This window comes from Rhizobacter sp. (genome assembly GCF_046595475.1).
GTDB lineage: Bacteria > Pseudomonadota > Gammaproteobacteria > Burkholderiales > Burkholderiaceae_C > Rhizobacter.
This window is the reverse complement of record NZ_JBKJOQ010000046.1, coordinates 56,872-103,031: the sequence shown is the minus strand read 5'-3', so window position 1 is coordinate 103,031 and position 46,160 is coordinate 56,872. Positions and strand designations below refer to the sequence as shown.

The 46,160-nt window shown below is 63.5% G+C and carries 46 protein-coding genes (1 of these 46 running past the window's edge); 13 read left to right on the top strand and 33 right to left on the bottom strand.

Features of this window, described 5'->3' with window-relative positions; genetic code table 11:
• The 8 genes from rplT to AC30QB_RS09230 form a co-directional block, all read right to left on the bottom strand.
• Positions 1-197, bottom strand: a 197-nt coding sequence (rplT, locus tag AC30QB_RS09265; protein ID WP_489545919.1) for a 50S ribosomal protein L20, incomplete at its 3' end; no start/stop codon positions are given.
• Between the two features lie 37 nt (positions 198-234).
• The gene (gene rpmI, locus AC30QB_RS09260) at positions 235-438 is read right to left on the bottom strand and encodes a 50S ribosomal protein L35 (RefSeq protein WP_489545918.1); all 204 of its coding nucleotides are present in this window, start codon (positions 436-438) and stop codon (positions 235-237) included.
• A 121-nt stretch (positions 439-559) separates the two neighbouring features.
• On the bottom strand, positions 560-1,078 hold the full coding sequence (infC, locus tag AC30QB_RS09255; RefSeq protein WP_489545917.1) for a translation initiation factor IF-3: 519 nt from the start codon (positions 1,076-1,078) through the stop codon (positions 560-562).
• Between the two features lie 99 nt (positions 1,079-1,177).
• Entirely contained in the window at positions 1,178-3,097 is a 1,920-nt protein-coding gene (gene thrS, locus AC30QB_RS09250; protein WP_489545916.1) for a threonine--tRNA ligase, read from the bottom strand.
• A gap of 195 nt (positions 3,098-3,292) precedes the next feature.
• Complete coding sequence (gene aqpZ / locus AC30QB_RS09245) at positions 3,293-3,991, bottom strand: aquaporin Z (RefSeq protein ID WP_489545915.1); 699 nt, start codon at positions 3,989-3,991, stop codon at positions 3,293-3,295.
• Positions 3,992-4,056: 65 nt separating this feature from the next.
• Complete coding sequence (locus AC30QB_RS09240; RefSeq protein WP_489545914.1) at positions 4,057-5,139, bottom strand: patatin-like phospholipase family protein; 1,083 nt, start codon at positions 5,137-5,139, stop codon at positions 4,057-4,059.
• 37 nt (positions 5,140-5,176) lie between these two features.
• On the bottom strand, positions 5,177-5,698 hold the full coding sequence (locus AC30QB_RS09235; RefSeq protein WP_489545913.1) for a superoxide dismutase family protein: 522 nt from the start codon (positions 5,696-5,698) through the stop codon (positions 5,177-5,179).
• A 105-nt stretch (positions 5,699-5,803) separates the two neighbouring features.
• Complete coding sequence (locus tag AC30QB_RS09230) at positions 5,804-8,137, bottom strand: Tex family protein (protein ID WP_489545912.1); 2,334 nt, start codon at positions 8,135-8,137, stop codon at positions 5,804-5,806.
• A 513-nt stretch (positions 8,138-8,650) separates the two neighbouring features.
• Between AC30QB_RS09230 and AC30QB_RS09225 the strand changes: the two genes are divergently transcribed.
• Positions 8,651-9,535, top strand: coding sequence for an alpha/beta hydrolase family protein (locus tag AC30QB_RS09225; RefSeq protein ID WP_489545911.1), 885 nt, complete (start codon positions 8,651-8,653; stop codon positions 9,533-9,535).
• Here AC30QB_RS09225 and AC30QB_RS09220 read toward each other — a convergent pair whose 3' ends face one another.
• Entirely contained in the window at positions 9,536-10,816 is a 1,281-nt protein-coding gene (locus AC30QB_RS09220; protein ID WP_489545910.1) for a TIGR03862 family flavoprotein, read from the bottom strand.
• Positions 10,817-10,869: 53 nt separating this feature from the next.
• Positions 10,870-11,082 carry a hypothetical protein gene (locus AC30QB_RS09215; protein ID WP_489545909.1) on the bottom strand — a complete coding sequence of 71 codons (213 nt, stop codon included), beginning with the start codon at positions 11,080-11,082 and terminating at the stop codon, positions 10,870-10,872.
• A gap of 241 nt (positions 11,083-11,323) precedes the next feature.
• Between AC30QB_RS09215 and AC30QB_RS09210 the strand changes: the two genes are divergently transcribed.
• Positions 11,324-12,091 (top strand): DUF1223 domain-containing protein, encoded by a 768-nt coding sequence (locus tag AC30QB_RS09210; protein ID WP_489545908.1) that lies wholly within the window; start codon positions 11,324-11,326, stop codon positions 12,089-12,091.
• Between the two features lie 38 nt (positions 12,092-12,129).
• On the opposite strand, the gene AC30QB_RS09205 is transcribed toward AC30QB_RS09210, so the two are convergent.
• From AC30QB_RS09205 to AC30QB_RS09125, 17 genes are all read right to left on the bottom strand, one after another.
• Positions 12,130-13,038, bottom strand: a complete 909-nt coding sequence (locus tag AC30QB_RS09205) for an SDR family oxidoreductase (RefSeq protein ID WP_489545907.1) — start codon at positions 13,036-13,038, stop codon at positions 12,130-12,132.
• Complete coding sequence (locus tag AC30QB_RS09200) at positions 13,035-13,982, bottom strand: glutathione S-transferase family protein (RefSeq protein ID WP_489545906.1); 948 nt, start codon at positions 13,980-13,982, stop codon at positions 13,035-13,037. The genes AC30QB_RS09205 and AC30QB_RS09200 overlap by 4 nt, the downstream gene beginning before the upstream one ends.
• Entirely contained in the window at positions 13,979-15,616 is a 1,638-nt protein-coding gene (locus AC30QB_RS09195; protein ID WP_489545905.1) for an isovaleryl-CoA dehydrogenase, read from the bottom strand. The genes AC30QB_RS09200 and AC30QB_RS09195 overlap by 4 nt, the downstream gene beginning before the upstream one ends.
• Positions 15,617-15,636: 20 nt before the next feature.
• Positions 15,637-16,662, bottom strand: a complete 1,026-nt coding sequence (locus AC30QB_RS09190) for an NADP-dependent oxidoreductase (protein WP_489545922.1) — start codon at positions 16,660-16,662, stop codon at positions 15,637-15,639.
• Between the two features lie 17 nt (positions 16,663-16,679).
• Positions 16,680-17,123, bottom strand: coding sequence for a PaaI family thioesterase (locus AC30QB_RS09185; RefSeq protein WP_489545904.1), 444 nt, complete (start codon positions 17,121-17,123; stop codon positions 16,680-16,682).
• Positions 17,124-17,144: 21 nt separating this feature from the next.
• Entirely contained in the window at positions 17,145-17,936 is a 792-nt protein-coding gene (locus AC30QB_RS09180; protein ID WP_489545903.1) for an SDR family oxidoreductase, read from the bottom strand.
• Complete coding sequence (locus AC30QB_RS09175; protein ID WP_489545902.1) at positions 17,933-18,148, bottom strand: hypothetical protein; 216 nt, start codon at positions 18,146-18,148, stop codon at positions 17,933-17,935. The genes AC30QB_RS09180 and AC30QB_RS09175 overlap by 4 nt, the downstream gene beginning before the upstream one ends.
• 2 nt (positions 18,149-18,150) lie before the next feature.
• Positions 18,151-19,974, bottom strand: a complete 1,824-nt coding sequence (locus tag AC30QB_RS09170) for an acyl-CoA dehydrogenase (protein WP_489545901.1) — start codon at positions 19,972-19,974, stop codon at positions 18,151-18,153.
• A 94-nt stretch (positions 19,975-20,068) separates the two neighbouring features.
• The gene (locus AC30QB_RS09165; protein ID WP_489545900.1) at positions 20,069-21,244 is read right to left on the bottom strand and encodes an acetyl-CoA C-acyltransferase; all 1,176 of its coding nucleotides are present in this window, start codon (positions 21,242-21,244) and stop codon (positions 20,069-20,071) included.
• Positions 21,245-21,267: 23 nt separating this feature from the next.
• Positions 21,268-21,849: an HD domain-containing protein gene (locus tag AC30QB_RS09160; protein ID WP_489545899.1), complete on the bottom strand. Its 582-nt coding sequence runs from the start codon at positions 21,847-21,849 to the stop codon at positions 21,268-21,270.
• 41 nt (positions 21,850-21,890) lie between these two features.
• Positions 21,891-23,984 (bottom strand): 3-hydroxyacyl-CoA dehydrogenase NAD-binding domain-containing protein, encoded by a 2,094-nt coding sequence (locus tag AC30QB_RS09155; RefSeq protein ID WP_489545898.1) that lies wholly within the window; start codon positions 23,982-23,984, stop codon positions 21,891-21,893.
• 182 nt (positions 23,985-24,166) lie between these two features.
• Entirely contained in the window at positions 24,167-24,862 is a 696-nt protein-coding gene (locus AC30QB_RS09150) for an ABC transporter ATP-binding protein (RefSeq protein WP_489545897.1), read from the bottom strand.
• Between the two features lie 10 nt (positions 24,863-24,872).
• Positions 24,873-25,667, bottom strand: a complete 795-nt coding sequence (locus AC30QB_RS09145) for an ABC transporter ATP-binding protein (RefSeq protein WP_489545896.1) — start codon at positions 25,665-25,667, stop codon at positions 24,873-24,875.
• The gene (locus AC30QB_RS09140; RefSeq protein WP_489545895.1) at positions 25,664-26,959 is read right to left on the bottom strand and encodes a branched-chain amino acid ABC transporter permease; all 1,296 of its coding nucleotides are present in this window, start codon (positions 26,957-26,959) and stop codon (positions 25,664-25,666) included. The genes AC30QB_RS09145 and AC30QB_RS09140 overlap by 4 nt, the downstream gene beginning before the upstream one ends.
• 2 nt (positions 26,960-26,961) lie before the next feature.
• Positions 26,962-27,909 (bottom strand): branched-chain amino acid ABC transporter permease, encoded by a 948-nt coding sequence (locus tag AC30QB_RS09135; protein WP_489545894.1) that lies wholly within the window; start codon positions 27,907-27,909, stop codon positions 26,962-26,964.
• 324 nt (positions 27,910-28,233) lie between these two features.
• Complete coding sequence (locus tag AC30QB_RS09130) at positions 28,234-29,481, bottom strand: branched-chain amino acid ABC transporter substrate-binding protein (protein ID WP_489545893.1); 1,248 nt, start codon at positions 29,479-29,481, stop codon at positions 28,234-28,236.
• A gap of 126 nt (positions 29,482-29,607) precedes the next feature.
• Positions 29,608-31,254, bottom strand: a complete 1,647-nt coding sequence (locus tag AC30QB_RS09125; RefSeq protein ID WP_489545892.1) for a 3-(methylthio)propionyl-CoA ligase — start codon at positions 31,252-31,254, stop codon at positions 29,608-29,610.
• A 117-nt stretch (positions 31,255-31,371) separates the two neighbouring features.
• Between AC30QB_RS09125 and AC30QB_RS09120 the strand changes: the two genes are divergently transcribed.
• The 5 genes from AC30QB_RS09120 to AC30QB_RS09100 all read left to right on the top strand — a co-directional run bounded on the left by AC30QB_RS09120 (position 31,372) and on the right by AC30QB_RS09100 (position 35,127).
• Positions 31,372-32,877: a protein adenylyltransferase SelO gene (locus AC30QB_RS09120; protein WP_489545891.1), complete on the top strand. Its 1,506-nt coding sequence runs from the start codon at positions 31,372-31,374 to the stop codon at positions 32,875-32,877.
• Entirely contained in the window at positions 32,874-33,281 is a 408-nt protein-coding gene (gene msrB, locus AC30QB_RS09115; protein ID WP_489545890.1) for a peptide-methionine (R)-S-oxide reductase MsrB, read from the top strand. Before AC30QB_RS09120 ends, msrB begins: the two co-directional genes overlap by 4 nt.
• 15 nt (positions 33,282-33,296) lie before the next feature.
• The gene (locus AC30QB_RS09110; RefSeq protein WP_489545889.1) at positions 33,297-33,947 is read left to right on the top strand and encodes a septation protein A; all 651 of its coding nucleotides are present in this window, start codon (positions 33,297-33,299) and stop codon (positions 33,945-33,947) included.
• 11 nt (positions 33,948-33,958) lie between these two features.
• A complete protein-coding gene (locus tag AC30QB_RS09105; RefSeq protein WP_489545888.1) occupies positions 33,959-34,225 on the top strand; it encodes a BolA family protein in 267 nt (88 codons plus the stop codon).
• 89 nt (positions 34,226-34,314) lie between these two features.
• Entirely contained in the window at positions 34,315-35,127 is an 813-nt protein-coding gene (locus tag AC30QB_RS09100; protein ID WP_489545887.1) for a peptidylprolyl isomerase, read from the top strand.
• 102 nt (positions 35,128-35,229) lie between these two features.
• Here AC30QB_RS09100 and AC30QB_RS09095 read toward each other — a convergent pair whose 3' ends face one another.
• Entirely contained in the window at positions 35,230-35,904 is a 675-nt protein-coding gene (locus tag AC30QB_RS09095) for an ABC transporter ATP-binding protein (protein WP_489545886.1), read from the bottom strand.
• A gap of 15 nt (positions 35,905-35,919) precedes the next feature.
• Between AC30QB_RS09095 and AC30QB_RS09090 the strand changes: the two genes are divergently transcribed.
• Entirely contained in the window at positions 35,920-36,561 is a 642-nt protein-coding gene (locus AC30QB_RS09090; RefSeq protein ID WP_489545885.1) for an arylesterase, read from the top strand.
• A 20-nt stretch (positions 36,562-36,581) separates the two neighbouring features.
• On the opposite strand, the gene AC30QB_RS09085 is transcribed toward AC30QB_RS09090, so the two are convergent.
• From AC30QB_RS09085 to AC30QB_RS09075, 3 genes are all read right to left on the bottom strand, one after another.
• Positions 36,582-38,708 carry a DUF6600 domain-containing protein gene (locus tag AC30QB_RS09085; protein ID WP_489545884.1) on the bottom strand — a complete coding sequence of 709 codons (2,127 nt, stop codon included), beginning with the start codon at positions 38,706-38,708 and terminating at the stop codon, positions 36,582-36,584.
• 119 nt (positions 38,709-38,827) lie between these two features.
• The gene (gene def, locus AC30QB_RS09080) at positions 38,828-39,364 is read right to left on the bottom strand and encodes a peptide deformylase (protein ID WP_489545883.1); all 537 of its coding nucleotides are present in this window, start codon (positions 39,362-39,364) and stop codon (positions 38,828-38,830) included.
• A 15-nt stretch (positions 39,365-39,379) separates the two neighbouring features.
• Positions 39,380-40,897, bottom strand: coding sequence for a tannase/feruloyl esterase family alpha/beta hydrolase (locus tag AC30QB_RS09075; RefSeq protein WP_489545882.1), 1,518 nt, complete (start codon positions 40,895-40,897; stop codon positions 39,380-39,382).
• A gap of 111 nt (positions 40,898-41,008) precedes the next feature.
• Between AC30QB_RS09075 and AC30QB_RS09070 the strand changes: the two genes are divergently transcribed.
• From AC30QB_RS09070 to AC30QB_RS09050, 5 genes are all read left to right on the top strand, one after another.
• The gene (locus AC30QB_RS09070; RefSeq protein ID WP_489545881.1) at positions 41,009-41,311 is read left to right on the top strand and encodes a hypothetical protein; all 303 of its coding nucleotides are present in this window, start codon (positions 41,009-41,011) and stop codon (positions 41,309-41,311) included.
• An 82-nt stretch (positions 41,312-41,393) separates the two neighbouring features.
• Entirely contained in the window at positions 41,394-42,632 is a 1,239-nt protein-coding gene (locus AC30QB_RS09065) for a hypothetical protein (RefSeq protein WP_489545880.1), read from the top strand.
• A gap of 9 nt (positions 42,633-42,641) precedes the next feature.
• Positions 42,642-43,547 carry a metal ABC transporter substrate-binding protein gene (locus tag AC30QB_RS09060; RefSeq protein WP_489545879.1) on the top strand — a complete coding sequence of 302 codons (906 nt, stop codon included), beginning with the start codon at positions 42,642-42,644 and terminating at the stop codon, positions 43,545-43,547.
• Positions 43,544-44,338, top strand: a complete 795-nt coding sequence (locus tag AC30QB_RS09055) for a metal ABC transporter permease (RefSeq protein WP_489545878.1) — start codon at positions 43,544-43,546, stop codon at positions 44,336-44,338. Before AC30QB_RS09060 ends, AC30QB_RS09055 begins: the two co-directional genes overlap by 4 nt.
• Positions 44,339-44,407: 69 nt before the next feature.
• Positions 44,408-45,139: a dienelactone hydrolase family protein gene (locus AC30QB_RS09050; protein ID WP_489545877.1), complete on the top strand. Its 732-nt coding sequence runs from the start codon at positions 44,408-44,410 to the stop codon at positions 45,137-45,139.
• On the opposite strand, the gene AC30QB_RS09045 is transcribed toward AC30QB_RS09050, so the two are convergent.
• Positions 45,136-45,729, bottom strand: a complete 594-nt coding sequence (locus AC30QB_RS09045; protein ID WP_489545876.1) for a hypothetical protein — start codon at positions 45,727-45,729, stop codon at positions 45,136-45,138. The two genes, AC30QB_RS09050 and AC30QB_RS09045, sit on opposite strands and share 4 nt — an antisense overlap.
• A 34-nt stretch (positions 45,730-45,763) precedes the next feature.
• Positions 45,764-46,160, bottom strand: partial view of a J domain-containing protein gene (locus tag AC30QB_RS09040; RefSeq protein ID WP_489545875.1) — the 3' portion only. 314 nt of this gene lie beyond the right edge of the window; 397 of the gene's 711 nt are visible here — the last part of the coding sequence; its start codon lies beyond the right edge, outside the window — the gene reads right to left on this strand; the stop codon is at positions 45,764-45,766.

Genomic DNA, 46,160 nt, shown 5'->3' with positions numbered 1-46,160 from the left:
TTGATACGGGCAATCCAGAGCTGACGGAACACACGCTTCTTCGTGCGGCGATCGCGATAGGCATATTGCCCAGCGCGCATGACCGCTTGTTTGGCGATGCGGAATACGTTCTTGCGGCGACCACGGTAACCCTTGGCCAGAGCGAGAACTTTTTTGTGACGAGCACGTGCGGTTACACCACGTTTTACGCGAGGCATGTCTTTTCCTTATCTGAAGTAGTACTGAGACAGCCGGTCAAAGACCAGCGAAGGGCAGCATCTTGGTGACGCCGCCCATATCTGTCTTGTGAACGGAAGTAGCACCACGCAAGTGGCGCTTGGTCTTCGTCGACTTCTTCGTCAGGATGTGGCGCTTGAACGCTTGACCGCGTTTGACAGTGCCACCAGGACGCACGCGAAAGCGCTTTTTGGCGCTGCTCTTGGTCTTCATTTTGGGCATGAACTGCTCCTTCTAAATTGCTCCTGCAGGCGCCCGCAAAACGACTTGCGGTCTTGTAAGCCTGCAGAGGCTTCTTGCAACACCCTGGCGACCAAACCAGAGCGCTGAATTCTTCACATCATTACGATCGTTTCTTCGGGCCCAGCACCATGATCATCTGGCGCCCTTCGAGCTTGGGCATGTTTTCTACCACTGCCACATCGGCCAGCTCGTCGCGAATACGCTCCAGGAGGCGCATGCCGATGTCCTGGTGGGTGATTTCGCGGCCGCGGTAGCGCAACGTCACCTTGCCTTTGTCGCCATCTTCACTGATGAAGCGCCGCAGGTTGCGCATCTTGATCTGGTAGTCGCCTTCGTCGGTGCCCGGGCGGAATTTGACTTCCTTGATTTCGATGACCTTCTGCTTCGACTTTGCTTCCGCCGCACGCTTCTGTTCTTGGTACTTGAACTTGCCGTAGTCCATCAGGCGGCACACAGGCGGGTCGGCCTGGGCTGCAATCTCGACCAGATCAACGTCCAGCTCGCCGGCCATTCGCAGAGCTTCTTGCGTGGAGACGATGCCGAGCGGTTCGTTCTCTACGCCATTGAGCCGGACTTCCGGCGCCATGATCTCGCGGTTGAGGCGGTGCTTGCGCTCCACATTGGGAGTACGGCGGTCAGCAAAAGTAGCGATAGTTCAAATCCTTCAGTGGACTCCAAGGCAACAGAATCCAAAAACCATCAAACGCGTGCCCGGATTTCAGACTCGATTGGCAATGTCGGTCGCGATCTTCGATTGGAAGTCGGCGAGAGGCATCACTCCGAGGTCTAGGTTGCCACGAGCGCGCACGGCAACAGCCCCGTTTGCCTTCTCCTTGTCGCCTACGACCAGGAGGAACGGGGCCTTTTGCATCGAATGCTCGCGGATTTTACGAGTAATTTTCTCATTGCGCAAATCACATTCGACTCTAAGCCCTTGTTTTTGAAGCGATTTCGTCACTTCCCGGGCGTAGTCGGCTTGGTCGTCAGTGATATTCATCACCACAGCTTGCACCGGCGCGAGCCAAACCGGCAGCGCACCTGCGTGTTGCTCGATCAGGATTCCGATGAAACGCTCCAGGCTGCCCACGATGGCGCGGTGCAACATGAGCGGCGTGCGGCGCGCGCCAGACTCGTCCACATACTCAGCGCCCAGACGCTCCGGCATGTTGGGGTCTACCTGGATCGTGCCGCATTGCCACTGCCGCCCTAGCGCGTCTTTGAGCGTGTACTCCACCTTAGGGCCGTAGAACGCGCCCTCGCCCACGGCGATCTCGAAGTCGCAGTTGGAGCGCCGCAGGCTTTCCATCAGCGCGTTTTCGGCCTTGTCCCAGGATTCATCAGACCCGATGCGGGCCTCCGGGCGCGTGGCGACCTTGTAGATGATGTCGGTGAAGCCGAAATCTTTGTAGACGCGCTGCAGGAGCGCCGTGAAGTCGGCGCATTCATCCAGGATCTGCTCTTCGGTGCAGAAGATGTGGCCATCGTCTTGCGTGAAGCCGCGCACGCGCATGATGCCGTGCAGCCCGCCGGTCGGCTCGTTGCGGTGGCACTGGCCAAACTCGCCAAAGCGCAGCGGCAGCTCTCGGTAGCTCTTGATGCCTTGCTTGAAGATCAGAATGTGGCCGGGGCAGTTCATCGGCTTGAGCGCGTAATCACGCTTCTCAGACTCGGTCGTGAACATGTTGTCGCGGTATTTGCCCCAGTGACCGGTCTTTTCCCACAGCGACTGGTCAAGAATCTGCGGGCCCTTCACTTCCTTGTAGCCGTTGTCGCGGTAGACGCGGCGCATGTACTGCTCCACCTCTTGCCAAATCGACCAGCCCTTGGGGTGCCAGAAAACGGTGCCCGGCGAATGCTCATCGATGTGGAACAGGTCGAGCTCGCGGCCAAGCTTTCGGTGGTCGCGCTTCTCGGCCTCTTCGAGCATGTGCAGGTACTGCGCCAGATCTTCTTTCGTGGCCCAGGCCGTGCCGTAGATGCGCTGCAGCATCTCGTTGCGGTGGTCGCCGCGCCAATACGCACCCGCCACTTTCATCAGCTTGAAATGCTTGAGCTTGCCGGTGCTCGGCACGTGTGGGCCGCGGCACAAATCTTCGAACTTGCCTTCGCGGTACAGCGACACATCTTCATTCGCCGGAATGCTGGCGATGATCTCGGCCTTGTAGTGCTCGCCCAAGCTCTTGAAGTACGCGACTGCCTCATCGCGCGGCAACACCCGGCGCTCAACGCGCTCGTCGCGTCTCGCCAGCTCTGTCATCTTGGCTTCGATGGCCGTCAGGTCTTCAGGTGTGAACGGGCGCTTGTACGAGAAGTCGTAGAAGAAGCCGTTTTCGATCACCGGGCCGATGGTCACCTGCGCTTCAGGAAACAGCTCTTTCACGGCGTATGCCAGCAAGTGGGCCGTGGAGTGGCGAATGACGTCCAGGCCATCGGCGTCTTTCTCCGTCACGATGGCGAGTGGCGTGTCGTGCTCAATGCGGTAGCTGGTATCAACGACCTTGGCATCGGCGCCCTGCCCCACGCGCCCCGCCACTGCGGCCTTGGCCAGGCCGGCACCGATGGACGCGGCCACCTCGCCCACCGTCACGGGGCCTTCAAACTCGCGCTTGGAACCATCGGGCAACTGAACTGAAATCATGATGAGGAAACTCCGGAAACAAAAAAGCGCGGGGTGAGCCGCGCTTTTGAGAGATGACGAGAGATGACGTGATGAAGCCGCGGCCGACTAAAGCTGTTTGTGCCCTGTCGTAGTTCGCGGTGTCATAACCATGGTGCCCTTCTCGCTCTTGTGGATTGCAGAGGCCACGATTGTAAAACAGCCTCCACTCGGAACTCAGGCTTTTTCTTCACCCAGCCAGCGGTACAACACGCCGCCGATCACCGCGCCGGTGATGGGCGCCACCCAGAACAACCACAGTTGCGACAGCGCCCAGTCACCCACGATCAGCGCAGGGCCGGTGCTACGCGCCGGGTTCACCGAGGTGTTGGTAACGGGGATGCTGATCAGGTGGATCAACGTGAGCGCCAGGCCGATGGCGATGGGTGCGAAGCCGGCAGGCGCGCGCTTGTCGGTCGCGCCCATGATGATAAGCAGGAAGAAAGCCGTCATTACCACCTCGATCACAAATGCCGCAGCCAGCGAGTAACCACCCGGCGAATGCGCGTCATACCCATTGGAAGCTAGGCCGCCCGTCAGATTGAACCCCGCCTTGCCGCTGGCGATGAAATACAGCACTGCGGCCGCAGCCACCGCGCCGACCACCTGGGCAATGATGTACGCCGGCAACTCGCTGGCCTTGAAGCGCCCACCAGCCACAAGACCGATGGACACCGCAGGGTTGAGGTGGCAGCCAGAGATGTGGCCGATCGCGAAAGCCATGGTCAGCACCGTCAGCCCGAAGGCAAACGAGACACCGAGCAGGCCGATACCGACATTCGGAAAGGCCGCTGCCAGCACAGCACTGCCGCAGCCGCCGAGTACCAGCCAGAAAGTGCCGATCAACTCGGCCGCCGCACGCTTGGTCAGATTCATACCCTCTCTCCTTGTTGTGGTTGAGCGCGCTATTTGCCCACGCGCTACCCCGAGGCGTCAAGCGCTCACAAAGGCCGCGCCTGGATCGGCTGCCCGCCATTGACCAGCGCTGCGAACTCATCACGAAGGCGCTCGCTCTCGGACACGGCACGAGACCAGACCGCCATACGCGCAGCCACATCTTTCCCGTAGTGCTTGAAGTCGCCCCGGTCGGGCAGCTTCGCGTTGGGCAGCGTCTTGATCCACTCCGCCGAGGGCGAGATCACCACCACGTTGTCGAGCTGCGGGCTCGCGCGGTGGCGGTGCTTCAAGGCCTTGTCCAGCCAGCCCGGAATGATGGTCTTCTGGAAATGCGGGTACAGCACCACGCCTTCGCGCATCGAAGCGTAGTTCAGGTGCAGGTGATAGTCGGTGATGCCGCCGTCCCAATAGGCACCGCGGGGGGCGCCGGGAATGTCGTGTACAGCGTCAAGCAAGAACGGGATCGAGCAGCTGGCAAGGATGCTGGGCTGCAGGTTTGCCGCGTCCAGCGGCACCGAATGCGTGCGGTAATCGTATGTGTGCAGCGGCAACGGGTCGCGCGGGTCGGAGAAGATCACACGCTCGAGCCAGGCACCCATGGCCTTGCGGCTCACTACATTGGTAGCGAAAGCGCCCAGGTAGCCCAGCGGCGTGGTGAGTTTAGACAGGCGCCGCCCTTCACGCTTGAGCACGTGCCGCCCGCGGCTGGTGAACACATGCAAGCGAAAGCGCGGGTGGTTCAACACCTCGGCCTCGTGGCCGCTGAAATGCTCAACCAGTTGGGCGCCGAACACTTCGCTGACGTGGGTCGGCGTGGGTGGCTTGCCAACTTTGTGTTCGTATTGCTGACGGATGTAGTCGTCGGCCATGCGGGCGAAGGCCTGCCGGGGTTCGTTGAGGCAGGCCGTGGCCATGCGCCAGGCGCCAACGGAAGCGCCGATCAAATGGACCGGCTGCGCGGTAGCAGCCAGCCATTCACCAAAGATGTATTGGTCGAGCGGGCTGAGCACCAAGCCTTTGGGGCCGCCGGCCGCTGCGGGCACTACACGAACGTCTTGCGGCTGCAGCCCGCGCTCGCGCAAGCGTGTGCGAGCGCGTGGGCCGGCAAAAACTTCAAGCGCGCGCATGCCGCTTCGTCGTGCTCTGCGGTGCGCGTTCGACGCGTCAATTCAGTTTGATCACGCCGCAGGCGATGCGTGCGCCCGAATTTCCGGTGGGCTGGGTCTTGTAGTCATCCGGCGCGGCATGCACGATCAAGCCGCGGCCAACCACGTCTGCGGGGCCCGAGCCCACGCTCACACCGCTCAACAGAAAGCTTGTCGTCGCATTGCCGCTGGCATCGGCTTGCAGCGCAGGGATGTCACCCGCGTGGTGCTCGCCACTCTGCGGGCCATGCGGCTTGCCCGTTGGATTGAAGTGGCCGCCGGTGCTCATGCCATCACCGCTTGAGCAATCGCCCTTGTCGTGCACGTGCATACCGTGCTCTTGGTTTGGCTTGAGGCCACTCACTTTGGCGGTCACCACCACGCGGTCACCGTTTTGCTTGAAGCTCACTGTTCCAGCCGCCGTGTTGCCGCGTGTGGGCTCCAGCGTCGCGGAGGCTGACGGACCACTCGGGCCCATGCTTGTGCAAGCCCCCAATACAGCGACAGCCGCCAAAGCGGCGAGACCGATGACACGTTTCATAGCCAGCTCCTCCTGATGCGATTTCACGGTCGCCAAATGCAAACCGCGCCGCTCACGCGCCAAGAGGTAACTCCCGGGCCACGATGCGATCGAAAATTGTAGTCGTCACTTAGTCTGCAATTTGGCAAACGCGGCGGCCATGGCAGAACCCGCCGGTGGCTGCGCAACGGTGCGCGAGCCGCCTCCCGGCCGCTCGCCTCGGGTGGAAGGCCGATAGCTGTTGTCGCCTCGCTCGCCCCGCGGCGCGGGGGTTGCGTCCAGCTTCATGGTGAGCGATATGCGCTTGCGCGCCAGGTCGACCTCCAGCACCTTCACCTTGACGATGTCGCCGGTCTTCACCACCTCGCGCGCATCGGTCACAAACTTGTTGCTGAGCTGACTCACGTGCACCAAGCCGTCTTGGTGAACGCCCAGGTCGATGAAGGCACCAAACTGGGCGACGTTGCTCACCGTGCCTTCCAGCGTCATGCCGGGCTGCAGGTCTTTGAGGTCTTCCACGCCGTCATTGAAGCGCGCCACTTTGAAGTCGGGGCGGGGGTCACGCCCCGGCTTCTCCAGCTCGGAGAAGATGTCTTTCACCGTAATGGCGCCAAATTTGGCGTCGGCAAAGGCTTCCGGCTTGAGTGCACGGATGACGTCGCTGCGCCCCATCACCTCGGCCGCAGGCTTGGCCACCGCCTTGAGAATTTTCTCGACCACCGGATAGGTTTCGGGGTGAACGCCCGTCTGGTCGAGCGGGTTGTCGCCATTGCGAATACGCAAGAAGCCCGCGCTCTGCTCAAAGGTCTTGGCGCCCAGGCCGCTCACGTCTAACAGCTGCTGGCGGTTGCGAAAAGCGCCGTTGGCATCGCGCCAGCGCACGATACTGCCCGCCACCGCCGCGCTCAAGCCCGACACGCGCGAGAGTAGCGGCGCCGAGGCCGTGTTCAGGTCAACGCCAACTGAGTTCACGCAGTCTTCAATCACCATGTCGAGGCTTTTGGCCAGGTCGCTCTGGTTCACGTCATGCTGGTACTGGCCCACGCCGATGCTCTTGGGATCGATCTTTACCAACTCGGCCAGTGGGTCTTGCAGGCGGCGCGCAATGCTCACCGCGCCGCGCAGCGTCACGTCGAGCTCTGGCAGCTCCTTGCTTGCGTACTCGCTGGCCGAGTAAACCGACGCGCCCGCCTCGCTGACTACAACCTTTTCGATGTGGGTGGCCGGGGCCAGCTGCTGGATACGCTTGATCAGGTCGGCGGCCAGCTTGTCAGTCTCGCGACTGGCCGTGCCGTTGCCAATGGCAATCAGGTTCACGCCGTGGGATGCGCACAGGCGACCGAGTGTGTGAAGGGAGCCTTCCCAATCCTTGCGGGGCTCGTGGGGGTAGACGGTGTTGGTGTCGAGCACCTTGCCGGTGGCGTCGACGATGGCCACCTTCACACCGGTGCGTATGCCAGGGTCGAGCCCCATCACCACGCGCGGGCCGGCAGGTGCGGCCAACAGCAGGTCACGCAGGTTTTCGGCAAACACCTTGATGGCCACGCGCTCGGCTTCTTCACGCAGGCGGCTGAAGAGATCGCGCTCCAGGCTCAGGCTGAGCTTCACCTTCCACGTCCACGTGATCGTTTTGCGGATCAGGTCATCGGCCGCGCGCTTCGCATGGCTCCAGCCCAGGTGGATCGCGATGCGGCCCTCGGCTTTGGAAGGCTGCCCCGGCACCAGCTCTTCATCAAGCATCAGCTTGGCGTCTAGAAACTCCTGCGTACGGCCGCGAAACACCGCCAACGCACGGTGCGACGGCACGCGGTTGATGGGCTCGTCATAGTCGAAGTAATCACGAAACTTCGAGATGTCGGGGTTTTGCTCGTCTTTGCCATCCATCAGCTTCGAGCGCAGCAGGCCTTCGTCCCACAGCCACTCGCGCAGCTTGCCCACGAGAGCGGCGTCTTCGGCCCAGCGCTCGCTGAGCAGGTCTCGAACACCATCGAGCACCGCGAGCGCATCGGCAAATCCGCCTTCGGCATTGATGAAGGCTGCAGCCTCGGTCAGTGGGGTCAGAGATGGGTCGGCAAAGAGCCTGTCCGCCAGCGGCTCTAGCCCGGCCTCGCGGGCAATCATGCCCTTGGTGCGGCGGCGCGGTTTGTAGGGCAGGTAGATGTCTTCGAGCTCTTGCTTGGTGGGCGCCGTCTCGACAGCCGCACGCAACTCGGGCGTCAGCTTGCCTTGCTCGTCAATGCTCTTGAGCACCGCTGCGCGGCGCTCTTCCAGCTCGCGCAAATAGCCGAGCCGGGCTTCCAGGTCACGCAGCTGCGTGTCGTCGAGGTTGTCGGTCGCCTCTTTGCGGTAGCGGGCAATGAAAGGCACCGTGGCGCCCCCGTCCAGCAGCTCCACGGCTGCATTCACCTGGGCCGGGCGAACCTTCAGTTCGGCGGCCAACTGCAGAAGAATCTTGTTCAAAACGGGGGGCCCGTGGCAGGGCTGAAAAGGAAAGCGGCGGAGTTTGCCACACGGTCATCTCACCGCCTGGGGCCGAGGGCGCGCTTGAGGCACCGCTCACGGCTTCCCGGACCAGCAAAACGATGCCTCGTTGCAGTGGAACCGGCACGCATTTTATTTGCACGTCTGGACGAAAAAAGAGGAATCTCAATAGAAGCCTGTTCGGCGTGAGCATGCGAGCCCTGTCGCCAAGTGCCGGCAAAAAATTACAGAAATTGGAGTCAATTTAATAGGTAATTCTCGTTTTTTTAGAGGAGGTAATCGCATGTTTTCGGTAACTTGAAAAGCAAAACCGCGTTATTTTCCTTGACGTCAGGGAAACCGATAGGTGCCCTTAATTGAACGCTCGTGCAACATTGCACGGTCGGTCACAAATAGATAAGCCGTGACAGGCGCCGTGCGGCTCAGCGTTAAGGGCTCAGCCCCATCAATGCAGCAGCGGCAGATCCATCATCTACTTAGACAGGAGACAACATGAAAATCACAGCGCACATCGCAGGGTTTGCCAAGGCCTCTTTGTTCGTCGCAGCCATGGCCGTGTCGACCTTGGCAAGCGCGCAATACGAAAAAGGCCCGAACCCCACCGTTTCGGCACTTGAAACGACCGGGCCCTTCGCCACCCGCACCACCACCGTCTCGCGCGCCAGCGCCATCGGCTTCGGTGGCGGCACGATCTACTACCCCACCACCGCGGGCAGCTACGGCGCCATCGCCGTCTCGCCCGGCTTCACCGCCTACCAGTCGTCTATCAGCTGGATCGGAACCCGTCTGGCCTCACACGGGTTCGTGGTCATCACCATCGATACCAACACCACGTCAGACCAACCCGACAGCCGAGGCCGCCAACTCAAGGCTGCCCTGGACAAAGTGGTGAGCCTGAGCCGCTCCAGCAGCAACGTGCTCTACAACAAGGTCGACACCAACCGCCTGGCCGTTGCGGGCCACTCGATGGGCGGCGGCGGCACCCTGGCTGCAGCACGTGACTACCCGACGCTGAAGGCTGCCGTCCCGCTGGCGCCGTGGCACACCACCAAGAGCTTCTCGACGGTGCGCGTTCCGACGCTCATCATCGGTGGCCAAAGCGACACGGTTGCGGCCGTCGCTCAGCACTCGATTCCGTTCTACACCAGCCTCCCCGCCGCCACACCCAAGGCCTACATGGAGCTGGCCGGCGCGGATCACTTCTTCCCGCAAGCCACGGCCCAGTACCCCCTGGTGGGCAAGTACATGATTTCGTGGATGAAGCGCTTCGTTGACTCCGATACCCGCTACAGCCCGTTCCTGTGCGGCGCGCCACACCAGACGCAAATTGCGGTCCGCTCGAAGATCTCTGACTACCGCTCGAACTGCCCGTACTGATCACGGGTCGGCGCGCGGCATGTCGGGAGACAGGCCGCGCGCTGCCAGCCAGTGCAGCGCGCCCGCACCCGCGGCGCGCCCACTGGCAAAACATGCGGTGAGCAGGTAACCCCCGGTGGGGGCTTCCCAATCCAGCATCTCACCGGCACAAAACACGCCGGGCATGGCACGCAGCATCAAAGAGCCATCGAGTGACTCGAAACACACGCCGCCGGCCGTGCTGATGGCCTCGTCGATCGGCCGCGCCGCCACCACGCGCACCGGCAAGGCCTTGAGCAATTCAGCCAAGCGTGACGGGTCGTTCATCGCTTCGCGCGGTACCACCTCGTACATCAGCCCCGTCTTCGCGCCGTGCAGGCCCAGCCGGGCTTTCAGGTGTGTCGACAGAGAGCGCGGCCCCCTCGGGTGCGCCAGCTCGTCGCGCACCCATTCAAGGCTGCGCGCAGGCAACAGGTCGATATGCATCATCGCGCTGCCACGCGCAGCAATCTCTTCACGCAGGAAGCGAGACGCGGCGTACACCAGGCTGCCTTCCACACCCGTCTCGGTTGCGACGCATTCACCCACCTGAGAAAACGCCGCTCCATCGCTGCCTTTGAAAGACAGCCCCACCGACTTCAGCGGCAGCCCGGCATAGCGGTCGCGAAAGTGGCCTGACCAGCCCACGTCGAAACCGCAGTTGGACGCTTGCAAAGGGGCGATCGCCACGCCGCGTGGCTGCAGCCACGGTACCCAGGCACCGTCTGAGCCCAGCCGCGACCAGCTCGCACCGCCGAGCGCCAACACCACGGCGTCAGCGGCCACCACCTGCTCGCCCCGGGGCGACGCCATGCACAGCGCATTCACAGTGCCTTCTGCAAAGCCCACCCAGCGATGGCGCATGTGAAAGCGCACGCCACTTGCGCGCAAGCGCTGCAGCCAGGCGCGCAGGAGGGGCGCGGCCTTCATGTCGGTCGGAAACACACGACCCGACGAGCCCACAAAGGTGCTCAGCCCCAGGCCTTGCGCCCACTCGCGCACCTGCTGCGGGCTGAACCCTTGCAACCACGGCTCCACAGCACCGCGACGGCTGCCATAGCGCGACAAGAAAGGCTCGAGCGCTTCGCTGTGTGTGAGATTCAAACCACCCTTGCCAGCAAACAAAAACTTGCGGCCCACCGAAGGCATGGCGTCGTACAGGTCGACCTGCGCGCCGCCGGCTGCGAGCACTTCAGCGGCCATCAAGCCTGCGGGGCCGCCCCCGACGATGGCAACTTGAGGCAAATGAACAGGTGGAGTCATGGTGAATCGGCAGGCAGCGGGCTCGCATTGTCGGCGAGTGCGCGGTGCGCGATTCAAACCAGATCGATGGTCTCGTTGCCTATGGTCTGGATCGCAGACGACACACCCGACTGCGCCTTTTCCGGCGCTGAAGAAGCATCGCTGATGCCCGCGGCCAGGTCGACCGTCAGGCCCACCGCCACGTCCACCCATTTCACCCAGCCGGGCATGCCGTCTTTCATCGCGCCCAGTGCTTTCTCGAACTGATCCTGGCGGCTTCTCGGCACGCTCGACCGACTGGTTGAACTTGATCGTCGACTTGAGCAACTCATCCAGCACTTTCTCTACCTTGTCGACCTGCGTCGAAATCTTTCCCACCTTGTTGGCAGGGAGCATCTTCTTGGCTTCGGTCAGCGCCTTGGCCACCTGCAGCACACAAGATGAAAAAGGTAAGGCCGCGCGGGTAAGAAAAAGCCCGCATCCATCGACCAAGCGCACGATCAAGCCCAGACCCACCAAGGAAACACCATGCTCCAGCACATCAGAAGCAGCCTCGCAATGCTGGCCGCTGCTGCGGCCAGTACCTCCCTCGCCTCCCTCGCCCTGCCCGCCAACGCTCAGACCTGCCTGGCCCGAAGCGCCGCACAGGCCACGCCGGTGGTCGAGCTCTACACCTCGGAGGGCTGCAGTTCCTGCCCGCCTGCCGACCGCTGGCTGTCTCAGCTGAAAGGCGACGCCTCGGTGGTCGCGCTCGCCTTCCACGTCGACTACTGGGATCAGCTGGGTTGGGCCGACCGGTTTGCCTCACCAGATTTCACCGCGCGGCAATCACAGCAGCACGCCGTGAATGGCGCGCGCTACAGCTACACGCCGCAGGTTGTGATCAATGGCCGCGACCGCACCGATTGGCCGCGCGTTTCACCCAGCACCAAGGCCCTGGCTGCAGCGCCCACCGCACCCGTGCAGCTCACGCTGCAGCGGCAAGGCGAACAGTTCGAGGCCACCGTGCAAGCCGTGGCCAGCAGCGTGCGAGTCGCCGCCTACTGGGCCGTAACAGAAGACGATCACAGCAGCGCCGTGAAGCGAGGCGAGAACGCCGGCGTCATGCTCAAGCACGACGACGTGGTGCGCGAGCTGCTGCCGGTCGCTGCCTGGCAGGCCCAGCCCAGCCAGCCCACCACGCTGCGATTCACCCCCACCACGCGGGGCGACGCGGCGCACCCTCGCCAAATCAAGCTGGTGGTGGTTGACGCCGCATCGGGCCGCCCGCTGCAGGCCTTGAAGCTAGGCTGCTGAAGCTCGGGGGGCCGTTCGAGGGTTTGAGCCCCTCGCGCTCAGTCTGCCGAGCGCAGCGCTTCGCGCAATTGCACGCCCAGCTCGGGCTTGCCCGCAAAGGGGTCGGTGGGGTTGCGCACGCTCATCACGTCTTCCAAGCGCGTTTGCACGCTGCCCAGCGCATGCGGGTGGCTGAAGATGTAGAACTGGCGCTCCGCCACAGCGTCGAACACTTTCTGCGCGATCATGGCCGCCGTCACTTTGCCGCTGGACACAGCCTTGGTGCTCATGGCTTGCGCGATCAACTGACTCTTGGTGGGCTTGGCGTCGACCTTCATGTCGGCCGGGCGATTGCGCCCGCTGTTGTGTATGCCGGTCGGCACGAAGTAAGGGCACAACACCGAGGCGCCGATCTGGTCAGTGACCAACTTCAGGTCTTGGTACAGCGACTCGCTGAGCGACACCACCGCATGCTTGGTCACGTTGTAAATGCCCATGTTGGGCGCATTGAGCATGCCGGCCATTGAGGCGGTGTTGATGATGTGGCCCTCGTAGGCCGGGTCTTTCTTGGCAGCCTCCAGCATCATCGGCGTGAACACGCGCACGCCGTGGGCCACGCCCATCAGGTTGACGCCCACGATCCATTCCCAGTCTTTCAGCGACTGCTCCCAGATCAGGCCACCACCGCCGACGCCTGCGTTGTTGAAGACGAAGGTCGGTGCCCCAAAGCGCTCGAAGGTTGCGGCGCCAAGGGCCTCGACTTCCGCTGCCTTGGCCACGTCGAGCTTGAAGGGCAACACTTTGGCGCCCAGGCCTTCGATCTCGGCCGCGGCCGCATCGAGTGCGTCTTTCTGCACGTCGGCCATGACCACGTTCATGCCCAGGCGAGCGGCGATGCGCGAGGCCTCCAGGCCGAAGCCCGAGCCCGCGCCGGTGATGACGGCGGTACCGCCCATGAAGTTCTTCATTTGGTTTCTCCTGTTTCGATCTTGGGTTTCTTGACTTGATATCCGATGCGCGGGAAATGCACGTGCAGCATGCCGGCGCGTTCGTCGGTGCGGGCTATGACGACTTCGTGTTGATTCAGGCCGACCAGCGCGCCGGACACCAAATCGGTGGCGTAGTCGGTGGGTGAAACGGTCACGGCATCGCCCGCTGCAAAGCCTGCACCGGTCTCGACATGCACTTGCGCGTATTTGCTCGTGCTTGCAGCCAGCGAAATCGCATCGCCGCTAGACATTTTCTCGGGGGTGCCGTGGCCCAAAGCGGCCAGGCGCTCGTACCACGCGATCAGCTTGGGGAACGGCGTGAGCACACCCGCCACCGGCGGCGCGCGGCGGATGTACCAGATGGACTGCGCGACGGAGAAGTCGGCAATGCACGGCTTGGCGCCCAGCAAAAACGCGCGCCCATCGTGCAGCTCAGATTCGAGCCAGCCAAAGTAATTGGTCAGTTGCGCGACGGCATCGGGCACGGTGGCGCGACGCAGGCCCGGCGTCATGGCCGCGCGGTCGGCACCAAAGGCTTTCAGGAAATCGGGCGGTGCGTCGTTGAACAGGTAGGCCGCCCCGGCCGGTTGCATGGTGTACGGAATGGCCGACCAAAACAGCGTGGAATCAGCCCACTGCGCAAGCACATGCTGCAGGCCAGTGGCGGCCACCGGGTACAGCGGCGGCTGCGGCGCCATGGCGTCGATCACACGGCACATCAGCGCCGTGTCGCAGTAGATGTCGGCGCCCATCTGCAGAAACGGCGTGCGGCGGTAGCCGCCGGTCAGCGCCACCACATCAGGCTTGGGCAGCATCACGGGCACCCTGACCGACTTCCAGGCCAAAGCCTTGTAGCCGAAGATCAGTCGCACTTTCTCCGAGAAGGGCGAGCTGTCGTAGTGGTGCAGGATGATGTCGCTCATGGCGTGGCCCTGGTGATGATGGAATCAAAATCGGTGGCGGCGTTCAAGGTGCCGAAAGCCTGGCCCCAATCGCCCGCGAGGCGAGAGTGGCAGAAGGCCGTGAAGACGAAGTCAGGCGCATGCTGCTTCAGCATTGCAGCCTGCACGGCCAGCGCCACGTCTTGCGCGAGGCGGCGTGCATCGGTCTCGGCGCTGGCGTCGTCCACACGCTGAGGCAACGAATCGGCGAAGCGGTCAAAGGCCGCATGGGCCCCCCTCGCAGGCGACAGCTCGGCCATCAGTGCATCGGCAATCGCGCCGCCCTTGCGCAAGGCACGCAGCAGGTCAAGCGCCATGATGTTGCCGGCGCCTTCCCAGATGGAGTTGAGTGGCATCTCGCGGTAGATGCGCGCCATCACGCCTTCGCCCTGCTCTTCCACATAGCCGTTGCCGCCCAGGCACTCCATGGCTTCTTGCGCGAAGTGGCTGCCGCGCTTGCACACCCAGTACTTGGCCACGGGCGTGAGCAGGCGTGCCATCAAGGCCTCGTGCGCGTCGCCGGGTTTGTCGAAGGCACGCGCCAGCCGCAGGCTGAGCGCAGTGGCCGCTTCGCTCTCAAGCGCCAGGTCGGCCAGCACATTGCGCATCAGCGGCTGATCGATCAGCGCCTTGCCGAAGGCCTTGCGCTGCGCTGTGTGGTTGAGCGCGAGCGACAGCGCCTGGCGCATCAAGCCGCTGGTGCCCAGCGCGCAATCGAGCCGCGTCATCGTGCCCATCTCTAGGATCTGCGGCACGCCGCGGCCCTCTTCGCCCACCAGCCATGCCTGCGCGCCGTGAAACTCGACTTCCGAGCTGGCGTTGGCCTTGTTGCCCAGCTTGTCTTTCAGGCGCTGGATGCGGATGGCGTTCACGCTGCCGTCGAGCCGCCAGCGCGGCAGAAAGAAGCAGCTCAGGCCCGCAGGCGCTTGAGCGAGCACGAGAAAGGCATCGCACATCGGAGCCGAAAAGAACCATTTGTGGCCGGTGAGCAGGTAGCGCTCGCCCCAGGCGTCGCGACCTTCGTGCAGCGCCTGAGTCGTGTTGGCACGCACGTCGGAGCCGCCCTGTTTCTCGGTCATGCCCATGCCCATGGTCACGCTGGTCTTCTGCGAGGCGGGTACAAAACGCGCATCGTAGCGACGCTGGGTGAGCTTCGGGCCCCACTCGGCCGCGATGGCCGGGTTGCCCTTCAGTGCAGGTGTGACCGCATAGCTCATCGAGATGGGGCACAGCGTCGAAGGCTCCAGCTCAGTGAAGAGCATGAACCCCGCAGCCCGGTGCACGTGGGCGTGCGTGCCTTCGGCCCAGGGTGCCCCATGCAAGCCCGACTCTGCGGCCAAGCCCATCAAGGCGTGGTAGCTGGGGTGGAACTCCACCTGGTCAGCACGGTGGCCAACGCGGTCGTGGGTGATCAGCCGGGGCGTATGCACATTGGCCAAGCGCGCGTGTTCTTGCATCTCGTGTGAACCCACACGCCCACCGAGTTGTCTGAGTTGGTCGGTGTGAAGCCCGGGCGCATTGAAGCGCACGGCGTCGCGCAACGATGCGTTGCCCGTGAACAGGTTGCCACCGACAAAGGGCGCTGGCTGGTTGAACACCTCATGGCTTGGCTTCATGGCAGCCTCCACGACCCGCCCTAGATCAACTTCACCAATTGCTTGCCGAAGTTGCGGCCCTTGAGCAGCCCCACAAAAGCCTCGGGCGCGTCTTCGATGCGCGGCGCAATCGACTCGCGAAATTTGAGCCGGCCGGCCGCCATCAGGCCACCAAGCTCGGCCAGCGCCTCGGGCCAGAACTGCATGTGCTCGCTGACGATGAAGCCTTCGACCTTCAAGCGCGACTGCAGGATCAGATCGGGGCGCGCCATCGGTGTGGGCACACCGTCGTAGCCGGCGATCATTCCGCACAAGGCGATGCGGCCGAAGTCGTTCATGCGAAGCAGCGTGGCGTCGAACACAGCACCACCAACGTTTTCGAAACAGGCATCAATACCCTTGGGGGTCTGCGCTTCGAGTGCGGCAAGGAGCAACGCTGGCGTGGCGTGCGCCTTGTAGTCGATGCAAGCATCAAAGCCGAGCTCATTCACCACGTAAGCGCACTTCTCAGCGCCGCCGGCAAAGCCGACAGCGCGGCAACCGTGGGCCTTGGCCAACTGGCCGACCACGCTGCCCACCGCACCGCTGGCGGCACTCACCACCACCGTGTCACCCGCCTTGGGGGCACAGATCTTCATCAACCCGTACCACGCCGTGACCCCGGGCATGCCCAGTGAACCGAGGTAGGTGCTCAACGGCACACGGCTCGCATCGACCTTGCGCAGAGCACCCGGCACTTGCGCGTCAACACGTGCGTACTGCTGCCAGCCGCCCATGCCCGCGACCATGTCGCCGGCCTTGAACTTGGGGTGGCGTGACTCGATCACCTCGCCCACGGTGCCACCGAGCATCACCTGGTTCAGCGGCTGCGGTGGCGCGTAGCTCTTCGCATCGTTCATGCGCCAGCGCATGTAGGGGTCTAGCGAGAGGTAGTGGTGGCGCACCAGCACTTGGCCCTCACCCAGATCGGCCAAGCCGGGCAGCGGCGTCTCCACCAGCTTGAAGTTGGCGGCCGCGGCGTCGCCGCTCGGGCGGGACACCAACAGGATCTGTTTGTTGAGGGTGATCATGGTCGGCCGTGCTTTCAGTCAGACGCGTTGTCGCGGTGAATCTTGCGCCCGCCCGCAGGCAGGCCCTTGAGGTATTTGAAGGTGCCACTGGCCTGCGCCACCAGGGCGCCCTTCTCGTCGACGATGCTGGCCTCGCAAAAGGCAAGCGACGCCGTGGCATGCACGCGCCGGCCGGTGGCCAGCAAGCGGCCCAGGCCCGGGCGCATGAAACTCGTCTTCATCTCGACGGTGACCACGCCGATGCCGTTGCTCTGGCCTTCACCGCCGCGGTCGGGGCTGCGCGCGGCGTGGGCCATGGCCACGTCGAGCAGGGTCATGATCACACCCCCATGGGCCACGCTCCACGAGTTGCACAGCTCTTCGCGCAGCGTGAGCGCAATCTCGGCCTCACCGTCTTCGAACCTCAGCAGCTCGAAGCCCAGCAGCTCGACGAAGGGAATGTGGGTGTGGAAATTCATGCCCTTCTTTTCTCTGCTTTCTCAACTGCCGTGTATGGCCGACACGCCACCGTCCACCGCCAAAATCTGCCCGGTGATGTGCTTGCCCGCGGCCGAGGCGAACAGCAGCGCCGCGCCTTTCAGGTCGTCGTCATCGCCGATGCGGCCCAGCGGCGCGTTGCCGGCCAGCTTGTCGGCACCCACGCGGTCGATCGTGCCCTTGGTCATCTTGCTCGGGAACATGCCGGGCGCGAGCGCATTGACGTTGATGCCGTAGGCACCCCACTCGCCGGCCAGCGTGCGCGTGAAGTTGACCACCGCACCCTTGCTGGTGCCGTAGGCGATGTACTTGATCTCGGCCGATGCGCCCGACAAGCCCGCGATCGACGCGACGTTGATGATGCGGCCCTGCTTGCGCGGGATCATGCTGGCCTTGCCCACCGCCTGGCTCATCAAGAAGATGCTGCGGATGTTGAGGTTCATCACCTTGTCCCACGCTTCCAGCGGGTAGTCTTCGGCGGCCGCGCCCCAGGTGGCGCCGGCGTTGTTGACCAGGATGTCGATCTGGCCCAGCCGCGCCATGGCGTCAGCCACCACGCGATCAATCTCGGACGGCTGGCTGGCATCGGCGGCCAGCCACAAGGCTTCGATGCCACGCGCCTTCAGGTGCGCAGCGGCCTCTTGCAGGTCGCCTGCCTTGCGCGAGGTGAGGTACACCTTGGCGCCGGCTTCACCCAGCGACTCGGCGATCTGCAAGCCCAGGCCGCGCGAGCCGCCGGTCACGAGGGCGGTCTTGCCGCTGAGGTCAAACAGTTTCTGGATCTTTGTGCTCATGGTGTTTTCTTGTCGTGGTGTTGAATGGTTTCTGTCATGCGCGAACGCACGTAGACGAGTGCGAAGCCGATGACCGCCGCGAGGCCACCGACAACGATGAGGCTGTAGCCCAGGCCGGTGTCGGTGCGCTGCACCGAGAGCCCCAGGCCCACGATGAGCAAACCGCCGTAGACCAGCACCCAGATCAACGCGTCGATGGTGCTGGGCTTCATGCTCAAAACCAGGCTTCGTCCATGCTTCGGCAGGTGTCGTCGCGCGTCTCGACCACCTTGAGCCAGGCCGGCACGCGCGGCAACTCGTAGCGGAAAAAATAGCGCGCCGCCGCCAGCTTGCCTTGGCGCAAGGCGTCAGGTGCGCTCGAGGCCTGCACGCACAGCGCCAGGTCAAGCCATATCCAGGCCAGCACGGTGTGGCCGAAGCCTTGCAGGTAGGGCGTGGCATTGGCCAGCGCCTCTTCGGGCACACCCGTGGCCCAGGCCGCTTTGGTGGTGTCGCCCAGCAGCTTGAGCGCAGCCGCCAGTGCGTTGGCGGGCTCGGCCCACTCTTTGGTTTGCAGCGCGCGCGCGATGGTCGTGTTGATCTTGGCTGCCAGCAGTGTGAGGCCCTTGCCGCCATTCATCACGACCTTGCGGCCCAGCAGGTCGAGCCCCTGGATGCCGTGGGTGCCTTCGTGGATCATGTTCAGGCGGTTGTCGCGCCAATATTGCTCGACGGGATAGTCGCGCGTGTAGCCGTAGCCACCATGGATCTGGATGGCCAGGCTGTTGGCTTCCAGGCACCACTCGCTGGGCCAGCTCTTGGCAATGGGCGTGAGCATCTCCAGCAGCAAGCCAGCTTCGGCAGACGCTTCGCCGGTGTGCAGCTCATCGACCAGCTTGGCGCAGTAGAGCTCCAGCGCCAGAGCGCCTTCGCAGTACGACTTCTGCGCAAGCAGCATGCGCTTCACGTCGGCATGCTGAATGATGGGGATTTGCGGCTGCTTGGGGTTCTTGCCTTCGGGGTTGATGGGGCGACCCTGCGGCCGGCCCTTGGCGTATTCAAGGCTGGCCTCGTAGCCGGCGTAGCCCAGCATGGTCGCGCCCAGGCCCACGCCGATGCGCGCCTCGTTCATCATGTGGAACATGCACTTGAGGCCGTCACCGGGCTTGCCCACCAGGTAGCCAATGGCACCGGGCTTGCCACGCACCGCGTACTTGCCCTCGCCAAAGTTGAGCAGTGTGTTGGGGATGCCGCGGTAGCCGAGCTTGTGGTTCAGGCCGGCCAGCGCCACGTCATTGCGCTCGCCGGTCAGCCCACCTTCGTTGTCGACCAGCTTCTTGGGCACGATGAAGAGCGAGATGCCCTTGGTGCCCGGGATCAGCGCGCCATCGGGGCCAGGGATCTTGGCCAGGACCAGATGCACGATGTTTTCGGTGAGCTCGTGCTCGCCGTTGGAGATCCACATCTTGTTGCCGCGCAGGCGGTAGCGCGCACCGAGCGCATCACTCTCGAAATCATCACCGTCGGGCGTGGCGCGAGTGACGATGTCCGACAGGCTGGAGCCGGCCTGCGGCTCTGACAAACACATGGTGCCGAAGAAGCGGCCTGAGAACTCATTCTTCGCGAACACTTCTTTTTGCTGCGCCGTGCCGTGCGCCATCAGCAGGTTTGCGTTGCCGCTGGTGAGCATGCCGCCACCGCCCAAGCCGATGCTGGCTTTGGAGAAGAAGGTGTTGGCCGCCATCTCGACCACGCAGGGCAGCTGCATGCCACCGATGTCGTAGTCTTGCGCGGCAGCGAGCAGGCCCGATTCGACGTAAGCCTTGGCCGCGTCGTACGAGGCCTGCGGCAAGATGACTTTCTCGCCGTCGAAGTGCGGCTCTTCGGTGTCGGCCAGACGGTTGAAGGGCAAGAACTTCTCGCGCGCAATGCGCTCGCAGGTATCGAGCACCGAGCCAAAGGTTTCGCGCGAGTGATCGGTGAAGCGCTCGCGCTGGCTCAGCGCTTCGACATTCAGCCAGTCATAGAGAAGAAAGTCGACGGTGGTGCGGTAGGTCATGGCAACAAATGCTTCCGTTTGCCCTGAGCCTGTCGAAGGGCTGGGGGCATGGCACGAAGGGCTGCGACAGGCTCAGCCCGAACGGGAATGGCGCTTACAGCACCTCGAACACACCGGCCGCGCCCATGCCGCCACCGATGCACATGGTCACCACCACGCGCTTGGCACCGCGGCGCTTGCCTTCGATGAGCGCATGGCCCGTGAGGCGTTGACCGCTCACACCGTATGGGTGGCCGACCGCGATGGCGCCGCCATTGACGTTGAGCCGGTCGATGGGAATGCCCAGCGTGTCAGCGCAATACAGCACTTGCACGGCGAAGGCTTCGTTGAGTTCCCACAGGTCGATGTCGCTGACCTTCAAGCCCAGCTTCTTCAGCACCTTGGGCACGGCGAACACCGGGCCAATGCCCATTTCATCTGGCTCGCAGCCGGCCACGGCAAAGCCCAGGAAGCGGCCGAGGGGTTTGAAGCCGCGTTGCTCGGCGAGCTTTTCGTTCATCAGCACGCAGGCACCGGCGCCGTCGCTGAACTGGCTGGCATTGCCGGCCGAAATAACGCCACCCGGCATGGCGGGCTTGATGCCGGCAATGCCTTCGGCGGTGGTGCCGGCACGCAGACCTTCGTCGGCGCTGATGGTCACTTCTTTCGTGCGCAGGCCCAACACCGGGTCGGCCACGCCGGCGATGGTGGTGACCGAAATCATCTCGTCGTTGAACTTGCCGGCTTCTTGAGCCGCGCAGGCGCGCTGCTGGCTCTGTGCGCCGTAAGCGTCCATGCGATCGCGGCCTATCTTGTAGCGCTTGGCCACGTTTTCGGCGGTCTGCAGCATGTTCCAGTAGATCTCGGGCTTGTGCTCACGCAACCAGCTGTCGACCAGCATGTGCGTGTTGGCTTCGTTTTGCACGCAGGAGATGCTCTCCACGCCACCGGCCACATACACGTCGCCTTCGCCGGCAATGATGCGTTGCGCCGCTGTGGCAATGGTCTGCAGGCCACTGGAGCAGAAGCGGTTGATGGTCATGCCACCGGTGGTGACAGGCAGGCCGGCGCGCAAAGCGATCTGCCGTGCGATGTTGCTGCCGGTCGCGCCTTCGGGTGTGGCGCAGCCCATGATCACGTCATCGACTTCGGCCCCTTCGATGCCAGCGCGCTCTACCGCCGCCTTGGTGGCCAGGCCACCCAGCGTCGCGCCGTGAGTCATGTTGAAAGCACCCTTCCAGCTCTTGGCGAGCGGCGTGCGGGCGGTGGAAACGATCACGGCTGATGTCATGGTGTGTACTCCGGAGAAATAGGTCAGGCCGCTGTCGCCAGGGCCGGCATGTAGATGCTGTTCTTGGGCCTGGCGAAGACGCGGCGAACCATGGGCTCGAACTCGTTCATCGGCAAGGTCTCGCCCTTGGGGTCGAAGGCCGGGTTGTCGTACAGCGCGCAGAACTCTTCGGTGCGCGCGTAGTGCGGCTGGCCGGCGAACTGGTCGCGCAGGTTACGGTTGAGGCCCAGGTGATGGAAGAAGTAATAGCCCTGGAAAATGCCGTGGTGCTGCACCATCCAGTGGTTGGCTTCGCTGACGAAGGGTTTCAGGATGGCTGCGGCCACGTCGAAGTGATTGGCCGAACCCAGTGTGTCACCCACATCATGGAACAGCGCGCACACCACGTACTCTTCATCGCAACCCGCCTTCAAGGCGCGCGTGGCGGTTTGCAGTGAGTGGGTGTAGCGGTCGACCGGGAAGCCGCCGTAGTCGCCTTCGAGCAGCTTCAGGTGAGCCATCAAGCGGTCGGGCAAGCCGCGCGAGAACTCCTTGGATTCACTGGCGATGACTTGCCAGTCTTGCGCGGTGCTTTCTTCCATGCGGGTGAAGGTGGCGCGTTCCATGCTCGTCTCCTGGTGTTGGATGAGGTGAATGAGGCGAAGGGTCAGCTAAAGGTCTTGCCCTCAGCGGCCAGCTTGGCCAGCAAAGGTGCAGGCTGCCAGAACGTGGCGTCATCCAGCGGGTTCTGCGCAAAGCGCTTCATGGCGCTCACCACGTTGAACAGGCCTTGCGTATCGGCATAGCACATGGGGCCACCGCGGTAGGCGGGGAAGCCGTAGCCGGTGAGGTAGACCATGTCGATGTCAGAGGCCCGTGAAGCGATGCCCTCTTCGACGATCTTGGCGCCTTCGTTCACCAGCGCGTAAATCAGGCGCTGCACGATCTCTTCGTCGCCGATCTTGCGCGGCGTGATGCCTTTACGGGCCCGCTCTTTCTCGATCATCTCGACCACCGCCTTGGACGCAATCGCGTCGCGCTTGCCGGGCACGTAGTCGTACCAGCCCGCGTTGGTCTTCTGCCCGAAGCGGCCCATCTCGCACAAGAGGTCGGCCGTCTTGCTGTAGCTGAGATCGGGCTGCTCGAGCGCACGGCGCTTGCGGATGTACCAGCCTATGTCGTTGCCCGCCAGGTCACCCATGCGGAACGGGCCCATGGCAAAGCCCATCTTCTCGATGGCCTTGTCGACCTGCTCGGGCGTGGCGCCCTCTTCCAGCATGTAGCCGGCCTGGCGCGAGTACTGCTCGACCATGCGGTTGCCGATGAAGCCGTCACACACACCCGAGACCACGCAAGTCTTCTTGATCTTCTTGCCAAGCGCCATCACTGTTGCGAGCACATCTTTGGCGGTCTTCTCGCCACGGATCACTTCCAGCAGCTTCATCACGTTGGCGGGGCTGAAGAAGTGCATGCCGACCACGTCTTGGGGGCGTTTGGTAAAGGCCGCGATCTCGTTCACATCGAGTGTGGAGGTGTTGCTGGCCAGAATGGCGCCGGGCTTCATCACCTCGTCGAGCGCCTTGAAGACCTTCTCTTTCACGCCCATCTCTTCGAACACCGCTTCGATCACCATGTCGGCGTCTTTGAGGTCGGCGTAGTTGAGTGTGGTGCTGAGCAAGGCCATGCGCTGGTCGAGCTTGTCTTGCTTGAGCTTGCCCTTCTTGACCTGGGCTTCGTAGTTCTTGCGGATGATGCCCACGCCTTTGTCGAGCGCTTCCTGCTTCATCTCAAGCATGACGACGGGAATGCCGGCGTTGAGGAAGTTCATCGCAATGCCGCCCCCCATGGTGCCGGCGCCGATGACGGCCAGGCGTTTGATGTCACGCAGGGGAGTGTCGGCCGGTACATCGGGAATCTTGCTGGCCGCACGTTCGGCCACGAACACATGGCGCAGAGCACGGCTCTCGGGCGAGAGCATCAGGCTCTGAAAAGCCACCAGCTCAAGGCGCATGCCTTCGTCGAACTTCTTGTAGACGGCGTTGGCCACGGCCTCGACGCATTGCAGCGGTGCGGGGTAGTTGCGCGACATGGCACCCACGGTGTTGCGGGCAAACTGGAAGTAGGCGTCGGGGTTGGCGTGTTGGGCCTTCAGGTTGCGCACCAGAGGCAGCGGTCGTTTGTCGGCAACGTCTGAGGCAAAGGCCAGCGCGGCGGCCATCAGGTCACCGTCCACTAGTTTGTCGAACAGCTTTTGGCCGGGTGCAGCAGCGAGCATTTCGCTCTTCACGGGCTCGCCACTCACGATCATGTTGAGCGCGGTTTCAACGCCCAACACGCGCGGCAGGCGCTGCGTGCCACCCGCGCCCGGCAGCAGACCAAGCTTCACTTCAGGCAGCGCCACCAACGTGCCGGGTGACACCAGGCGGTAGTGACAGCCTAGCGCCAGCTCCAGGCCACCGCCCATACACACGCTGTGGATGGCTGCTACCACGGGCTTGCCGCTGCTCTCCACCGCTGCGATCACGCTCAACAAGTTGGGCTCGGCCATGGCCTTGGGCGAGCCGAACTCCTTGATGTCGGCCCCGCCCGAAAACGCCTTGCCAGCGCCTGTCAGCACGATGGCCTTCACGGCCTGGTCGGATTGGGCCCTCTCCAAGCCCTGGGTGATGCCCAGACGCGTGGCGTGACCGAGGCCGTTCACGGGCGGGTTGTCGAGTGTGATGACGGCAATGCTGCCGCGCAGTTCATAGGTGGCGCTCATGGCGGGGGCCCTGGGTAAGACGTCAGTAGGACATCAGAAAAACAGCTAAAAACGAACGACCGTTCGAGTCTAGAAAACAAAGCAGCCGGCTCCTGTCCCTTCAGCGACAAACCGCGTTTTCAGCGGCGAAGTCACAGGAGAAACAGTGCCGGCTGGAGGTGCTGGCAGAGCGAAACGAGATCTTAGACCTCGAGCCACTCCTTGCGTATATCCGCGTTGGCACGCAGCTGATCCGGAGTGCCTTCGAACACCACCTGGCCGTGGCCCATCACGTAGCAGCGCTCGGAAATCTCCATCGCGATGGTCAGCTTTTGCTCAACGAGCAACACCGAAACACCGCGGCGCTTCAGCTCTTTGAGGTAGAGCGCCACCTGCTCCACGATCTTGGGTGCAAGGCCCTCGGTGGGCTCGTCGATCATGATGAGATCGGGGTCGCCCATCAGGGTGCGGCACAGCGTAAGCATCTGCTGCTCGCCGCCCGACAGCACGCCAGCCTCGGTGTGCTGACGCTCTTTGAGCCGCGGGAACAGGGCATACATGTCGTCGAAGGACCAGCGCGGCTTCGTCTTCTTGCCTTTCTCGCCAAGCATCAGATTTTGGTGCACGGTGAGCTTGGGGAAAATGTCGCGGTTTTCGGGCACGTAGCCGATGCCTGCATGGGCGATCTGGAAGGCCTTGTGGCCCAGGATTTCCTTGTCGCGCCACTTGATCGAGCCTTGCCCCTCCACCAGGCCCATGATGGCCTTGACGGTGGTTGAGCGGCCAGAGCCGTTGCGGCCCAGCAGGCTCACGATCTCGCCCGGTTTTACGTTGAGAGACACGCCATGCAGCACATGGCTCTTGCCGTAGTAGGCATGCAGGTCTTGCAAATTCAACATGGTCATGAGTTCAATGCCCCGCAGCTTGCTGTTCGGCGGCTGTGCCGAGGTAGGCCTCTTGCACGCGCGGGTTGGCGCGTACCGCATCGGGCGTGTCGAAGGCAATCACTTCGCCGTACACGAGCACGGCGATCTTGTCGGCCAGGCCGAAGACCACGCCCATGTCGTGCTCCACCGTCAACAGTGTCTTGCCCACCGTCACCTCACGAATCAACTGGATGAAGTTGGAGGTTTCGCTCTTGCTCATGCCGACCGTAGGCTCATCTAGCAAGATGACGCTGGCGCCGCCAGCCATGGTGATGCCGATCTCGAGCGCACGCTGCTCGGCGTAGGTGAGGTTCACGGCGGCGATGTCGCGCTTCTTGTCGAGCTTGATCATCTTCAGCACTTCTTCGGTGCGGTCGTTGGCGTCGTGCAGGTCGGCCAGGAACTTCCAGAACACATAGCGGTAGCCCATGGACCACAGCACTGCGCAGCGAATGTTCTCGAACACCGACAACTTGCCAAAGAGGTTGGACACCTGGAAGCTGCGCGCAAGACCCTTGCGGCTGATCTCGAAAGGCCGCAGCCCATCGATGCGCTCGCCGTGCAGACGAATCTGGCCGCTGCTCAGACCGAAGCGCCCGCTGATCAGGTTGAACAGAGTGGACTTGCCGGCGCCGTTGGGGCCGATGATGGCCACGCGTTCGCCTTCCTTCACTTGCAGCTGGGCTCCGCGAATGATCTCGGTCTTGCCGAAATTCTTGCGCACGTCGTCGAGCTCGACTGCCCATGCGCCCTTGCTTGAAATGGGGCCCTGGCTCATACGCTACCTCTGCGATGGAGTTCTTTTTCGATTTCTTCCTGAATGCTGCCCCACTCCAGTGCAAACCTGCGCCGCACCAGCTCGAACAGCAAAACACCCACCACGAACAACGCGGCCGAGCCCAACCACGTATTCATGCTCTGAACGTTGAGCATCGTGCCAAGGAAGCGCACTTCGTTGCCAGAGCCGCCCTCGAACTGAAGGTGATAGACCATCTCAATCATGGCTGCGATGCCCGCCAACCACAGCAGGGATGTCGCGGCGAGGCCGAGATAACCAAGCCAAAGGCGCTTGAATTTTCCGAAAGTCGCGACGCGCAGGTTCATCATGATCAAGCTCGAGATGCCGCCGGGGGCAAACATCACCATCACCAAGAAAACCAGGCCCAGGTAGATGAGCCAGGCCTTGGTGATCTCAGAGAAGAGCACCAACGCCAACACCGACAGCATCGCCCCGATGATGGGGCCGAAGAAGAACACTGCGCCGCCCAAAAAGGTGAACAACAGGTAGGCGCCCGAGCGACCGGCATTCACCGACTCAGCCGTCACGATCTCGAAGTTGAGCGCCGTGAGGCCACCACCAATGCCGGCAAAAAAGCCCGCAATGATGAAGGCCAGATAGCGCACAACCTGGGTGTTGTAGCCCACGAACTCCACACGCTCGGGGTTGTCGCGCACAGCATTGAGCATGCGGCCGAACGGCGTGCGCGTCAGCATGAACATGAGGCCTGTGCAGATGAAGCAGTACACGGCGATGAGGTAGTACACCTGGATCTGCGGGCCGAAGGTGATACCCAGGAAGGGCTGGCCCGCCACGCGATTGGAGCTGATGCCACCCTCGCCGCCGAAGAAATAGGGAAACATGAGCGACATGGCGAACACCAACTCGCCCACGCCCAGCGTGATCATGGCGAAGGTGTTGGCAGCCTTCTTGGTGGTGACCCAGCCTAGCAAGGCCGCGATGCCCGCACCGGCAAGACCCCCAACCACCGGCACCAAGCTCACCGGCAACGGAAGCGCGCCAGAGCCGATGAGGTTGAGCGCGTGGATGGCAAAAAACGCGCCAAGCCCCGTGTAAACGGCATGCCCGAAGCTGAGCATGCCACCCTGCCCCAACAGCATGTTGTAGCTCAGGCAGATGATGATCATGTAGCCCATCTGGGACAACACGGTCAGCGCCAGGCTGCTCTTGAACATCAGCGGCGCCACGGCCAACAGCAGGGCGAAGCCGCCCCAGACGAACAGGCGGCCGATGTTGAAGGGTTTGAACTGAAAGTAGTTTGTTTTGCTCATCATCAGCCCTCGCGCGTGCCCAACAGGCCCTTGGGGCGGAAGATCAGCATCAAGACCAATAACGCATACGGCAAGATGGGTGCGACCTGGGAAATCTTCAGATTCAGCAAGGTGTAGCCGAAAGTCGACGGCGAGACATGGAGGTTCATGGCCTGCAGCACGGTGATCATCGATTGATCAAGCGCCACAGCGAAGGTTTGCGCCACCCCGATCAGCAGGGACGCTGCAAAGGCGCCGGCCAACGACCCGAAGCCACCCACCACCACCACCACGAAGATGATCGGCCCGACGGCCGCGGCCATGCCAGGCTCGGTGACATAAGCGTTGCCGCCAATCACACCGGCCAAGCCGGCCAGCGCCGCGCCGCCGCCGAACACCAGCATGAACACCTTGGGCACGTTGTGACCGAGGGACTCGGCCATCTCGGGGTGCGTCAGCGCCGACTGGATGATCAGGCCGATGCGTGTCTTGGCCAGCAGCAGCCAAATCGAAAAGAGCATCAGCACCGCGACCAGCATCATGAACCCGCGGTATATCGGGAACTGGGTGCCGTAGAGCGTGAACAGCGGGCCATCGAGTGACGGCGGCACACCGTAGTCCATCGGCAGGCGGCCCCACGTGAGCTGCACTAACTCAAGCAGCACGAACGACAAGCCGAACGTGATGAGCAACTCGGCAACGTGGCCGAATTTGTGCACGCGGCGCAGACAGAAGCGCTCGAAGAGAGCGCCCACCAGGCCAGCCAGCACGGGCGCCACCACGAGCGCCGGCCAGAAGCCGACGTATTTCATGGTGGTATAGGCGAAATAAGCGCCCAGCATGTAGAAGCTGGCGTGCGCAAAATTGAGCACGCCCATCATGCTGAAGATGAGGGTCAGGCCCGAGCTCAGCATGAACAGCAGCAGCCCGTAGCTGATGCCATTCAACAGCGATATGGTGAAGAACTCCATCGCGTCCTTTGATACATGAAAAGAGAAAAAACCTCGCGTGAGCGGCCATGGCCCAAGGCTCAGAACTCACACGAGCGCAGCGTCTGGCAAACAGCGCAATAGCGTACTACTCGCGCAGCTATTCTCGAGATCGACACAGAGAAGAAAGTCGCCTGCAGCCCCTTGTGAGGAGTGCGCAACGTAAATCATTTGACCGGGCGTGGTGCTAGGGGCTTCCCCTGTCGCAACGCACAAAAGAGGCAAGCCCGTGAAGGCTTGCCTCTTTGCTCAGAAACAGTGAGTCTGTTGTTGCGAGAAGGCCGGGCCTTCACGCAACTCGGTGCATCAGCTCGGGCGCTTCATCTGGCACGTGGTGGGCGTGCTCGACACGTACGGCTCGAAGACCTTTTCCGAGACCCAGGTGTTGCCCGTGCCTTCGCGAGAAACAGGGTTCTTCTTGTCGGCCTTCTGCCAAGTGGCCAGGTACAGCGTCTGCTGCAGCTGGTGGTCAGAGGCACGCATGGTGACATCACCTGAGAAGCTCTTGGTAGCCAGACCTTCCATGGCCTTGGCGACCTTCACCGGGTCCGTCGACTTGGCCTTGGCGATGGCGGCACCCAAGATCTTGAAGAGGTGAACCGTCGTCGCCGTGCTGAAGTCTTCGCCCTTGAACTTGGTTTCGAATCCCTTCAGGATCGCCATGCTCTCGCCCGGCAAGTTGGGGTACGAGCCATAAACGTACCTGACCTTGCCCAGCCCGTAGTCGCCCAATGCGGCCGGGCCGCCGGTAGCACCAGCGTAGTAGGTGTAGAAGTTGACATTCAGGCCCGCGTCCTTCGCAGCCTTGAACAGCAGGGCCATGTCATTGCCCCAGTTGCCGGTGATCACCGTGTCGGCACCAGACTGCTTGATCTTGGCGACGTAAGGAGCGAAGTCCTTTACCTGGGCGATGGGGTGCAGGTCTTCACCGACGATCTCAATATCGGGGCGCTTGCGGGCCAGGTTTTCCTTCGCGAACTTGGCAACTTGGTGCCCGTGCGAATAGTTCTGGCCAATGATGTAGACCTTCTTGATGCTCTTGTCATCTTTCATGTAGGTCGTCATGGCTTCCATCTTCATGGAAGTGTCGGCGTCGAAGCGGAAGTGCCAGTAGTTGCACTTCTCGTTCGTCAACGAAGGATCGACCGCGGCGTAGTTCAGGAAGACCAGCTCCTTGCCCGGATTGCGCTCGTTGTGCTTGCTGATGGCGTCGATCAGCGCGGCGGCGGCACCGGAGCCATTGCCCTGGGCGATGTAGCGGATGCCCTGGTCAGTGGCGGCCTTCAGGACGCTCAGGCTTTCCTGCGGCGAGCCCTTGTTGTCGAAGGGCACGATCTCGTACTTGACGCCAGCCGGGTTGCCCTTGCCGCTCTCGCGATCGGCCAAAAATTGGAAGGTGTGAAAGATGCCGGTGCCGATGTTGGCCATGGGGCCCGACAGCGGGTCAATGAATGCGATCTTGACCGTTTCGCCGGCCTGCGCAAACGCGATGCTGGTGTTGAGCGCAAGAACTGCGACCACCGACAGGCCGAACATTCTCTTTGTGAATTTCATCTACTTCTCCTTGTGTACAAAACAAAACCGTGCGACCTTAACTGAAGATTGCCACGCGCTGCTTCAAGGATTACCCGGAATCGCACGCGAGTGCAAACGCGAAACTGCCCTGCGGAACAACAACACTCAAGCGGCTGGCAATTGATGATCTTTGAATGCCTCTCGGAGCTTTAGTTTCTGGATCTTGCCGGTGGCCGTATGAGGGATTTCGCTAACGAAGGCCACGTCATCGGGGATCTGCCACTTCGCGATGCGCCCCTCGAAGAACGCCAGCATCTCTTCACGCGTGAGGCTTGCGTCGGGCTTCTTCACCACCACGAGCAAAGGGCGCTCGTCCCATTTCGGATGGCGGCATGCGATTGCAGCGGCCTCGTGCACGGCCGGGTGGGCCATCGCGATGTTTTCGAGATCGATGGAGCTGATCCATTCGCCACCCGACTTGATCACGTCCTTGCTGCGGTCGGTGATCTGCATGAACCCGTCGGCGTCGATGGTGGCCACATCGCCGGTCGGGAACCAGTCATGCCCCTCCACCTTCACCAGCGGCGATTCGTCGCGCTGGAAATAGCTCTTGATGACCCAAGGGCCGCGCACAACCAGGTTGCCCGACGACTTGCCATCCCAGGGCAGCGGCTTGTCTTCATCGTCGAGGATCAGCATGTCGACGCCGTAGACCACACGACCTTGCGTGAACTGCATGCGCTCCCTGGCTTCCTTGCTCAGGCTCATATGTTTGCTCTTGAGCTTGGCCAGTGTGCCCAGCGGCGACATCTCGGTCATGCCCCAGGCGTGAATAACTTCCACGCCGAGCTCGTCTTGCAAGGTGCGCAGCATCGACGGCGGGCAGGCCGAGCCGCCGATCACGGTGCGCTTGAAGGTGCTGAACTTGAGCTTGTTCTGCATCACGTAGTTGATGAGACCCAGCCAGACGGTGGGCACGCCAGCGCTGAAGGTGACCTTCTCGCTTTCAAACAACTCGAAGAGCGATTTGCCGTCGAGGTGCGGGCCAGGCATCACCAGCTTGGCGCCGACCAGCGGCCCGGAATACGGCAAGCCCCAGGCGTTGACGTGGAACATGGGCACCACCGGCAGGATCACATCTGCTGCCGAGCAGCCCAGCGAATCGGGCAAGGCGCTGGCGTAGGTGTGCAGCAGCGTCGAGCGGTGGCTGTACACGGCGCCCTTGGGGTTGCCGGTGGTGCCCGAGGTGTAGCAGATGCTCGAAGCCGTGCTCTCGTCGAACTCGGGCCAGGCGTACTCGCCGTTCTCGGCTTCAACCAGCTCTTCGTAGCAAAGCAGCTTGTCGAGGGTGGTGCTGGCCGGCATATGGGCACGGTCTGTCATCAGCACGAAGTGCTTCACGCTCTTGAGCAGGGGAGCGATTTTCTCGACCAGGGGCAGGAAGGTCAGGTCGAAGCACAGCACGCGGTCCTTGGCGTCTTCAGTGATCCAGACGATCTGCTCGGGGAACAGGCGCGGGTTGACGGTGTGGCACACCAGCGCAGAGCCCGACGTGCCGTAGTAGATCTCGAGGTGGCGGTAGCCGTTCCAGGCCAATGTGCCCACGCGATCACCCTGCTCGCAGCCCAGCTTCGCAAGGGCCTGCGCCAGTTTGCGCGAGCGCAGCTCGCAGTCTTTGTAGGTGTAGCGATGGACATCACCCTCAGCGCGCTTCGACACGATTTCTGTGTCGGCCGAGTGCCTCGCCGCATGCACGATGAGTGACGAGATCATCAGCGGCATTTCCATCATCTGGCCCATCAGGCGTGACATGTGTTCTCCGAATTCGATTGCTGCAATGCAACGATGATAGGAAGCGAAACCCCCTCTGAATTCCTGATGTTTACCCCTAGGGAAATTCCGATTCGGGTCGCTCGCTAAACTCTTGCGATGGCTGCTTTACTCGATGACGCGAAGACCCCCGCCGTGCTGGGTGAACGGTGGACCAACCGGTTCGCAGCATTGGGCGAAAGCTTCTACACCGCCCTGCCGCCGCAAGGCCTGCCCGACCCTCATTGGGTGGCCTGGAGCCCTTCGTGTGCGAGCCTGCTCGGCTTTGAGAAGGCACAGCAGTCCACAAACACGCTACAGGTGTTGAGCGGCAATGCGCTGGCAGCTGGCATGCAGCCGCTCGCCAGCGTCTACAGCGGCCACCAGTTCGGCGTGTGGGCCGGGCAGCTAGGCGATGGCCGCGCGCACTGGCTGGGCGAGGTCGACACGCCACACGGGCCGATGGAGCTCCAGCTCAAGGGTGCCGGCCTCACGCCCTACTCGCGCATGGGCGACGGCCGGGCCGTGCTGCGCTCGTCGATCCGCGAGTTCCTCGGGTCGGAGGCCATGGCGGGCCTGGGCGTGCCGACCACGCGTGCGCTGTGCATCACCGGCTCGGCGTTGCCCGTGCGGCGCGAAACAATCGAGACCGCAGCCGTCGTCACCCGCGTGGCGCCCAGCTTCATACGCTTCGGCCACTTCGAGCACTTCGCCCACACGGCCGAAAACACCGAGGCACTGAAGCAGCTGGCCGACTTCGTGATCGGCACGTATTTTCCCGAATGTCTCGATTTGCCACAGCCTTACGTGGGCCTGCTCGAAGCGGTCTCGCGCAAGACGGCCGAGCTCATGGCGCACTGGCAGGCGGTGGGTTTCTGCCACGGCGTGATGAACACCGACAACATGTCGATCCTCGGCTTGACCATCGATTACGGACCCTTCGGTTTTCTTGACGCCTTCGACCCGGGCCATGTCTGCAACCACTCCGACCACCAAGGCCGTTATGCCTACGCACGGCAGCCCAATGTCGGCTTCTGGAACCTGCATGCGCTGGCCCAGGGGCTGCTGCCGCTGATCGGCCAGACCGAACAGGCCAACGAAGATGCCCTGCAAGCGCTTGAGGTCTACAAGACCGCGTTCCCACACGCCCTGGAAGCCAAGATGCGCGCCAAGCTAGGCCTCGCGACCGCCCAAGACGCAGACCGCGAGCTGATCGACGGCCTGCTCAAGCGCATGGCGGCTGACAAGACCGACTTCAGCATCACCTTCCGCCGCCTGGCCCAGTTCAGCACCGCTGAGGGCGCAAGCAACGCACCGGTGCGCGACCTGTTTCTCGACCGCGCCGCCTTCGACGCATGGGCCACGCCCTATGCCGCCAGATTGCGCACAGAAAGCAGCATCGACGCCGAGCGTGCCTTGCGCATGAACCGCGTGAACGCCAAGTACGTGCTGCGCAACCATCTGGCGGAATTGGCCATCCGCCAAGCGCAGGAGGGGGATTTCACCGAAACGCAAACCCTGCTGAAAGTTCTGGAACGGCCCTTCGACGAACAACCCGAACATTCGGCCTACGCCGAATTTCCGCCCACTTGGGCGCAATCTCTTGAGGTTTCTTGTTCATCATGAGTGACTACAAAGTTAAGAAAACCGACGCCGAATGGCGTGACCAACTCGACCCCATGCAATACGAGGTCGCCCGCCAAGCCGCCACCGAGCGCGCCTTCACCGGCAAGTACTGGGACCACTTCAAGCCCGGCCAATACGACTGCGTGGGCTGCGGCACGCCGCTGTTTGCCGCCGCCACCAAGTTTGATGCCGGCTGCGGCTGGCCCAGCTACTCGGAGCCGATCAACAGCGAGGTGGTGGAGCGCATAGTCGACAAGAGCCACGGCATGGTGCGGGTGGAAGTGCGCTGCAATAACTGCGGATCGCACCTCGGCCATGTGTTCGAAGACGGGCCCGAGCCTACAGGCGAGCGCTTTTGCATCAACTCGGCAGCGATAGACTTCAAGCCCAAGCCAACGCCCTGACCGCCGCGCCGCCCGATGAAATTCCTACTCGACTTCCTGCCCCTGCTGCTGTTTTTCGGCACCTTCAAGTTTGCCGACGCCAACAAGGAATGGGCCGCCGCCTTCGCCAGCAACCACCTCGGGTTTCTGGTGTCGGGTGGCGTGGTCGGGGTGGAAGAGGCCCCCGTGCTGCTGGCCACGCTGATCGTCATTGCCGCCACCCTGGTGCAGGTGATCACGCTCAAGCTCATGCGCCGCAAGATCGACCTGATGCTTTGGATCACGCTCACGCTGGTGGTGGTGCTCGGTGGCGCGACCGTCTGGTTTCACAACGCCAAATTCATCATGTGGAAGCCCAGCATCGCCTTCTGGGCCATGGGAATCGCGCTGTGGGTCAGCCAGGCAGTGTTCAAGAAGAATTTGCTGCAGTCGATGATCGGAGGCGAGATGCAGTTGCCGCCTTTGGTGTGGCACCGCCTCAACTTCGCGTGGATCGCCTTCTTCGGGCTGATGGGTCTGATCAACCTCTATGTGGCCTACAGCTATTCCCAATCAACGTGGGCCACCTTCAAGGTGTTCGGCGTGTACGGGCTGATGATCGTCTTCACGGTGGCACAGGTTCTGTACCTGAGCCGCTACGTGCAAGACGAGAGCGCCGAAGAAGCCACACCCGACAAGTCGGCCTGAGCGCGGTAAACATGGCCGTCACTGCACAAGACATTGAAGCCGCATTGCGCGAGTCGTTGCAGCCCGCCACGCTCGCCGTCACCGACGACAGCCACCTGCACGCGGGCCATGCCGGAGCGCGCGAAGGCCGACATTTCAGCGTGCAGATCGTCAGCGAAAGCTTCACCGAACTGTCACGCGTGAAGCGACATCGCCTCGTATATGATGCCCTCCACCTCTTGATTCCGCGCGGCATCCACGCGCTCGCCATCAACGCCCGCGCGCCGGGCGAAAGCTGAAACCAAACGCAGCCGCCGGCCCGATGGCCACTCCGCCGCCGCGCAGCACTCACCTCCTCGACTCATCCCGTTTGAAAGGCCCCAAGCCCATGAAAAAACTGTCCATTGTTGCCCGCGCATCGCTGCTGGCCGTCTCCGTTGCGCTGCTGTACCCGCTGGCTGCGCAGGCGCAAAACGTGGCCATCGTGAACGGTAAGCCCGTGCCCACGGCGCGCGTAGAGGCCCTGCTGCAACAGGCCACCAAGCAAGGTGGCCAACCCCGCACGCCCGAGCTTGAAGCCCAGGTGCGTGACGAGGTCGTGCTGCGCGAGATGTTCATGCAGGAAGCCGAGAAGCTGGGCCTCGCCCGCTCGGCTGACTACAAGGCCCAGATGGAGCTGGCGCGCCAGAGCATCCTGATCCGCGAGCTCTTCAACGACTACAACAAGAAGAACCCGGTCACCGATGCAGAAATCCAGGCCGAGTACAACAAGTTCAAGGCGCAGTCCGCTGGCCCCGAGTACCACGCTCGCCACATCCTGGTCGAGAAAGAAGACGAGGCCAAGGCCCTCATCGCCCAGATCAAGGCAGGTGCCAAGTTTGACGAGCTGGCCAAGAAGAGCTCGAAGGACCCTGGGTCGGGCGCCAACGGCGGCGACCTCGACTGGGCCAACCCCAGCTCTTACGTGCCCGAATTTGCCACCGCCCTGACCAGCCTGAAGAAGGGCGAGATGACCGAGACGCCGGTGAAGACCCAGTTCGGCTACCACATCATCAAGCTCGAAGACACGCGCGAAGCGCAGTTCCCGGGCCTCGAAGAAGTCAAGCCGCGCATCCAGCAAGGCCTTGGTCAGCAGCGTCTGGCCAAGTTCCGCGACGACATCAAGACCAAAGCCAAGACCGACTACAAGTTCTCGAACTGATAGGTCGCGTACCGCAACTCAAAAAGGGGTGCCATGTGGCGCCCCTTTTGCTTGCTGACTTTCTTTTGGACGCAAAGAGCGCCAAGAAAACGCCGCCAGTCCTCAGCTCAAATCGACACGCCCCGCCTCGATGCGCAGCTGTCGATCGCAGCGCGCCGCAATGCCGCGGTCATGCGTCACCAGCACCAGCGTCGTGCCGGCTTCGCGGTTGAGCTCAAACATCAGCTCCATCACCTTTTCGCCGGTGGCGAAATCGAGGCTGCCGGTGGGCTCATCCGCCAGCAGCACCGCGGGCTTCACAACGAAGGCGCGGGCAAGGGCCACGCGCTGCTGCTCGCCACCCGACAGCACCTTGGGGTAATGCGACAAGCGCTCGCCGAGACCCACGCGTTGAAGCATCTCGGTTGCCATGGCGCGCGCATCATTGCGGCCTTGCAGCTCCAGCGGCAGCATCACGTTTTCCAGCGCGGTGAGGTTGCCCAGCAGCTGGAAGCTCTGGAACACGAAGCCCACCTTGGCTGCACGCACCGCAGCTCGCGCGTCTTCGTCGAGCACAAACAAATCGTTCCCGGCGAGGCGAACTGTGCCGGTGGTGGGCGTGTCCAAGCCTGCAATGATGGAGAGCAAGGTGCTCTTGCCCGAGCCGCTGGCGCCGACGATGGCTGCCGACTGCCGAGGTGCCAGCGTGAAGTCGATCTCATGGAGAATCGTCAGCAGGCCACTGGAGTCTTGCACCTGTTTGGTGACACGCTCAACAGCAATGATGGAGTCAGACATGAAGGCCAGTCTCGAATGGAAATGACGCGCAGAAAACTGCTCGGGCACTGTACCGCGCTTGTATACGCGCTCGCTGCGCTGCCGGCCGTGTCGGCCGCGCAACCTGTCATCCTCGTGGTGGGCGACAGCCTCTCAGCCGAGTACGGCCTGCAGCGCGGCAAAGGCTGGGTGGCCCTGCTCGACAAGCGACTGGTGCAAGACAAGCGGGCCGCAACCGTGATCAACGCCAGCATCAGCGGCGACACCACCTCGGGCGGGCGCTCACGCCTGCCAGCGCTGCTCAAGCAGCACCGCCCCACGATCGTGATTCTGGAGCTGGGCGGCAACGACGCACTGCGCGGCCTGCCGCTCGACATGACACGTGGCAACCTGCTCGCCATGGCACAAGCGGCCAAGGCGGCCGGCGCCAAGGTGCTCGTGGTCGGCATGCAGGTACCACCCAACTACGGGCGCAAGTACGGCGACGATTTTGCGGCGCTGTTTGCGAGCGTCGCTAAGGAAGAAGGCGCCGCCCTCGTGCCCTTCTTGTTGAAGGGCGTGGCCGACGTGCCGAACTCGCGCGCGCTGTTTCAGCCCGACCTCATACACCCACGCGAGCAGGCTCACCCGATCATGCTGGCCAATGTGTGGGCCTCTCTGACCCCGCTCTTGCGCTGAACTGGTGGCCCTGAACGGACTCAGCGGCGCTGGTCGCCCGAGCGTTCGCGCTCTTCGCGGCCACCACCTCCGCGATGCTGACGCCCTTCAGGCTGAGGCTGTTGTGGTTGGGCTTCACGCAGCGTCTCGCGGTGGGGCTCTGCTTGCGGCGGTGCCTGCACCTGAGGCTGTTGCACGGCCGGTGCCTGCACCGGGCGCGGCGGGGGCCCCGGCATTTCGTTCGGGCGACGGCGCTCGCCAGCTTGCGGTGGTGCCACCGGTGCAGGCGTCTGCGCAGGATTTCCACGCACGCCACCTTGCGGTTGGCCATGATCTCCACGATCACGATCGGGGCGGACGGGCATGGGGCGAGCACGCGGGTCGCTTTCTCGCGGTGAGGCCACAGCCGGCGGGGTGACATGCGGTGCAGGCGCATTCGCGACCGGCGGCGCGGCCTGGGCAGCTGGCACCTTCACGATCGGCCGGTCGCGCTCACGTCGATCGCGCGGTGGCTCTTGCGGCCGGGCCGGCTCTTGCAAACGCGCCGCCGGTGCGGCGATGACGGGCGAAGCCTCACGGCGTTCACCGCGATCTCGATCTCCACGATCCGAGCGGTCACCACGGTCACCTGCAACATTGCGATCGCTGCGATCGGGTTGGCCTTGGCCCTGGCCGCCCGTACCGCCGTTACCGCCCGTACCGCCGTTACCACGTGGTGGCGACACACCCGGCCCGGCCACTGCGCGCGAGGGCATGCCCGGCCGTGAGACGCGTGGGTCTTCAGCCTGCCGCGAGCCCGGCGTCCAGCGTGGTGGTGCGACCACAGGCGCATCGGCCCGCGGGCGCTCTCGCACCATGTCGCGCAGCACACGGTCATTCACCCGTGTGATGGCGGGTGCCACCGGTTGGCGGCGCTCGACCACGGACGAGGGCACCACCGTCACCGCATGCGGCAGGCCGCGGTTGGCATAGCGCGCATTCGCCATGTACTGACCCGGGCTGTTGATGATGGTGGTCACGTTGGTGATGTTGGTCACCTGGGTCACGTTGACTTCGCGCACATAGCGCGGGCTCACGCGGTAACCCGGCACATAAACCTCGCGCGGCCCCAGAGGGAACCAGCCCACGGTGGGCGCGTTCCCCACCGAGATCGACACGCTCAAATGAGGCCCACCCACCCAAGCCACCAGGGCCGGTGCGTACACGGGGCGCGCCACATAGCGGCCCGGTGTCCAGCCCCAGGTGTTGCGATACCAAACCCAGCGGCCATAGTGGAAAGGCGCAAAACCCCAGGGCGCATCGTCGACCCACGTCCAGCCCCAGGGTCGCACCCAGGCCCAGTGGCCCATGCGGTAAGGCGCCCAGCCCTCCACGACCTCGCGGGGTGTCCAGATGGAGCCGTACTCTTCGTTTTGCTCCCAGCGGCCATAGCGGTCGAGGTCTTCGACGCCGGTCATCTCGGGCGACACGTAGCGGCTGGAGACACTGCGCTCTTCGCGCGTGTCACGCGAGCCCACCCAGTCGCCGAACGAATCGCGCTGCGGGCCGCTGATGGAGTACTGCGCCACGCCTCGCTCTTTCCAGAACTCGACGCGTTGGCCCTGCTGCACGGTCAGTGCTGTGCCGTCGCCTTCATAGATCAGCTGCCCGCTGAGCGCCGTGGCGTGGCTGTTTTCGTCGTCGCGGTCGAATCGGTAGTTGCCGGTGCGCTGGGCGCGAAAGCGCCCTTCTTCGGTGGCCAAGCTGAACTGGTTAGCCGCGTCGCGGGTGCGCAGGCGCGCCGTCACGCTACCGCTGTGCAGCTGCAGGCTCAAGTGGTCATCGTCGAGCTGCAGCACCTCCAGCTCGGTGTTGGGGGCGACCCGCAACACGGTGGAGCCGACATGCACCTCGGCGCGGCCGTCGTTTTCGGTGGAAATGCGGTCACCCGTGGTGACCGGGCGGTTGCGGGCGGCGGCGATCCACTCGTTGATGTCTGTCGCGAAGATCCAGACCTGGCCATTGATCTCCGACAAACGGCCTGCGCGGTCAGGCGGGTCTGCTGCATCGGCATCGGCCGCATGGGCTGGCAGCGCCAGCAGGCTCAGCAGCAAGAGGCCAAACAACAAGGCCACCCATTGCCGGGCAGGATGGGCGCGCAGCGGCGCTGTGGTGTGCGGGTGTTTCATAAGCGAGTCTCGCTTTCGAGTGCAGTGAACCGCGTGGGTTCCTCCTACAACGCTCCGCCGCAGCGCTGGGCTGACCGCAGAAACGTTTCTTCGCAAATGGAGGCCGAAATGGCGGGCGATCAGTCGTCGTCGGCGGGGTCGAGCTCAGGGAAAAGCACACTTGTGAAGCCGAACTGGCTGAAATCGCGCACCCGCATCGGGTAAAGCTTGCCGATGAGGTGATCACACTCGTGCTGCACCACGCGGGCGTGAAAACCATCGGCTTCCCGGTCTATCGGCTGGCCCTGCGGGTCAAAGCCCGTGTAGCGGATGCGGGCATATCGTGGCACCACACCCCGCAAGCCAGGGACCGAGAGGCAACCTTCCCAGCCGCTTTCTTCTTCGTCAGACAGAGGCGTGATCTGCGGGTTGATCAGCACCGTCTCGGGCACCGGCGGCGCATCGGGGTAGCGGTCGTTCTTCTTGAAGCCAAAGATCACCAGTGCCAGGTCAACGCCTATCTGAGGCGCGGCCAGCCCTGCGCCGTTGGCAGCGTGCATGGTGTCGAACATGTCGTCGATCAGCACGCTCAGCTCCCGCGTGCCGAACTGCTGCACCGGCATCGCCACGCGCAGCAAGCGCGGGTCGCCCATCTTGAGAATTTCTCGAACCGTCATGCCCGCGATTTTGATTCAGGACGTGGCGCAGGTGAAGCTGCTGGCCGAATTCACGTCCCCCGAGCCCCTGTATTTGGGAAAGCTGGGGTAGCGGCACAGCGGGCGCGACAAGATGATTTGCCCATTGCCGAGGTCGACCTTGTAGTTGGTGAGGTTGCGCGAGGAAGGCCGCGTACCGCCTTCCACCCACTGCGTGGTCGCGTCCATGAAGTCGACCCAATACGGCCCCACCCCGCCACCGCAATGCTGTACGCCCGGCAGCAAGAAGAATTCCATGGACGCATCACGCACCGGTGCACCACCCGACGCGGTGGCCACGTCGTTGAAGTACTTCACTGAGCCCTTGTAGCTGATGGCCCAGTCGTGCGTGCCGTGCACCAGCACCAGCTTGCGGCCTTGTGCCAGGAAGGCGCTGAGGTTGGGCGAGGCATCGATCGTCGCCGCAGCGGCGGCCAGCTGAGGCTGAAACGCGGCGGGCGCAAAGGCCAGCGTGTTGTAGCCAAGGTTGCTGGTCAGCCAGTACTTCACCAGGCCATCGGCAAAAGTGAACTGGGCGGTGAGCGGCGCGGCGGGTGGGTTGCCCAGCCAGCCGGGCCAGCCTTCGTCTTCACCACCGGCGTCCCAGCCAGGGTAGACCAGCGCGCCGTTGGCGTAGCGGTACTCCGAGTAGATGGTGCGAGCGGCGGCCACCTGGGCCGCGGTGAGGCAGCTGTTGCTGTCGGCGCCGCTGCATTGCAGGCTGCCCGGGTCGAAGTGGCAAGACTGCGGCCAGCTCACGATGCCATCGGCCAGGCCGTCGTTGGCGTCGCACTGGGCCACCACGGCGCGCGCAATCGCGCCGGCCTTGGCCGCGTTGATGGCAGCGCCGGGTGCGCTGATCGCTTGCGCGTTGCGAATGAAGGCCTGGAACAGCTCGGTAAAACTGTAGGCAGGTGCAATGGACAGGATGCCGTCGTAGTCGGCCGGGTAGCGGCTGGCCTGAATGAGCGCCTCGCGCCCGCCATTGGAGCAGCCCTGGAAGTAGTGGCGTTGCGCGTCGTGGCCATAACGTCGGCGCACGATCTCTTTTGCCACCAGCAGAGTCGTATGTGCCGACAGGTAGCCGAAGTCGGCTTGCGCCTGCGTGTTGTTCAGCGCGAACGAGGCGTCGAGCGGGTCACCCACATGCCCGCCGTTGGAAGCCACCGTCACGTATGAAGCGGTCGAGGCCACCGGGTTCAAGGCAATCACACCGTCCCAGCCGCCACCGCCGCTGTAGATGAGCTTGCTGTTCCACAGCGTGGGCAGGTTGACCTGGAAGTTGAAGCCCGTGCGCACCGACCCTTCGACCTTGCAGTACTCGCCCACGTCGGTTGTGGCCGCCACGGTGGTGGTGCGGGTGATGGTGGCGCCGGCCAGCATCTGGCCATCCAGGCTCGCACAGGTGGCGAGCGCCATTGGCGGAGGCGGCGGGCCGTCATCGCCACTCGAACCGCAGCCGATCAAGCTGCCGAGCAGCAGCATGGCAGCGGTGTTCTGCAACCAGGTTTTCATCGCAACTTCCCCTTTTTCGGCACCACTCTCTTTGCGTCATTGTCGCTGTGGTAGCTTCCATTCCCTGCCGGCACAAGCCGGGTTTTGGAAACCAGCTGTACCTTGAAACCGATGCTGCGATCGTGGCGAGTGCTGTTGCTGGTGTGGGCCGTATTGATGGCCCCGCAGCTTTCGCTCGTGCATGCGCTGTCGCACATCGCATCGCAGTCGACTGAAGAGCGCCAGCAAGCGCCCGACAAGGTGTGCGACAGCTGCCTGGCCTTTGCGCAGGTCGGTACTGCCTTGCCCTCGCACCACGAGTGGCGTGCACATGCCGCAGCCCTGCCCGAGCCCACGGCCCACGCGCCGCACGCCACGGTGCTGCGCACGGTCACTTACTTTCTTGCACGCGCCCCGCCTCCTGCACTGAGCTGATTCTTTCGCAGCCCCACTTGGGGTTTTGTGTCGTTGCGCGCCTGCGCAGCGGCGCGGTGCTTCATCAGATGCAGGAAATTTCATGTTCACTCACCGCCTCGCGGCCACGGGCTTGTGCCTGGCTGCGCTCTCGTCTCTTTCGCATGCGGCGGACAACGCCCCAACGGCCTCGTCTTTCAACCCCGCCATCTCGCTCATCTTGAACGGCAGCTACGCCAATCTCTCTCAAGACCCCGACACCTACAGACTGCAAGGCTTCATACCGAGCGGCGGCGAGGTCGGCCCGGGTCGCCGCAGCTTCAGGCTCGGCGAGTCCGAGCTGAGCCTGAGCGCCTCGGTCGACCCGAGCTTCTCGGGCCGCCTGACCGCCGCCATCACACCCGAAAACGAAGTCAGCGTCGAAGAGGCCTTCTTCGAGAAACAGGGCCTCTTCAACGGCGCCACGCTGAAGGGCGGCCGCTTTCTCTCGTCTATCGGCTACCTCAACGGCCAGCATGCCCACGCCTGGGACTTTGCCGATGCCCCGCTGGCCTACCAGGCCTTCTTTGGGGGGTCGTTGAAGACCGACGGCCTACAGCTGCGCTGGCTGGCGCCCACCGATCGCTTCATCGAGCTGGCCGCCGAGCTGGGTACGGGCGACAGCTTCCCCGGCAACGACACCCATCGCAATGGCGCTGGCATGTTCTCGCTCGCCGCCCACACCGGTGACGACTTCGGGGCCAGCTCGAGCTGGCGCGCGGGCCTCTCGTGGCTGCGCCATCGCGCCGCCGACCGCGCCTACACCGACAGCGATGCTGCGGGCACCGAAGTCACCAACGCGTTCACTGGCAAGAGCAACACCTGGGTGCTCGACGCCATCTACAAATGGGCGCCCAACGGCAACGGCACGCAGCAAAACCTGAAGGTCCAGGGCGAATACTTCCGCCGCACCGATGACGGCTCGCTCGCTTTCGACACGCTCTCTCAGCGGGGCGGCCCCATCGCCGACAGTTATCGCAGCACGCAAAGCGGCTGGTACCTGCAGGCGGTGTATCAGTTCATGCCGATGTGGCGCGTGGGTGCGCGCTATGACCGCCTGAGCTCGGGCTCGCCACAGATTGCGTTGCTCAACAGCAGCGTGCTCACCGCGGCCGATTTCCCCACGTTGCAAAGCGCACACCCAACGCGCTCTACGGTGATGGTCGACTACTCGGCCTCTGAGTTCAGCCGCCTGCGCCTGCAGCTGGCTGCCGACCATGGCCGTGCCGACGGCAGCACCGACCGCCAAGTCTTCATTCAATACATCATGAGCCTCGGTGCCCATGGTGCGCACTCGTTCTAGGACCACGCCATGACACTCACACTCAAACAAGCACTGCTCGCGGCGCTGGCCTGCCTTTCATTGCACGCGCAGGCGGCACTCAACGTGGTGGCCTGCGAGCCCGAATGGGCCTCGCTCGCCAAGGAGCTGGGCGGCGACAAGCTCAGCGTCTCGTCGGCCACCACCGCGCTGCAAGACCCGCATCGCATCGAGGCCCGGCCCAGCCTGATCGCGCGCGTGCGCAACGCCGATTTGCTGGTGTGCACCGGCATGGAACTCGAGGTGGGCTGGCTGCCCGTGCTCATTCAGCAGTCGGGCAATGCCAAGCTCACGGCTGGCTCGCCAGGCCACTTCGAAGCGGGGCGATTCATCACCCCGATTGACCTGCCCACCAGGCTTGACCGCAGCGACGGCGACGTGCATGCCGCCGGCAACCCGCATATCCAGCAAGACCCGCGCAACATTGCGCTGGTGGCCAAGGCCCTCGCCGAGCGCCTGGCGCAAGTCGACCCTGCCAACGCGCCGACCTACCGAGCGCGCTATGCAGCGTTCAGCACCCGCTGGGCCGACGCGCTGCGCAAATGGGATCAGCAAGCCGCTCCGCTGAAGGGCATCAACGTGGTGGCCCATCACAAAAACATGGGCTACTTGTGGGCCTGGCTTGGTGTGCGCGAAGTGGCCACGCTTGAGCCTAAGCCTGGCGTGGAGCCCAGCGCCGGCCACCTGAGCGCGCTCAGCGCCCAGCTGGCGCAGCAGCCGGCCAAGCTGGTGGTGCGCGCGGCGTACCAAGACGCCCGCGCCTCGCAATGGCTGGCCGAGCATGCGCACATCCCTGCCGTGAGCCTGCCCTTCACCGTAGGCGGCAACGACCAGGCCGTCGACTTGTTTGGCTTGTTCGACAGCACGCTCGCCTTGCTGCTGGCAGCTTCGAAATGAACGCCTCCACCATCGACGTGGCCATCTTGCTGCCGGCCTTCGCGGCCGGCCTGCTGGTGCTCGCAACCCACGTGCCTCTTGGGGCGCAGGTGCTGCGCAAGGGCATCGTCTTCATCGACCTGGCCATCGCCCAGATCGCAGCCTTGGGCGTGATCGCTGCGGGCTTGCTCGACATCGCCCCCGGCGGCTGGCAGGTGCAGGTGGCCGCCGCAGCCGCGGCGCTGGCTGGCGCCCTGCTGCTGACCTGGACGGAGAAGCGCTGGCCCGACGTGCAAGAAGCGCAGATCGGCGTGCTCTTCGTACTGGCGGCCACCGCGGGCATCTTGCTGCTGGCCAAGAACCCCCACGGCGGCGAGCACCTGCAAGACCTGCTCGCCGGGCAGATCTTGTGGGTCAGCTACGCGCAGCTGGCGTTTCCGCTGCTGGCCAGCGTGTTCATCCTCGCGCTGTGGTTTGGCTTGCGTGAGCGGCTGTCGCAGCTGGGCTTCTACCTGGTGTTTGCCTTGGCTGTGACGGTGTCGGTGCAGCTGGTCGGCGTGTACCTGGTGTTTGCCACTCTCATCGTGCCCAGCCTGGGCACGCGCAGGCACCCGCAGGCGCGCAGGCTGCCGTTGGCGTACGGCATCGGCGTGCTCGGCTACGCCTTGGGCTTGTTGCTGTCATCGGCGCTCGATTTGCCCAGTGGCGCGCTGATCGTGTGGTGCCTGGCCTTGCTCGCCATGGCCGTGCATGCAGCTGCGCCAAAAACAAGTGCCAGTGGCGCGGCGCCAAGCGCGCACCCAAGCACTTGATCAACACGCCACATGAAGGGTTCATCAAGAATACAGTGGCGCACCCTTGAGACACCCATTGAGACACCCATGATCGAGCACCACATAGACATCCCCACCGCCGACGGCGCCATGAACACCTTCGTTGTCCACCCCGAAGAAGGCGGGCCGTTCCCGGTGGTGCTGTTCTACATGGACGCCCCAGGCAAACGCGAGGAGCTGCACGACATGGCGCGTCGCATGGCGAGCGTGGGCTACTGTGTGGTGCTGCCCAACCTGTACTACCGCCGCACGCCCGACTACGTGCTGCGCGAGCGCACAGAAGAAGGTTTGGCCGAGATGTTCAGCCACATGCATTCGCTGGGGCGGCTCAGCACCGAATGCGACACCGAAGCGATGCTGCGCTTCGTAGCCACCCTGGCGCAAGCCGATGCCTCGCGCATAGGCGCCGTGGGCTACTGCATGAGCGGGCCGTTCGTGGTGTGGGCTGCGGCGGCCTTTCCCGACAGGCTGCGCTTCATCGCCTCAATCTACGGCGCCAACATGGTCACCGACCAGCCCGACTCGCCGCACCGCATGGTCGACAAGCTGCTGTGCGAGGCCTACTTCGCCTGCGCAGAAATCGACAAATGGGCACCGCCGGCCGCAGTCGAGAAGCTGCAGGCCGCGCTGCAGGCGGCGGGCACGCTACACCGTGTGGAGTGGTACCCGGGCGCTGAGCACGGCTTCGCGTTTCCCTTGCGGGTGGGCATCTACAACAAGCCCGCCGCCGAGCGGCATTGGGAGCGCTTGTTCAGCCTGTTCAGGCGCAGGCTGAGCTAGTTTTTGGTCGCCTGCGGCGGCAGTGCGCTGATCTCGATGATCCGGACCTCGTCGCCTTCCAGCACCAGGCTCACCCGCTCCAGCGTTTCTGCACTGACGGAGCGGCGAGCGTCTATGCGCTCAGCCTTGCGGCATTGCAGGCGCAAGGTCTGCGAGAAAGGGTCTGGGCTGCCCTCGCCGCATTGGCGATCGCTCTGGTAGCGTTTTGACGCCTGCACGAGACGCGTGAGCGAGTCCATGAAATCAGCGCGGCCCACTTCCGAGCGGCCGCGCTTGTCGACCACCATCGACTTGAAGTCTTTCGACAGCAGCCGGCCAGCCGAGGCCATGTCTCGCTCGGTGACTGCGCCGTCGAAACGGCGCAGGGTTTCTTGGGCGTCGGCCGTCGTCAGCTCCCGTGCCTTGAGCGCCTGCCATTTGTCAGACGGCGCCTTGGTCTCGCAGGGCCTGTCCTGAAAGCTCGTCTTGCCGGCTGCATTGGTGCAGGCCCAGGCCGCCTGCGCGCTGAGCGGCAGGCAGCCCATCAGCGCAACCAAGCCGAAGCCGGCTCCTTGGCGCAGCACGGCAAGCTGGGATGTGGCATGACGCATGGTGAAACCCCTGGGCGAAAACTTCAGCAAGAGACTAGCGGCTGCAGCTCAGGCGCTTGCCTTCGCCGCGGTTGATCACCAAGCGTTGCGCCGTGAGCTCTTCCAGCGCGAAGCTGTTGGACTGCTCCGCGTCGCGCAGTGTCAGCGCAGCACTGGAGATCGCATAGTCGCCGCGAACGGGCTGCCCGTTCGACTGGCCCAAATACGTGCCGTCGGGTGCGAAGCTCAGGGCAAGCCCGCTGCCCGTCAGCGGGCCTTGGCATTTCCAGGCGCCTAGCAGCAGCTTGTCGCGCGACGGTGCGGCGGCCACTGGCGGGTTCAGGGCTGGCGTGGGGCTCACCTCCGGGGGCGCGGCCGGTACCGCGCGAGCGGCCGGCGCAGCGGGAACGCGGGTGGCCGCGCCGGGGCTCTTCAAGAACCACCAGGCGCCG

Excerpts from the sequence above, each read along its gene's own strand:
- AC30QB_RS09060 (WP_489545879.1), top strand. The coding sequence starts at position 42,642 with ATGACACTCACACTCAAACAAGCACTGCTCGCGGCGCTGGCCTGCCTT.
- AC30QB_RS09155 (WP_489545898.1), bottom strand. The coding sequence starts at position 23,984 with ATGAGCGCCACCTATGAACTGCGCGGCAGCATTGCCGTCATCACACTC.
- AC30QB_RS09070 (WP_489545881.1), top strand. The coding sequence starts at position 41,009 with ATGCTGCGATCGTGGCGAGTGCTGTTGCTGGTGTGGGCCGTATTGATG.
- AC30QB_RS09200 (WP_489545906.1), bottom strand. The coding sequence starts at position 13,982 with ATGAGCGACATCATCCTGCACCACTACGACAGCTCGCCCTTCTCGGAG.
- AC30QB_RS09095 (WP_489545886.1), bottom strand. The coding sequence starts at position 35,904 with ATGTCTGACTCCATCATTGCTGTTGAGCGTGTCACCAAACAGGTGCAA.
- AC30QB_RS09150 (WP_489545897.1), bottom strand. The coding sequence starts at position 24,862 with ATGTTGAATTTGCAAGACCTGCATGCCTACTACGGCAAGAGCCATGTG.
- AC30QB_RS09110 (WP_489545889.1), top strand. The coding sequence starts at position 33,297 with ATGAAATTCCTACTCGACTTCCTGCCCCTGCTGCTGTTTTTCGGCACC.
- AC30QB_RS09050 (WP_489545877.1), top strand. The coding sequence starts at position 44,408 with ATGATCGAGCACCACATAGACATCCCCACCGCCGACGGCGCCATGAAC.
- AC30QB_RS09125 (WP_489545892.1), bottom strand. The coding sequence starts at position 31,254 with ATGTCACGCCTGATGGGCCAGATGATGGAAATGCCGCTGATGATCTCG.
- AC30QB_RS09180 (WP_489545903.1), bottom strand. The coding sequence starts at position 17,936 with ATGAGCACAAAGATCCAGAAACTGTTTGACCTCAGCGGCAAGACCGCC.
- AC30QB_RS09120 (WP_489545891.1), top strand. The coding sequence starts at position 31,372 with ATGGCTGCTTTACTCGATGACGCGAAGACCCCCGCCGTGCTGGGTGAA.
- AC30QB_RS09235 (WP_489545913.1), bottom strand. The coding sequence starts at position 5,698 with ATGAAACGTGTCATCGGTCTCGCCGCTTTGGCGGCTGTCGCTGTATTG.
- AC30QB_RS09075 (WP_489545882.1), bottom strand. The coding sequence starts at position 40,897 with ATGAAAACCTGGTTGCAGAACACCGCTGCCATGCTGCTGCTCGGCAGC.
- AC30QB_RS09205 (WP_489545907.1), bottom strand. The coding sequence starts at position 13,038 with ATGAAGAACTTCATGGGCGGTACCGCCGTCATCACCGGCGCGGGCTCG.
- thrS (WP_489545916.1), bottom strand. The coding sequence starts at position 3,097 with ATGATTTCAGTTCAGTTGCCCGATGGTTCCAAGCGCGAGTTTGAAGGC.
- AC30QB_RS09090 (WP_489545885.1), top strand. The coding sequence starts at position 35,920 with ATGGAAATGACGCGCAGAAAACTGCTCGGGCACTGTACCGCGCTTGTA.
- AC30QB_RS09170 (WP_489545901.1), bottom strand. The coding sequence starts at position 19,974 with ATGACCTACCGCACCACCGTCGACTTTCTTCTCTATGACTGGCTGAAT.
- AC30QB_RS09225 (WP_489545911.1), top strand. The coding sequence starts at position 8,651 with ATGAAAATCACAGCGCACATCGCAGGGTTTGCCAAGGCCTCTTTGTTC.
- AC30QB_RS09130 (WP_489545893.1), bottom strand. The coding sequence starts at position 29,481 with ATGAAATTCACAAAGAGAATGTTCGGCCTGTCGGTGGTCGCAGTTCTT.
- AC30QB_RS09210 (WP_489545908.1), top strand. The coding sequence starts at position 11,324 with ATGCTCCAGCACATCAGAAGCAGCCTCGCAATGCTGGCCGCTGCTGCG.
- AC30QB_RS09145 (WP_489545896.1), bottom strand. The coding sequence starts at position 25,667 with ATGAGCCAGGGCCCCATTTCAAGCAAGGGCGCATGGGCAGTCGAGCTC.
- rpmI (WP_489545918.1), bottom strand. The coding sequence starts at position 438 with ATGCCCAAAATGAAGACCAAGAGCAGCGCCAAAAAGCGCTTTCGCGTG.
- def (WP_489545883.1), bottom strand. The coding sequence starts at position 39,364 with ATGACGGTTCGAGAAATTCTCAAGATGGGCGACCCGCGCTTGCTGCGC.
- AC30QB_RS09195 (WP_489545905.1), bottom strand. The coding sequence starts at position 15,616 with ATGAAGCCAAGCCATGAGGTGTTCAACCAGCCAGCGCCCTTTGTCGGT.
- AC30QB_RS09135 (WP_489545894.1), bottom strand. The coding sequence starts at position 27,909 with ATGGAGTTCTTCACCATATCGCTGTTGAATGGCATCAGCTACGGGCTG.
- AC30QB_RS09065 (WP_489545880.1), top strand. The coding sequence starts at position 41,394 with ATGTTCACTCACCGCCTCGCGGCCACGGGCTTGTGCCTGGCTGCGCTC.
- AC30QB_RS09165 (WP_489545900.1), bottom strand. The coding sequence starts at position 21,244 with ATGACATCAGCCGTGATCGTTTCCACCGCCCGCACGCCGCTCGCCAAG.
- AC30QB_RS09160 (WP_489545899.1), bottom strand. The coding sequence starts at position 21,849 with ATGGAACGCGCCACCTTCACCCGCATGGAAGAAAGCACCGCGCAAGAC.
- AC30QB_RS09240 (WP_489545914.1), bottom strand. The coding sequence starts at position 5,139 with ATGCGCGCGCTTGAAGTTTTTGCCGGCCCACGCGCTCGCACACGCTTG.
- msrB (WP_489545890.1), top strand. The coding sequence starts at position 32,874 with ATGAGTGACTACAAAGTTAAGAAAACCGACGCCGAATGGCGTGACCAA.
- AC30QB_RS09100 (WP_489545887.1), top strand. The coding sequence starts at position 34,315 with ATGAAAAAACTGTCCATTGTTGCCCGCGCATCGCTGCTGGCCGTCTCC.
- AC30QB_RS09220 (WP_489545910.1), bottom strand. The coding sequence starts at position 10,816 with ATGACTCCACCTGTTCATTTGCCTCAAGTTGCCATCGTCGGGGGCGGC.
- AC30QB_RS09085 (WP_489545884.1), bottom strand. The coding sequence starts at position 38,708 with ATGAAACACCCGCACACCACAGCGCCGCTGCGCGCCCATCCTGCCCGG.
- aqpZ (WP_489545915.1), bottom strand. The coding sequence starts at position 3,991 with ATGAATCTGACCAAGCGTGCGGCGGCCGAGTTGATCGGCACTTTCTGG.
- AC30QB_RS09140 (WP_489545895.1), bottom strand. The coding sequence starts at position 26,959 with ATGAGCAAAACAAACTACTTTCAGTTCAAACCCTTCAACATCGGCCGC.
- AC30QB_RS09185 (WP_489545904.1), bottom strand. The coding sequence starts at position 17,123 with ATGAATTTCCACACCCACATTCCCTTCGTCGAGCTGCTGGGCTTCGAG.
- AC30QB_RS09175 (WP_489545902.1), bottom strand. The coding sequence starts at position 18,148 with ATGAAGCCCAGCACCATCGACGCGTTGATCTGGGTGCTGGTCTACGGC.
- AC30QB_RS09105 (WP_489545888.1), top strand. The coding sequence starts at position 33,959 with ATGGCCGTCACTGCACAAGACATTGAAGCCGCATTGCGCGAGTCGTTG.
- AC30QB_RS09055 (WP_489545878.1), top strand. The coding sequence starts at position 43,544 with ATGAACGCCTCCACCATCGACGTGGCCATCTTGCTGCCGGCCTTCGCG.
- AC30QB_RS09045 (WP_489545876.1), bottom strand. The coding sequence starts at position 45,729 with ATGCGTCATGCCACATCCCAGCTTGCCGTGCTGCGCCAAGGAGCCGGC.